This window comes from Streptomyces sp. NPDC007872, from assembly GCF_042868165.1.
GTDB lineage: Bacteria > Actinomycetota > Actinomycetes > Streptomycetales > Streptomycetaceae > Streptomyces.
This window is the reverse complement of record NZ_JBIAEA010000001.1, coordinates 400,609-458,279: the sequence shown is the minus strand read 5'-3', so window position 1 is coordinate 458,279 and position 57,671 is coordinate 400,609. Positions and strand designations below refer to the sequence as shown.

Annotated in this window: 44 protein-coding genes and 1 pseudogene (1 of these 45 running past the window's edge); 21 read left to right on the top strand and 24 right to left on the bottom strand. The window is 75.0% G+C overall.

What is annotated here, in order from left to right; translation table 11 throughout:
* From ACFYNX_RS01955 to ACFYNX_RS01945, 3 genes are all read right to left on the bottom strand, one after another.
* Nucleotides 1-427 carry the 5' portion of a HemK2/MTQ2 family protein methyltransferase gene (locus ACFYNX_RS01955; protein WP_365540728.1) on the bottom strand. The gene continues 284 nt to the left of window position 1, outside the view, so 427 of the gene's 711 nt are visible here — the first part of the coding sequence; it begins with the start codon at nt 425-427; its stop codon lies off the left edge, out of view.
* 118 nt (nt 428-545) lie between these two features.
* Nucleotides 546-791 (bottom strand): DUF6479 family protein, encoded by a 246-nt coding sequence (locus tag ACFYNX_RS01950; protein WP_388656601.1) that lies wholly within the window; start codon nt 789-791, stop codon nt 546-548.
* A gap of 103 nt (nt 792-894) precedes the next feature.
* Nucleotides 895-1,860, bottom strand: a complete 966-nt coding sequence (locus ACFYNX_RS01945) for an LLM class F420-dependent oxidoreductase (protein WP_125668071.1) — start codon at nt 1,858-1,860, stop codon at nt 895-897.
* Between the two features lie 153 nt (nt 1,861-2,013).
* On the opposite strand from ACFYNX_RS01945, the gene ACFYNX_RS01940 reads away from it, so the two are divergent.
* The 3 genes from ACFYNX_RS01940 to ACFYNX_RS01930 all read left to right on the top strand — a co-directional run bounded on the left by ACFYNX_RS01940 (nt 2,014) and on the right by ACFYNX_RS01930 (nt 4,261).
* On the top strand, nt 2,014-2,244 hold the full coding sequence (locus ACFYNX_RS01940; RefSeq protein WP_388656598.1) for a hypothetical protein: 231 nt from the start codon (nt 2,014-2,016) through the stop codon (nt 2,242-2,244).
* 116 nt (nt 2,245-2,360) lie between these two features.
* Nucleotides 2,361-2,450 (top strand): putative leader peptide, encoded by a 90-nt coding sequence (locus ACFYNX_RS01935; RefSeq protein ID WP_356542022.1) that lies wholly within the window; start codon nt 2,361-2,363, stop codon nt 2,448-2,450.
* Between the two features lie 338 nt (nt 2,451-2,788).
* Nucleotides 2,789-4,261, top strand: coding sequence for a hypothetical protein (locus tag ACFYNX_RS01930; protein WP_388656595.1), 1,473 nt, complete (start codon nt 2,789-2,791; stop codon nt 4,259-4,261).
* A gap of 22 nt (nt 4,262-4,283) precedes the next feature.
* Here ACFYNX_RS01930 and ACFYNX_RS01925 read toward each other — a convergent pair whose 3' ends face one another.
* Nucleotides 4,284-8,414: a molybdopterin-dependent oxidoreductase gene (locus tag ACFYNX_RS01925; protein WP_388656592.1), complete on the bottom strand. Its 4,131-nt coding sequence runs from the start codon at nt 8,412-8,414 to the stop codon at nt 4,284-4,286.
* A 259-nt stretch (nt 8,415-8,673) separates the two neighbouring features.
* On the opposite strand from ACFYNX_RS01925, the gene ACFYNX_RS01920 reads away from it, so the two are divergent.
* Nucleotides 8,674-9,072, top strand: a complete 399-nt coding sequence (locus ACFYNX_RS01920) for a molybdopterin-binding protein (protein ID WP_388656589.1) — start codon at nt 8,674-8,676, stop codon at nt 9,070-9,072.
* Nucleotides 9,073-9,097: 25 nt separating this feature from the next.
* Here ACFYNX_RS01920 and ACFYNX_RS01915 read toward each other — a convergent pair whose 3' ends face one another.
* Nucleotides 9,098-10,621, bottom strand: coding sequence for a PucR family transcriptional regulator (locus tag ACFYNX_RS01915; protein WP_388656586.1), 1,524 nt, complete (start codon nt 10,619-10,621; stop codon nt 9,098-9,100).
* A gap of 240 nt (nt 10,622-10,861) precedes the next feature.
* Here ACFYNX_RS01915 and ACFYNX_RS01910 point away from each other — a divergent pair.
* The 5 genes and pseudogenes from ACFYNX_RS01910 (at nt 10,862) to ACFYNX_RS01890 (ending at nt 18,566) form a co-directional block, all read left to right on the top strand.
* Nucleotides 10,862-11,694: pseudogene (locus ACFYNX_RS01910) on the top strand (FAD binding domain-containing protein).
* Nucleotides 11,691-14,474, top strand: coding sequence for a molybdopterin-dependent oxidoreductase (locus ACFYNX_RS01905; RefSeq protein WP_388656583.1), 2,784 nt, complete (start codon nt 11,691-11,693; stop codon nt 14,472-14,474). The pseudogene ACFYNX_RS01910 and the gene ACFYNX_RS01905 overlap by 4 nt, the downstream one beginning before the upstream one ends.
* A gap of 147 nt (nt 14,475-14,621) precedes the next feature.
* Nucleotides 14,622-15,188, top strand: coding sequence for a molybdopterin-dependent oxidoreductase (locus ACFYNX_RS01900; protein WP_388656580.1), 567 nt, complete (start codon nt 14,622-14,624; stop codon nt 15,186-15,188).
* A gap of 326 nt (nt 15,189-15,514) precedes the next feature.
* Complete coding sequence (gene modA / locus ACFYNX_RS01895) at nt 15,515-16,333, top strand: molybdate ABC transporter substrate-binding protein (protein WP_388656579.1); 819 nt, start codon at nt 15,515-15,517, stop codon at nt 16,331-16,333.
* 94 nt (nt 16,334-16,427) lie between these two features.
* Nucleotides 16,428-18,566 carry an ABC transporter permease gene (locus tag ACFYNX_RS01890; protein WP_388656577.1) on the top strand — a complete coding sequence of 713 codons (2,139 nt, stop codon included), beginning with the start codon at nt 16,428-16,430 and terminating at the stop codon, nt 18,564-18,566.
* 922 nt (nt 18,567-19,488) lie between these two features.
* Here the strand turns inward: ACFYNX_RS01890 and ACFYNX_RS01885 are convergent.
* The 8 genes from ACFYNX_RS01885 to ACFYNX_RS01850 form a co-directional block, all read right to left on the bottom strand.
* The gene (locus ACFYNX_RS01885) at nt 19,489-20,247 is read right to left on the bottom strand and encodes an NADPH-dependent F420 reductase (protein WP_388656575.1); all 759 of its coding nucleotides are present in this window, start codon (nt 20,245-20,247) and stop codon (nt 19,489-19,491) included.
* Between the two features lie 104 nt (nt 20,248-20,351).
* Complete coding sequence (locus ACFYNX_RS01880; RefSeq protein WP_388656572.1) at nt 20,352-21,755, bottom strand: DEAD/DEAH box helicase; 1,404 nt, start codon at nt 21,753-21,755, stop codon at nt 20,352-20,354.
* Between the two features lie 226 nt (nt 21,756-21,981).
* The gene (locus ACFYNX_RS01875; RefSeq protein WP_015031667.1) at nt 21,982-22,185 is read right to left on the bottom strand and encodes a cold-shock protein; all 204 of its coding nucleotides are present in this window, start codon (nt 22,183-22,185) and stop codon (nt 21,982-21,984) included.
* A gap of 217 nt (nt 22,186-22,402) precedes the next feature.
* Nucleotides 22,403-23,260 carry a DUF817 domain-containing protein gene (locus ACFYNX_RS01870; RefSeq protein WP_388656569.1) on the bottom strand — a complete coding sequence of 286 codons (858 nt, stop codon included), beginning with the start codon at nt 23,258-23,260 and terminating at the stop codon, nt 22,403-22,405.
* A gap of 113 nt (nt 23,261-23,373) precedes the next feature.
* A complete protein-coding gene (locus ACFYNX_RS01865) occupies nt 23,374-24,819 on the bottom strand; it encodes a glyceraldehyde-3-phosphate dehydrogenase (RefSeq protein WP_365540577.1) in 1,446 nt (481 codons plus the stop codon).
* 123 nt (nt 24,820-24,942) lie between these two features.
* A complete protein-coding gene (locus ACFYNX_RS01860) occupies nt 24,943-25,584 on the bottom strand; it encodes a GNAT family N-acetyltransferase (protein ID WP_388656566.1) in 642 nt (213 codons plus the stop codon).
* A gap of 127 nt (nt 25,585-25,711) precedes the next feature.
* A complete protein-coding gene (locus ACFYNX_RS01855) occupies nt 25,712-26,743 on the bottom strand; it encodes a serine hydrolase domain-containing protein (protein ID WP_388656563.1) in 1,032 nt (343 codons plus the stop codon).
* 152 nt (nt 26,744-26,895) lie between these two features.
* The gene (locus ACFYNX_RS01850) at nt 26,896-28,695 is read right to left on the bottom strand and encodes a VanW family protein (protein WP_388656560.1); all 1,800 of its coding nucleotides are present in this window, start codon (nt 28,693-28,695) and stop codon (nt 26,896-26,898) included.
* A 295-nt stretch (nt 28,696-28,990) separates the two neighbouring features.
* On the opposite strand from ACFYNX_RS01850, the gene ACFYNX_RS01845 reads away from it, so the two are divergent.
* The 5 genes from ACFYNX_RS01845 (at nt 28,991) to ACFYNX_RS01825 (ending at nt 35,616) form a co-directional block, all read left to right on the top strand.
* Entirely contained in the window at nt 28,991-30,025 is a 1,035-nt protein-coding gene (locus ACFYNX_RS01845; RefSeq protein WP_388656557.1) for a LacI family DNA-binding transcriptional regulator, read from the top strand.
* 129 nt (nt 30,026-30,154) lie between these two features.
* Entirely contained in the window at nt 30,155-31,225 is a 1,071-nt protein-coding gene (locus ACFYNX_RS01840; protein WP_388656554.1) for a phosphatase PAP2 family protein, read from the top strand.
* Nucleotides 31,226-31,269: 44 nt separating this feature from the next.
* Nucleotides 31,270-33,492: an NADP-dependent isocitrate dehydrogenase gene (locus ACFYNX_RS01835; protein ID WP_365540583.1), complete on the top strand. Its 2,223-nt coding sequence runs from the start codon at nt 31,270-31,272 to the stop codon at nt 33,490-33,492.
* A gap of 97 nt (nt 33,493-33,589) precedes the next feature.
* On the top strand, nt 33,590-33,880 hold the full coding sequence (locus tag ACFYNX_RS01830; protein ID WP_365540584.1) for a hypothetical protein: 291 nt from the start codon (nt 33,590-33,592) through the stop codon (nt 33,878-33,880).
* Between the two features lie 146 nt (nt 33,881-34,026).
* Nucleotides 34,027-35,616 (top strand): sigma-70 family RNA polymerase sigma factor, encoded by a 1,590-nt coding sequence (locus ACFYNX_RS01825; protein WP_388656550.1) that lies wholly within the window; start codon nt 34,027-34,029, stop codon nt 35,614-35,616.
* A gap of 22 nt (nt 35,617-35,638) precedes the next feature.
* On the opposite strand, the gene ACFYNX_RS01820 is transcribed toward ACFYNX_RS01825, so the two are convergent.
* The 4 genes from ACFYNX_RS01820 to ACFYNX_RS01805 form a co-directional block, all read right to left on the bottom strand.
* Nucleotides 35,639-36,262: a CAP domain-containing protein gene (locus ACFYNX_RS01820; RefSeq protein WP_388656548.1), complete on the bottom strand. Its 624-nt coding sequence runs from the start codon at nt 36,260-36,262 to the stop codon at nt 35,639-35,641.
* Between the two features lie 252 nt (nt 36,263-36,514).
* A complete protein-coding gene (locus ACFYNX_RS01815; protein WP_388656545.1) occupies nt 36,515-37,387 on the bottom strand; it encodes a universal stress protein in 873 nt (290 codons plus the stop codon).
* 146 nt (nt 37,388-37,533) lie between these two features.
* The gene (locus ACFYNX_RS01810; protein WP_388656543.1) at nt 37,534-38,997 is read right to left on the bottom strand and encodes an acyl-CoA dehydrogenase; all 1,464 of its coding nucleotides are present in this window, start codon (nt 38,995-38,997) and stop codon (nt 37,534-37,536) included.
* A 192-nt stretch (nt 38,998-39,189) separates the two neighbouring features.
* Nucleotides 39,190-39,645, bottom strand: a complete 456-nt coding sequence (locus tag ACFYNX_RS01805; RefSeq protein ID WP_121833568.1) for an Rrf2 family transcriptional regulator — start codon at nt 39,643-39,645, stop codon at nt 39,190-39,192.
* Between the two features lie 492 nt (nt 39,646-40,137).
* Between ACFYNX_RS01805 and ACFYNX_RS01800 the strand changes: the two genes are divergently transcribed.
* The 3 genes from ACFYNX_RS01800 (at nt 40,138) to ACFYNX_RS01790 (ending at nt 44,047) form a co-directional block, all read left to right on the top strand.
* Nucleotides 40,138-40,998 carry a glutathione S-transferase C-terminal domain-containing protein gene (locus tag ACFYNX_RS01800; RefSeq protein WP_388656540.1) on the top strand — a complete coding sequence of 287 codons (861 nt, stop codon included), beginning with the start codon at nt 40,138-40,140 and terminating at the stop codon, nt 40,996-40,998.
* Nucleotides 40,999-41,143: 145 nt separating this feature from the next.
* Entirely contained in the window at nt 41,144-41,386 is a 243-nt protein-coding gene (locus ACFYNX_RS01795) for a DUF5133 domain-containing protein (RefSeq protein WP_030213455.1), read from the top strand.
* Between the two features lie 273 nt (nt 41,387-41,659).
* Nucleotides 41,660-44,047, top strand: coding sequence for an ATP-binding cassette domain-containing protein (locus tag ACFYNX_RS01790; protein ID WP_388656536.1), 2,388 nt, complete (start codon nt 41,660-41,662; stop codon nt 44,045-44,047).
* A gap of 92 nt (nt 44,048-44,139) precedes the next feature.
* Here ACFYNX_RS01790 and ACFYNX_RS01785 read toward each other — a convergent pair whose 3' ends face one another.
* A complete protein-coding gene (locus ACFYNX_RS01785) occupies nt 44,140-45,495 on the bottom strand; it encodes a D-alanyl-D-alanine carboxypeptidase family protein (RefSeq protein WP_388656534.1) in 1,356 nt (451 codons plus the stop codon).
* 367 nt (nt 45,496-45,862) lie between these two features.
* Between ACFYNX_RS01785 and ACFYNX_RS01780 the strand changes: the two genes are divergently transcribed.
* Nucleotides 45,863-47,125 carry a cytochrome P450 gene (locus ACFYNX_RS01780; protein ID WP_388656531.1) on the top strand — a complete coding sequence of 421 codons (1,263 nt, stop codon included), beginning with the start codon at nt 45,863-45,865 and terminating at the stop codon, nt 47,123-47,125.
* Between the two features lie 37 nt (nt 47,126-47,162).
* Here the strand turns inward: ACFYNX_RS01780 and ACFYNX_RS01775 are convergent, their stop codons facing one another.
* The 5 genes from ACFYNX_RS01775 to ACFYNX_RS01755 all read right to left on the bottom strand — a co-directional run bounded on the left by ACFYNX_RS01775 (nt 47,163) and on the right by ACFYNX_RS01755 (nt 52,258).
* Nucleotides 47,163-47,408, bottom strand: a complete 246-nt coding sequence (locus tag ACFYNX_RS01775) for a hypothetical protein (protein WP_365540592.1) — start codon at nt 47,406-47,408, stop codon at nt 47,163-47,165.
* A gap of 56 nt (nt 47,409-47,464) precedes the next feature.
* Nucleotides 47,465-47,956 carry an NUDIX domain-containing protein gene (locus ACFYNX_RS01770; RefSeq protein WP_365540593.1) on the bottom strand — a complete coding sequence of 164 codons (492 nt, stop codon included), beginning with the start codon at nt 47,954-47,956 and terminating at the stop codon, nt 47,465-47,467.
* Nucleotides 47,957-48,051: 95 nt separating this feature from the next.
* Entirely contained in the window at nt 48,052-49,329 is a 1,278-nt protein-coding gene (locus ACFYNX_RS01765) for an FAD-dependent oxidoreductase (protein ID WP_388656527.1), read from the bottom strand.
* Nucleotides 49,326-50,798, bottom strand: coding sequence for an FAD-dependent oxidoreductase (locus ACFYNX_RS01760; RefSeq protein ID WP_388656524.1), 1,473 nt, complete (start codon nt 50,796-50,798; stop codon nt 49,326-49,328). Before ACFYNX_RS01760 ends, ACFYNX_RS01765 begins: the two co-directional genes overlap by 4 nt.
* Entirely contained in the window at nt 50,795-52,258 is a 1,464-nt protein-coding gene (locus tag ACFYNX_RS01755) for an FGGY family carbohydrate kinase (RefSeq protein ID WP_388656521.1), read from the bottom strand. Before ACFYNX_RS01755 ends, ACFYNX_RS01760 begins: the two co-directional genes overlap by 4 nt.
* 304 nt (nt 52,259-52,562) lie before the next feature.
* Between ACFYNX_RS01755 and ACFYNX_RS01750 the strand changes: the two genes are divergently transcribed.
* Both ACFYNX_RS01750 and ACFYNX_RS01745 read left to right on the top strand, forming a co-directional pair.
* Entirely contained in the window at nt 52,563-53,537 is a 975-nt protein-coding gene (locus ACFYNX_RS01750; protein ID WP_365540597.1) for a hypothetical protein, read from the top strand.
* Nucleotides 53,538-53,625: 88 nt separating this feature from the next.
* Complete coding sequence (locus ACFYNX_RS01745) at nt 53,626-55,158, top strand: amino acid permease (protein WP_388656518.1); 1,533 nt, start codon at nt 53,626-53,628, stop codon at nt 55,156-55,158.
* Between the two features lie 83 nt (nt 55,159-55,241).
* Here the strand turns inward: ACFYNX_RS01745 and ACFYNX_RS01740 are convergent, their stop codons facing one another.
* Nucleotides 55,242-56,003: a GntR family transcriptional regulator gene (locus ACFYNX_RS01740; RefSeq protein WP_388656515.1), complete on the bottom strand. Its 762-nt coding sequence runs from the start codon at nt 56,001-56,003 to the stop codon at nt 55,242-55,244.
* A gap of 183 nt (nt 56,004-56,186) precedes the next feature.
* Between ACFYNX_RS01740 and ACFYNX_RS01735 the strand changes: the two genes are divergently transcribed.
* Nucleotides 56,187-57,527 carry a DUF2252 domain-containing protein gene (locus ACFYNX_RS01735; RefSeq protein WP_365540600.1) on the top strand — a complete coding sequence of 447 codons (1,341 nt, stop codon included), beginning with the start codon at nt 56,187-56,189 and terminating at the stop codon, nt 57,525-57,527.
* Nucleotides 57,528-57,671 lie beyond the last annotated feature (144 nt).

Sequence of the window (57,671 nt, the reverse complement as noted above, 5' to 3'; positions counted from 1 at the left end):
CGTCCCAGGCGCGCCTCCTGCCGCGGGCGGGCAGCGCGGGGTCCTCGCAGGGCACGTACGGCGGGTTCACGGTGATCAGGTCGAAGCGCTCGTGCGCCACCGGGGCCTCCAGGTCGCCCCGGAGGAGCCGCACCCGGCAGCGGTGCCGGAGCGCGTTGAGACGGGCCGTGGTGACGGCCGCGCGGGAGATGTCCACGGCGGTGGCCCGCGTGCCCCGCAGGGCGGAGGCGACCGCGACGACACCGGTCCCGGTGCACAGGTCGAGCGACCGCATGCCGCTCCGGAACTCCTCGCGCGCCAGGTTCGCGAGCAGCAGCGCGGTGTCCCCCTGGGGCGCGTACACCCCGGGGAGCCGGTAGACGCGCGGCGTGTCCGCCGGCGCGTACCCGAGCGGGGCCCCGAAGCCCTCGTCGGTGGAAGGGGTCACCTGGGTCACAGCGGTCCCCCTCCCGTCCGGAACGGGGCGCCGGGGGCCCGGAGCACGCGGCTCGTCGGCGCGGGCGCCTTCTGGGAAGTCCTCGGCGAGATCCTCATGGTCCCGCTCCTCAACGGCCCTGGTCCCGCTCGGACTGCTCCGGCGGCTGCCAGGAGTCCCGCTTCGCCTCGGCCGCCGGGGGCTGCGACACGCCGGGGGCCTGCCTCCGCCGGGCCACCCGTCGGGAACCCCACCAGAACGCGCCGAGGAGCAGGGCCGCCACCACGATTCCGACCACGATCAGCAGGAGCGAGGAGGACCCTTCGGCGGCCAGCGTGGAGGGCGGTGCGACGGCGGGGAGAGAGAAGAGAAGCATGATCGCCCTTCCTGTCGGAGACGGGGCAGTTCGTTCGGAACGGCGGCTACCCTCGCGGAGAAGATCCATTCGCTCACGGTCGGTGCCCCGTCCCCGCCCGTCCTCAGAGCTCGCGCAGGGCCGGGAGGAGTTCCTTCTCCGCCCAGCGCAGGAACGGCTCCTGGTGCTCGCCGCCGATCTGGACGAGGGCCAGCTCGGTGAACCCGGCCTCGGCGTACGGGCGGGCGGCCTCCACGAACGCGTCGACGTCGTCGCCGCACGGGATGTTCTCCGCCACGTCCTCGGGCCGGACCGTCTCGGTGGCCTGGGCGAACCCGGAGGGCAGCGGAAGCTCGGAGTTGACGCCCCAGCCGCCCAGCGACCAGCGGAACTGGTCGTGGGCGCGCGCCACCGCCGCCTCCCGGTCGGGGTCGTAGCAGACCGGCACCTGGCCGACGCGCGGCTTGCCCGCGCCGCCGTGCGCGTCGAAGGCGTCGAGCAGCTCCCCCTTCGGCTCCGTGGCGATCACCAGGTCCGCCCGGCGCCCGGCGACCTTGCAGGAGTGCGGGCCCGAGACGGCGATCCCGATGGGCGGGGGAGTGTCGGGGACGTCCCACAGCTTGGCGTTCTCAACCTGGAAGTGGGTCCCGCGGTGGGTCACGTACTCGCCGGAGAACAGGTCGCGGATGATCCCGGCGGCCTCGTCCAGCATCTCCAGGCGGACGCCGGCCGAGGGCCAGCCCGCGCCGACGACGTGCTCGTTCAGGATCTCGCCCGAGCCGAGGCCGAGCCGGAACCGGCCCTCGGAGAGGAGCTGCACGGTCGCCGCCTTCTGCGCCACGACCGCCGGGTGGTAGCGGAAGGTCGGGCAGGTCACGTACGTCATCAGCGGGATGCGGGAGGTCGCCTGCGCCGCCGCCCCCAGGACGCTCCACGCGTACGGGGCGTGGCCCTGGGAGTCCAGCCACGGGAAGGAGTGGTCCGAGATCACGGAGAAGTCGAACCCGACGCGTTCCGCCTCGACCACGTGCCCCACCAGCTCACGGGGCCCGGCCTGCTCGGTCATCATCGTGTAGCCGATCTGCATCATGCCGGGCGACTTGCCGCGAACACGCTCCTTGAAACGGGCATGCCGGGCACTTCTCCCGATGGCGGCCGGAAGTGTGCTCGGTGGCCGGAAAGGGGTTCGACCGGCGGAAATGGGTGCCGGCCCCGATGTGGACGGGTGGGGTCCCGGGGGACGGTGGGGTGGAGGAGCACCCGGCGCCCCCGCGAGCACCGGCGCGGCCGGGCCCGGTCGGCGATGGCCCTCGCCCTCGCCGCCGTCGTCGTCGGCGGAGTCGTCCCGCACGGGCTGCTCCTGGCGGCGGGCCTCGTCATGGCGGCCCTCGCGGTGAACCTCTTCGACACCCGGGAGCAGCGGTACGGACGGCACCGGCGTGGACGCGGGCGGGACGCCGGCGGTCCGCGGTGACGCGGGGCCGAACCCCCGTGCCCGGGACGGGCGTCGGAGCCGCCCGCGCCGCCGTCCCACTCCGTGGAACACCGGCCGGTGCGCCTTGACCCCGCCGACGGGCACCTGCTTCGATCATGCACATGAAGAGCCGCCGGACGACCCTCACGCGACGACGTCACGTCGACCTCGCGCGCACGTCCGGCGCCCTCTGTAGCGGACGCTGACCCCGGCCGCCGCCCTCCGCGCCCGCCGGAACCGCGCCCGGCCGCGCCGCCCCCGTGGCGCCGCCCCCGGCCGCGGCCCGTCACCCTCTCCGCGCGTCGCCGTTCGCCGCGGCCGGACCCCGGCCGCGTAACACCCAGCCCTTCTCACCGGCCCCACCGGCCCCACCGATCCCTCCCTCCTCCCGGCGATCCCGGGAGTTCCCGATCCGGGGACCCGCGGGGCCCGCCCGGCCGTGCCCGCCGCCCCGGCCCGTACACACCACTCCGCCCGTACGGGCCGCCGCGCCCGCGCACGCGCCCCCACGCCGTTGCCCTCCCGGAAGGAAACCGTCCTCCTCATGGCCGTCCCGTCCGCGCGCCCCCGCGCCCGCCGCAGGCCCCTGGTCGCCGCGCTGTTCTCCGCCCTCGCCCTCGCGGCCACCGCCGTCCCCGCCGGAGCGGCCCCCACCGCGCGGAGCTTCCTCCCCGTACCGCCGCACAACCCGTACGCGGGCCCCGACGGGACCGCCACCATGCACGGGGACACCGGCTCCTCGGACACCACCCCGCTGGCGGGCCCCGGCGCGGGCGCCCTGGCCTCGAAGCGGGTGGCCCTCGCCTCCGCCTGCCCCACCGTCCTCGTCGGCTCCGACGGCCACCCGGTCGTCCTGTGCACCCCGATCCTCGGCCAGGTCCCGACCGTCCACCTCCTGAACCCGGCCGACGGCTCCTCCCTCACCACCCTCCGGCTCACCAAGGGCTCACTCCTCGGCGGTGTCTACGCCTACCTGGACGCCGAGGACCGGCTCGTCGTCGTGGACGGCAGCCGCAGCCTCCTGCGCGTCGCCCACCGCAAGGACGCCTCCGGCACCTGGCGCCTCTCGGTCGACCGCAGCCTCTCCCTCGCCTCCGCCGTCCCCGCCGACGACGCGGTCACCGGCCTCTCGCCGGACTGGCAGGGGCGCGTCTGGTTCGCCACCGGCAACGGCGTGGTCGGCCTCGCCGACGACCGGACCGGACGGATCGACACCCTGCGGCTCCCGGCCGGCGAGCGCGTCGCCAACAGCATCTCCACCGCCCCCGAGGGCACCGCCGTCACCAGCACCCACGCCACCTACCTGCTCACCGCGGGCGCCGACGGCACGCCGAGGATCGCCTGGCGACAGGCGTACGACCGGGGCCGGGCCCGCAAGCCGGGCCTGCTGAGCTGGGGCAGCGGCTCCACCCCGACCTTCCTCGGTCCGAAGACCGGCACCGACTACGTCGCGATCGTCGACAACGCCGACACCACCGTCCACCTCAAGGTCTACCGCACCGCCGACGGCGGCGAGATCTGCTCGATCCCCGTCCTCCGGGCCGCCGGCGGTCCCGGCAGCGAGAACTCGCCGATCGGCGCGGGCAACAGCGTCTTCGTCGCCGGCACCTACGGCTACCCGTACCCCGCGCTCCCGGACGGCGCGGGCCCGTCCGTCCCCTCCTCGGCCGACTTCGCCGGCGGCCTGACCCGGGTGGACGTCCGCCCCGACGGCACCGGCTGCGCCACGGTCTGGGACACCACCCTGCGCTCGGCGGCCGTCCCGAAGCTGTCCACCGCCACGAACACCCTGCACACCGTCGTGCGCGACCCCCTGATCCCCGGCACCAGGGGGACGGGCGTCCTCGACCCGTACCGCTACGTCCAGATTGACCCGGAGACGGGCCGCGTCACCCGCTCCCAGCAGATCGGCATCGGATCCCTGTACGACACGCTCCAGATGGCCGGCACCGTCGCCCCGGACGGCGCCTACCTCCAGGGCACGGTCACCGGCGTCCTGCGGATCACCGCGGGCTGAGCCCCGCCCGCGTCCGCACGCCTCAGTACACGTCGCGGACGTACCGCCGGTCCGCGGCCATCCGCTCGACGTAGGCCGCCGCCTCCTCGTCGCCCATCCTCCCGTGGCGGGCGACGAGTTCGCGCAGGGTCCGGTCGACGTCCCCGGCCATGCGGGTCGCGTCGCCGCAGACGTGGAAGTGGGCGCCGTCCCGCAGCCAGGACCAGAGGACGGAGCCGTGCTCGCGCATGCGGTCCTGCACGTAGACCTTGTTCCGCCGGTCGCGGGAGAAGGCGGTGTCGAGCCGGTCGAGGTGGCCGGAGGCGAGATGGGCCTCCAGCTCCTCGCGGTGGTAGAAGTCGGTGGCCTCGTGCTGCTCGCCGAAGAACAGCCAGTTGCGGCCGGTGTGGCCCCGGGCCCGGCGGTCCTCCAGGAAGCCGACGAAGGGGGCCACGCCCGTCCCGGGCCCCACCATGATCAGGGGCGCGGCGGGGTCGGCCGGCGGCCGGAAGTGCGGGGAGCGCCGCACGAAGACCTGGACGGGACCGTCGTCGGCGTGGTCGGCCAGATAGGCGGAGCACACGCCGGTGCGGTCCCGGCCGCGGTCGTTGCCGTAGCGCACGACGGAGACGGTGAGCCGGACCTCGCCCGGGTGGGCCAGCGGGCTGGAGGAGATCGAGTACAGGCGCGGCTGGAGGCGCTTGAGCACCCCGGTCCACTCGGTGGCGCAGGCGCGGACGGGGAAGTCGCCGATCACGTCGGCCATCTGGAGCCCCCACCCCCACTTCGCCAGCTCGTCCTTGTTGCCGGGGCGCAGCAGCCGCCGCAGGTCGTGGCTTCCGGAGCGCTCGGCGACGAACCTCAGCAGGTCCGGGGTGACGCGCGTGATGTCGAGCCGGGTCCGCAGGGCCTCGGCGAGGGGGAGGGGCCCGGCGCCGCCCGCGTCGACCGGCTCGTCGGGGTCGAGCCCCGTGAGGGCGAGCCACTCGGCGACCAGGCCGGTGCCGTTGACCGGCCACACCCCGAGCGCGTCGCCCGCCTCGTACGCGAGCTCGCCGCCGCGGGTGTCGAAGGCGAACTCCCGCACCTCCTTCCGCGAACCGGGCAGGCTGAGCAGCCGGTTGCCGACGAGGAGCGTGGCGAACGGAGAGGCCTTCGTGTACTCCCCGGTCCGCGCGGCGCCGGGGGCGGGAACGGACGGGGGAGGAGGGGCCGGGGCGGCGAGCAGCGGGAGGAGCGCCGCGAGCCAGGCCGCGGAGCTCTCCTCGTGGTCGGGTTCGCAGTCGGTACGGGGATGGAGACGGGTGGCGCCGAGTGCGGCGAGGCGCTCGTCGACGCGCCGCCCGTGGCCGCAGAAGTCGGCGTACCCGGAGTCGCCGAAGGCCAGGACGGCGAAGCGGACGCCGTCGAGGCGCGGGGCGTCGGGGGAGGCCAGCGCCTGCCAGAAGGCCGCTCCGTTGTCCGGGGCGTCGCCGTCCCCGAACGTACTGGTCACCACCAGCAGGTCCGCGTCGGAGCCGAGCCGCCCGGGGTCGGCGCCCTCCATCGGGAGCAGGGCCGGGGCGTGTCCGGCCTCGGCGAGGCGGCCGGCGGCGGTGGCGGCGAACTCCTCGGCCGTACCGGTCTGGGAGGCCCACAGGACCAGCAGGCGGCGCGCGGGGACGGCCCGTTCCCCGTCGTCCCGCGCCGGCGCCCCGTCCCGTGCCCCGGCCCGCGAGAACGCCCCGGCCAGCACCCCGTCGACCCAGAGACCGCGCTCCGGCGCGAAGGGCGCGGACGCGGGCAGGACCGGCACGCGGCCGTCGGCGGGTGCTCCGGCGAGCCCGGACGTTCCGGCGAGCCCGGTCAGGAACGCCGCGAGGTAGCGGCGCTCCGGCTCGGTGAACGGGGGAGGGGCGAGGTCCGCGACGCCGAACAGGGCGGCGAGCGCGGGCGCGGGGCCTTCCTCCGGCTCCGGCCCTGGCTGCTCCTTCGAGTCGGTGACGGATACGGGAGCGGTCGTCTTCGCGAGGGTCACCGCGCACACCTTGAACTCGGGCTGGAAGGAGATCGGGTCGACGGCGTCGTGGGTGACGGCGTTGACGCTCAGGTACTCGCCGAACAGGTCGTTCCAGTGGAACGGGGCGAAGCAGTCGCCGGGCCGGACCCGGTCGGTGACCACGGCGGGCAGGACGGCGCGCCCGCGCCGCGAGGCGACCTCCACGCCGTCCCCCTCGGCGATGCCGAGCGCCGCCGCGTCCTCGGGGTGGATCTCGACGAAGGGCCCGGGGTTCAGTTTCGCGAGCTTGGCGACCTTGCCGGTCTTGGTCAGCGTGTGCCACTGGTGCTGGAGGCGCCCGGTGTTGAGGACGAACGGGTAGGCGTCGTCGGGGAGTTCCGCCGCCGGGAGGTGCGGGCGCGCGAAGAACCGGGCGCGTCCGCTCGCCGTCGGGAAGGCCAGTCGGGGCCGGGTGCCGTCCTCGCGTTCCAGGAGCGTCTGGCTGACGCCGTCGTTCACGTACCGGACCGGGTTGCGGTCGGGACCGTCGGCGGCCGGGGCCGGCCACTGCACGGGGGTGGCGCGCAGCCTCTCGTACGTCACGCCGCGCAGGTCCCAGCCGGTCTGCGGGTTCCACGCCCGCTTGAGCTCCTCGAACACCTCCTCGGCGGAGGCGTGCGCGAAGCCGTCGGCGAAGCCCATCGCGCGGGCGACGCGGGCGATGAGCTGCCAGTCGGGCAGGGCCTGGCCGGGCGGGTCGACGACCCCCTGGACGAGGGTGAGGTTCCGCTCGGAGTTGACCATGACGCCGTCGGACTCCGCCCACAGCGTGGCGGGCAGCACCACGTCCGCGTACGCGTTGGTCTCGGTCTCGGCGAACACGTCCTGGGCGACGACGAGTTCGGCGGCCTCCAGTGCGTCGATGACGGTCCTGCGGTTGGCGACGGAGGCGACCGGGTTGGTGCAGATGATCCAGCAGGCCTTGACCTCCCCGGCCGCCATCCGCTCGAACATCTCGACGGTGCCGCGCCCCGTCTCGGTCCGCAGCGTCCCCTCGGGGACGTTCCACAGCTCCTCGACGAAGGCGCGGTCGGCGTCGACGAGGACCGACCGCTGGCCGGGCAGCCCCGGTCCCATGTAGCCCATCTCCCGGCCGCCCATGGCGTTGGGCTGACCGGTCAGCGAGAACGGCCCGGCGCCCGGCCGGCAGATCGCCCCGGTCGCGAGGTGCAGATTGACCAGCGCGTTGGTGTTCCAGGTGCCGTGCGTGGACTGGTTGAGCCCCATGGTCCAGCAGCTCGTCCACGCTCCGGCCTCGCCGATCCACCGCGCGGCCTCCCGGATGTCGGCCTCGGGGAGGCCGGTGATCCCGGCGACCTTCGCGGGCGGGTAGTCGGCGAGGAAGGCGGGCATGTCCTGCCAGCCCTCCGTGAACTCCGCGACGAACTCCTCGTCGACGTGCCCGTTCTCGACGAGCAGGTGCAGCAGCCCGTTGAGCAGGGCGAGGTCGGTGCCCGGCCTGATCGGGAGGTGGAGGTCCGCCTTGTCGGCGGTGGCGTTGCGCCGGGGGTCGACGACGATCACCTTCGCCCCGGCCGTCTTCACCCGGTCCGTCATCCGCAGGAAGAGGACGGGGTGGCAGTCCGCCATGTTGGAGCCGATCACGAGGAACACGTCCGCGTGGTCGAAGTCCCGGTAGGACCCGGGCGGTCCGTCCGCGCCGAGCGACAGCTTGTAGCCGGACCCGGCCGACGCCATGCACAGCCGGGAGTTCGACTCGATCCGGCTCGTCCGGACGAAGCCCTTGGCCAGCTTGTTCGCCAGGTACTGCGCCTCCAGGGACATCTGCCCGGAGACGTAGAAGGCCAGCGCGTCGGGCCCGTGCTCGTCCAGGATCGCGCGCAGTCGCCCCGCGACCCGGGCGACGGCGGCGTCGACGTCCGTCTCGACCGGCTCGCCCCCGCGCTCCGCCCGCACCAGCGCCTTCCCGAGCCGCCCCGGGGCCGCCGTCATGTCGGCGCTCGTGGCCCCCTTCGTGCACAGGCGGCCCGAGTTGGCCGGGTGCGCCTTGTCGCCGGACGCCCGCACGACCCTCCGCAGCCCGGTCGCCGGATCGCGCGCCACGTCGAGGACGATGCCGCAGCCGACCCCGCAGTACGAGCAGACCGTTCGCGTCGTCCCGCCTTCCGGCTCCATCGGCACTCCTCCTCGTCGTCCTCCCGGTCGGGAGGTCTCCCCGCCCACCCGACCGTAGGAAGCCCCGGTTTCCGGACGATCACGCCCCTCGCGCACGGGGCGTTACACCGGACGCACGCCGGGCGGCGGGACGCCGTGAGCACCGCGCCGGCACGTCGTTCTTCCCGGTCGGGGGCGGTGCTCCGGCCACGCGGGAGCCCAGGTCCCCCCAAGGGCCTGCCCGGCCCTGATCCGCCGGGGCACCCCCTAGAGTGCGGGGATGCCGTCGTACAGCATGGGGCAGGTCGCGCGGCTGCTCGGAGTGAGTTCGGAGACCGTTCGCCGGTGGGCGGACGGGGGCAGGCTGGCCGTGGAGCGCGACGGGGCCGGCCGGCGGGTGGTCGAGGGGGTGGCCCTGGCCGCCTTCGCCCGGGAGCGGGGCGCCGGGCTGCACGCCGTCCCGGAGGACGACGTGCCGACCTCGGTGCGGAACTCCTTCGTGGGGATCGTGACCGGGGTGCGGACCGACGACGTGGCCGCCCAGGTGGAGGTGCAGTCGGGGCCGCACCGGCTGGTGTCCCTGGTGACCCGCGAGGCCGTCGAGGAGCTGGGGCTCGACGTCGGGGCCACGGTCACCGCCCGGGTGAAGTCGACCGACGTGCACGTCGACCTGGTCTGACCCGTACGGGACCGCCCCGGCCGGGTCAGCGGCAGAGGAGGGCGGCGCGCAGGTCCACCCGGTCGTCGAGCCGGGACAGGTCCCGGCCGGTGAGGGTCTCGATGCGCTCGACGCGGTAGTGGACCGTGTTGACGTGGATGTGGAGGGACTCGGCGGTCCTCGTCCAGGAGCAGTCGTGCGCCAGGAACGCCTCCAGGGTCTCCAGGAGCATGGCGCCCGACCCCCGCCCGGCGCCGAGGAGGGGGCCGAGGACCGTCGTGCGGTAGACCTCCCGCACGTCGACGGGGACGCCGGCCAGCAGCAGGGCCAGCCCGCCGAGGTCGCGGAGCCCGGCGACCGGCGGGGCCAGGGCGGTGGCCGCCGCGAGGGCGTAACGGGCCTTCGCGAGCGCGGTGTTCAGCGACGTGGGCGCGGTGACGGGCAGGCTCAGGCCGACCCGCCAGGCGCTCTCGGGGCGGCAGGCCCGGATCAGCGGCCACACCTCGCGCAGCCGCTCTCCCACCTCGTCCGCCGCGTCCTCCTCGTGGGCGAGGACCGCCGTCGCCTCGTCGCCGGCGCCCCGGGCGACGGCGAACGCGACGGACGGCAGGTGGCCGAGCGCCTCGGTGAGCGCGGCGACGCCGTCGGCACCGGCGTTCCCGTCCGGTTCCAGGGCCGCGACGACCACCGTGTGGGCGGCCCGCCCCGCCAGGCCGCAGGAGGCCAGCGCGGACCGCAGGTGGTCGGTGTCGGCGCGCAGGGCGCCGACGGCCTCCACGAGCCGGGCGGAGGCGGCGGCGCGCGCCGTCCGGTGCCGGTCCCGGCGGCGCCGGTGCCGGCCGAGGAGTTCGGATATCTCCTGGAGGACCCGCGGGGGCACCCGCCCCTCCTCCGGCAGGTGCAGGTACCAGGTGTCGAAGTCGGTGCCCTCGGCCTCGACGCGCAGCGTCGTGCCCCGCCCGCCGCGCAGGACCTCCGCGGCCTCCCGGGCGGGCAGCTCCGCCGCACCGCCGGTGCGGGCCACGGTCCGGCCGCCGGGGGTGAGCAGGTGGCAGGCGGGCGTGCCGAGGTGGGCGAAGGCCCGGTCGAGCAGTTCGCCGGTCGTCGCACCGCCCTCCAGGGCGCGGTCGAGGTCCAGGCGCACGTTCTCCGGCAGGGCGCGGTGGTCGGCGGGGTGCCGGCTGAGCTCGCCCCACTGGCGCAGGTAGACGGCTTCGGTGACGGCCCGGAAGCTGGTGTGCGGGGGTACGGCGACGAGGGCGACGCGGTGCCTCCGGCACGCGTCGACGAGCTCGCGCGGCACGTGCCCGTGGGTCTCCTCGCCGGCGAGCAGCGCCACCGCCCCCGCCCGGCGCAGGGCCGACACGAAGCGGTCCGTCTTGGCCGGCGCCCCCTCCCTGCTCCACCACACGAGCCCGCTCAGCACCACCTCGCCCGGCTGGAGGAAGCGCTCCGGGTCCTCCAGGTCGGTCGCGGTCACCCCGGCGATCTCCTGGCCGAGCAGCGCCTCGTCGCCCCAGACCAGGGAGAGGTCCAGACGGTCGAGTCGGAGGAGGTGGTCGACGTGCATGCGGGGCTCCTTGCGCGGTCGCGGGACGGACCCGCCCTCACATTCACGAGGCGAATGCGAGTCGCTGCATCGTAGATGCCCGGGTGTGGGCCGGGAAAAGCTCCTGGATGATCCTCCGGGGCCGAGGACCGGGAGGGGGACGATTTCCGGGTGCGCGTCCAGTCGTGCCGCGCGCCCCCGCCCGGCTTCACTGGCCTGAAGGAACCGGTCGGAGGACGCCGGTCGGAAGGCGGGGACGGGATGGACCTCAACACGATCACGGACGTGCGGGACGCGCGCCTGCGCGAACCCTGGCGCCCCGGGGACGCCTGGCTGGGAGGCGGGACCTACCTCTTCTCCGAGCCCCAGCCCACCTGCGCCGGCTCGTCGACCTGAGCCGGACGGGCTGGGAACCGCTCACGCGTCACCCGGACGGCTCGCTGGAGATCGCGGCGACCTGCACGATCACCCAGCTCTCCCGCTTCGGACGGCGCTCCCTCGACGCCCCCGCGGCCCCGCTCTTCGAACAGTGCTGCCGGGCCTTCCTCGCCTCCTTCAAGATCTGGAACATGGCCACCGTCGGCGGGAACCTGTGCAACGGCCTCCCGGCCGGACCGATGATCTCGCTCACCGCCGCCCTCGACGGAAGCTGCCTCCTCCAGGCGCAGGACGGCTCCACGCGCGAGGCGAAGGTGGCCGAATTCGTTCGGGGCGCGGGCGTCAAGGACCTCGCGGAGGGCGAACTCCTGCGCTCGGTGACACTGCCCGGCCGGGCCCTGGAGTGCCGTACGGCCTTCCGGCAGGCCTCGCTGTACGGGCTCGGCCGGTCCGGAGCACTGGTCATCGGGACGCTCGACCCGGTGGACGGCTCGCTGACGGTCACGGTGACCACCGCCACCACCCGCCCCTTCCGGTTCTGGTTCCCGCTCCCGCCCGCCCGCGAGGCGCTCCGGACCGCGATCGACACCGCCGTACGGGACGAGGACTGGTTCGACGACATCCACGGACTGCCCGAGTGGCGCCGGCACATGGGCCTGCGCCTCGCCGAGGAGGTCCGCCGCGAACTGACCGCACCGGAAGGAGACGCCCGATGAGCTTCGAGGTCCGCGTCAACGGACGCGCGTTCGACGACGAGCCGCGCGGTGGCCAGTGCCTGCGCACCTACCTCCGCGAGCGCGGCTGGTTCGGGGTGAAGAAGGGGTGCGACGCGGGGGACTGCGGCGCCTGCACCGTCCACGTCGACGGACAGCCCGTCCACAGTTGCCTGTACCCGGCGGTGCGCGCGGAGGGCCGTGCCGTCACCACCGTCGAGGGGCTCGCCTCCCCGGACGGCGAACTCCACCCCGTACAGCAGCGGTTCCTCGACGCGCAAGGCTACCAGTGCGGCTTCTGCACGGCCGGCTTCCTCATGACGACCGCCGCCCTGGAGGCCGAGCGGGACACCCCGCACGACGACGGCAAGCTCGACGACCTGCCCCGCGCCTTCAAGGGCAACATCTGCCGCTGCACCGGCTACCGGGCGATCGAGGACGCCGTACGGGGCGTGAAGCACACCGAACGCCCCCGCGCCGGGAAGGCGGTGGGCCGCAACGTCGGCGCGCCCGCCGGCCCCCAGGTCGTCACCGGCACCGCCCGCTACACCTTCGACGTCGAGGTCCCCGGCCTGCTGCACATGAAGCTGCTGCGCTCCCCGCACCCGCACGCCCGGATCGTCGCCGTCGACACCTCCGCCGCGCTCCGCGTCCCCGGCGTGCACGCCGTCCTCACCCACGAGGACGCCCCCGCGACCCTGTACTCCAGCGCCCGCCACGAACACCCCACCGAGGACCCCGACGACACCCGCGTCCTGGACGACGTCGTCCGGTACGTCGGCCAGCGGGTCGCCGCCGTCGTCGCCGACAGCGAGCGGGCCGCCGAGGAGGGCTGCCGCCGGATCGAGGTCACGTACGAGCGGCTGCCGCACGTGGTCGACCCGGAGGAGGCCATGCGCCCCGGCGCCCCCGTCCTCCACGCGGGCAAGGGACCGGCGGAGCGCATCGCCCGGGTCGAGAACAACGTCGCGGGCGAGGTCCACGGCGAGATCGGGGACGTCGAGCGGGGGTTCGCCGAGGCGGACGTCGTGTACGAGGAGACCTTCCGCACCCAGCGGGTCCAGCACGCCAGCCTCGAAACCCACGGCTGCGTGGCGTACTTCGAGCCCGGGGAGGACGGCACGGGGGAGCGGCTCACCGTCCGCTCCTCCACCCAGACCCCGTTCCTGACCCGGCGGGCCCTGTGCGCGCTGTACGGCCTGCCGGAGGACGGGGTGCGGGTGGTCGCGGGCCGGGTCGGCGGCGGCTTCGGCGGCAAGCAGGAGATGCTCACCGAGGACGTCGTCACCCTGGCCGCCCTCAAGCTGCGTCGACCGGTGAAGCTGGAGTACACCCGCGCCGAGCAGTTCTACGGCGCGACCACCCGCCACCCGTTCACCATCCGCGTCAAGGCCGGAGCACGGCAGGACGGCACGCTCACCGCCGTACGGATGCGGGTGGTGGCCGACACCGGCGCGTACGGCAACCACGGCCCGGCGGTCATGTTCCACAGCGTCGGCGAGTCCTTCGCCGTCTACCGCGCCCCGCACAAGAAGGTCGACGCCTACTCCGTCTACACCAACGCCGTCCCGGCCGGCGCCTTCCGCGGCTACGGCCTCGGCCAGGTCACCTTCGCCGTCGAGTCCGTCATGGACGAACTCGCCCGCCGCCTCGACATGGACCCGCTGGCCTTCCGGGAGAAGAACGTCATCGGCCCGGGGGAGGGCATGCACAGCCCGATCGGCGAGGAGGAGGACCTCCACATCGCCTCGTACGGACTCGACCAGTGCCTCTCCGTCGTGCGCGACGCCCTCGCCGGGGACCGCAGCGCGCAGGACGCCCCCGAGGGCTGGCTCGTCGGACAGGGCACGGGCATGGCGATGATCGCGACCGGGCCGCCCGGCGGCCACTACGCCCACGCCCGGGTCTCGCTCCTGGAGGACGGCACGTACGACATCGCGGTCGGCACGGCCGAGTTCGGCAACGGCACCACCACCGTCCACAAACAGATCACCGCCGGCGCCCTGAACACCACCGAGGACCGGCTCGCCGTCCGCCAGTCCGACACCGACGTCGTGCGCCACGACACCGGCGCCTTCGGCTCCGCCGGCACCGTCGTCGCCGGCAAGGCCGTCCTGCTCGCCGCGACCTCCCTCGCCGAACGGCTGCGCACCCTCGCCGCACGGCACACGGGCACGGCCCGTCACCTGTGCGTGCTCGGCGCCGAGTCCGTCGACTGCGCCGGACGCACGGTGGCCCTGAAGGAGCTGTACGAGGCGGGGCACGCGCTCGGGGCCGCGCAGGAGCTGGCGGCGGACGGGCACTGGGGCGGCTCGCCGCGCTCGGTGGCCTTCAACGCCCAGTGGTTCCGGATCGCCGTCGACCCCGGCTCCGGGGAGATCCGCATCCTGCGCAGCGTCCACGCGGCCGACGCCGGCAAGGTCATGAACCCGATGCAGTGCCGGGGCCAGGTCGAGGGCGGGGTCGCCCAGGCCCTCGGCGCCACCCTCTTCGAGACCGTGCGCGTCGACGAGCACGGCGAGGTCACCACGGCCGCGTTCCGCCGCTACCGGCTTCCCCAGTACGCCGACGTGCCCCGCACCGAGGTCCACTTCACCGAGACGACCGACGCCATCGGCCCCCTCGGCGCCAAGTCGATGAGCGAGAGCCCCTTCAACCCGGTCGCCCCCGCCTTCGCCAACGCCCTGCGGGACGCCACGGGCATCCGCTTCACCGAACTGCCGGTGACCCGCGACCGCGTCTGGCTCGCCCTCGACCGGCAGGGGCGGAACGCGGTCCGATGAACCGGGCAGGGACGAGGAGCCGTCTCGTACGAACCTCACAGATGCGGCCCGAGCACGTCGATTCGCACGGCAGACACGGTTCCCCGCTCCGGCGGTCGGGTATCACTGCGCGCAGCCGCCGTACCGACCGCCGCGAGGGGACCGACGATGAGCCGACCGAACACCGCGCCCCAGCCGACCACCACTGCCGCGCCCGCACCCGCACTCGTATCCGCGACCGCGACCGCGGTCCCGTCCACCACCGGGCTCGCGCCCTCCGGATCCTTCGCGTTCCGGGGGGACGTGGCCCGCCCCACCACGCTCACCGTCGCCGACCTGCGCCGGGACTGGGAGCAGCACCGGGTCGGGGTCATCTTCGACTGCGCCACCGCCGGACCTCAGCACCACACCTTCGCCGGGCCCCTCCTGCGGGAGGTCGTCGCCGTCGCGCACCCCCGCTTCGACCCCGCCCGCCGCAAGGAGCGCTCCCGCTTCCTGATCGCCGTCGGCGGCGGCGACGGCCACCACGCGCTCCTGTCGTGGGCGGAGATCGACGCCGACTTCGGCGACGCCCCCGTCCTCCTCGCGACCCGGATGGACGACCGGGACCTCGACGGGGACGGCCCGCAGCTCGTCGTTCCCTCCGACCGCTGCGGAGCCCGCTACGTCAGCGCCGTCACGGGGATCTGGATCGGCCTCCTCCGGCTCGCCGGAACGCTTCCGTCCGAGGGGTGAGACCGCCGGGGGCGCCTCTCGTCGGTTTCTACCACCTCTCCCTCACCTGCGACGGAGAGTCCCACGATGTTGTTGCAGATGAGAGAGATCACGCCCTACGGTGTCGCACATGCTGCCCCGTACACCCGGGTCGGCAGCGCATCTGCCAGGCACCGGCCCGGACACGGCACGGCGCCGGGCGGACGCCGGCAGGACGGAGCCGGGCGGCGTGCGCACCGGCCGCCCCTGACCACGTCCCCGCAGTCCGCAGCACCCGAGACACCCCGGCCGTCGGCGCGACCGGCCCGTCCGCACGTCCCCGTTCCTCTCCAAGGAGTTCCGATCCCATGAGCCTCACCCCCGCCGGACGCCGCACCGCCGCCGCCGTGCTCACCGCCGCCCTGCTCGTCCCGCTCGCGGCCTGCTCGTCGGGCGGCGACGGCAAGGAGGACACCGGCGGCTCCACCCCCTCCGCCTCCGGCTCCGCCACCGGCGCCCCCGCTGCGAACCTCACCGTGCTCGCCGCCGCGTCCCTGACCGACGTGTTCAAGACGGCCGGCGCCGCGTACGAGAAGTCCCACCCGGGCACGAAGCTGACCTTCTCGTTCGCCGGCTCGCAGGAACTCGTCGCCCAGGTCTCCCAGGGGGCGCCCGCCGACGTCCTGGTGACCGCCGACACCAAGAGCATGGACAAGGTGAGGGCCGACACCGGCACCCCGGCGATCATCGCCAGGAACCGGCTGGTCATCGCCACCGGTGAGGGCAACCCGCACAAGGTCGACGACCTGAAGGACCTCGCGGACACCAGGCTCAAGGTCGTCCTCGCGGCCCCCGAGGTCCCCGCCGGCAAGTACAGCGAGCAGATCCTCGACAAGCAGAAGATCACGGTGAAGCCGGTCTCCCAGGAGCCCAACGTGCGCGCCGTGCTCAGCAAGGTCGAACTGGGCGAGGCCGACGCCGGACTCGTCTACAAGACCGACGCCGAGAGCGCCGCGGACAAGGTCGACGCCGTCGAGATCCCCGACGGCCAGAACGCGATCGCCACGTACCCGGCCGCCACGCTGAAGGACTCGAAGAACGCCGAGGCCGCCGCCGCGTTCGTCGCCTGGCTGTCCTCGCCCGAGGGCCAGAAGATCCTCCAGGACGCCGGCTTCCAGAAGCCGTGACGTACGGGATCGTCCACGATCGGGAGGGGCTGCCCGCACCGGGGGAGCCGGGCAGCCCCTCCGCTCCACGCCCTCACCTCTCCGGGACCGTCGAATGAAACGAGCAGGCATAAGCGCCCTCGGGCGGCGTTACGGGAGTTCCCGGCCGCCCCTCGCCCTCGTGCTGCCCGCGCTGGCGGCCGTGGCCTTCCTGGCGCTCCCCCTGATCGGCATCCTCGTACGGACCGAGTGGGGCGGACTCCCCGGCCACCTGACCGCGCCGGGCACGGTCCGGGCGCTGAAGCTGTCGCTCCTCGTCTCCTTCTGGGCGCTCGGCCTCTCGCTGCTCCTCGGGGTCCCCCTGGCCTGGCTGCTCGCACGGGTCTCCTTCCCCGGCAAGGCGGTCGTCCGCTCGCTCGTCCTGCTGCCGATGGTGCTGCCGCCGACCGTCGGCGGCGTCGCGCTGCTCCTGGCCTTCGGCCGGCGCGGGCTGCTCGGGCCGTGGCTGGAGGGCACCTTCGGCGTCACCCTTCCGTTCCACACCTCCGGCGCGGTGATCGCGGCGACGTTCGTCGCCATGCCGTTCCTCGTCATCAGCCTGGAGGGCGCGCTCGGCGGACTCCGCCCCCGGTACGAGGAGACGGCCGCCTCCCTCGGGGCCCCGCCGGTCCGCGTCTTCTTCACCGTCACGCTGCCGATGGTCGCGCCCGGGGTCCTCGCGGGCGCGGCGCTCACCTGGGCGCGGGCGCTCGGCGAGTTCGGCGCCACGATCACCTTCGCCGGGAACCTGCCCGGGACGACCCAGACCCTCCCGCTCCAGGTCTACCTCCTGCTCCAGGACGAACCCGAGGCCGCCACCTCCGTCTCCCTCCTGCTCCTTGCCATCGCCATGGGCGTCCTCGTCGCCCTGCGCGGCCGCTGGACCGGCACCCCGCAGGACCGGAAGCGCCACCCGGCCACCACGGAGGAACCGGCGAGGGCGCCGGGCGGGGAGAGTCCGGTCGTAGAGAGGCAGGCCGCGGAGGGCCCGGTCACGGGAGGCTTGGTCGTGGGGGGACCGGCCGCGGAAGGGCCGGGCGCGAGAGGCTTCGTCGTAGGGGGACCAGCCGCGGAAGGGCCGGGCGCGGGGGGCCTCGTCACGGGGAGACCGGCCACGGAGGGACCGGCCGCGGCGGAGCCGTCGGCCGACGCCGCCCCGCCCGCCTCCCCGGCCACCGGCCGGTGGGCGCTGCACGCCGACGTCACCGGCTTCACCCGGCTCGTCCTGGACGCCGGGCCCGGCACCACCATCGCCGTCGTCGGCCCCAACGGCGCCGGCAAGACCACTCTGCTCCGCGCGCTCCTCGGCCTCACCCCGCGCGCCCGCGCGGACCTCCGGCTCGGCGACGAGGACGTCACCGCACTGCCCCCGCACCGCCGCCACGTCGCGTGGGTGCCGCAGGACGGCGCGCTCTTCCCGCACCTGTCGGCCCTCGCCAACACCGCCTACGGCCTGCGCGCCCAGGGCGTCGCACGGGCCGGGGCCCGCCGCGAGGCGCAGGCCTGGCTCGACCGGCTCGGCGTCGGCCACCTGGGACACAGGAAGCCGGCGCAGCTCTCCGGCGGCCAGGCCCAGCGGGTCGCCCTCGCCCGGGCGCTCGCCGCCCGCCCCCGGCTCCTCGTCCTCGACGAACCCCTCGCCGCCCTCGACCAGACCACCCGCGCCCACGTCCGGCACACCCTGCGCACCCACCTCGCCGGCTTCGGCGGCGTCTGTCTCATCGTCACCCACGACCCCGTCGAGGCCGTCTCCCTCGCCGACCGCGTCCTCGTCCTCCAGGACGGCCGCGCCCTCCAGGACGACACCCCCGCCGAGGTCACCCGCCACCCCCGGTCCCCGTGGGTCGCCCGCATGCTCGGCCGCAACGCCTGGCCCGGCACCGCCACCCCCGACGGCCTCGCCCTCGACGGCGGCGGCACCCTGATCGCCGCCGAACCCCCGCCGCCGGGCACCCCGGCGCTCGCGATCGTCGCGCCCGAGGCGGTGTCCCTCCACCGCGAGAGGCCCACCGGCAGCCCCCGCAACGTCTGGCCCGGCACCGTACGCGAGATCACCGCCAGCGGCAGCCGCCTCCGCGTCCTCGTCACCTCCGGCGAGGCCCCCGACCTCGTCGCCGAGATCACCCCGCAGGCCGCCGCCGAACTCGGCCTCGCCGACGGCGTGTCCGTCTGGACCGGCGTCAAGGCGACCGAGACGACGATCGTGCCGCTCTGACGGCCCCGACCGCCCCGACGGCCCTGGCCGACCGCCCTTGGCGGCACCGGCCCCGGTCGTCGGCATACGGCGCCACCCGAGAGCCGCACCGCCCGGCTTCCCTCAGACCTCCGCCTCGTACGTGCGACCCGAGAGGGCGGTTCGGGCTCTTGGATGATTCACCGTACTCCCGCCCCGCGCAGGGGCCGTTTTCCGTGCCCGGATCCCATCGCCCCGACGGGCCGGGGACTGCTTGACTGGGTCGCGCCGGCCCCGGAGCGGAGGAGTGGCTCTCGCCGCCCCGGACCGACCGGCCAGGAGGGCCCTGCGCGCCGCGCGCGGTGTTCGGCGCGCAGGGGCCCCACACGGCCCCGGGCCGTCAGGAGCCTTCCCCCGGAGGACGGCACCGCGCCGGACAGGCCGTACTCATGGGGGTGGTTCTCCGCCTCGGGCCCGTGCGCGTGCAGTTCCACGAACAGGCAGCCGTCGGGGTGGGCGTCGGCTGACGTCCGGGCGGCGCGCACCACCAGGGCCGTCTTGCCGACCCCCGCCATACCGGCGACGGTCGTCACGGACACCGCCCCCGGGCCACCGGGGCGGTGAGGAGGGCGGGTTCCGCCTCACGGCCGATCGGACGGGCGGTGTCGCCCGGGAGTTCGTTGCGGCACCGGCGGGGCCATGAGGCAGGCCCTCCAGGGCCTCCGCGTGACGCCCGAGCCGGGGGCCGGTGATCGCCGGGATTGTCGCCCTCCTGCTCCTGGCGGGCCTCGGGGCGTACGTCGTCCGGAGCGACCGGCAGGGCGGAACGGCCCCGTCGAACCGGCCGGGCGGGATCGTGCGGCTCGGCCCGGGCGGCGCGGACACGAAGGAGCAGGTGCTGCGCCACCCCAGCGGCCCGGCCCGGGAACACGAGGTCCTCCGGGCCGGGCGGGGTGCCGCGCGCTCAGCCCCGGAAGGCGGCGGGGCGCTCGGGGGAGGCCTCGGCGAGGGCCTTGGTCACGGCCTCGGCACCGGCGCGGAGCCCGTACACGGGAGTGTCGGGCTGCTGCCGCCAGGAGTCGTCGATGCCGCCGGCGTCGACCGTGTCGAAGCCGAGTTCGTCGATCAGGGCGCGGACGGTGTCCTTGGCGGCCTCGTCGTCACCGGCGACCGGCAGGGCGATCCGCTCGGGGTCGCCGGCCGGGCGCGGCCGGTCGAGGATGTCCTGCGCGTAGGTGCCGTTGAACGCCTTGACCACCGGGTGGCCCAACTGCTCCTCCGTCCAGCGGCTCTCGGTGAGTCCCCCGTCCTCGATGGCGTCGATCCGCCCGTCGCGCTCCCGGGGGTAGTAGTTGTTGGTGTCGAGGAGGACGAACCCCTCGGCGGCACCGGCGAGGACGTCGTCGGGCAGGTCGGGGACGTTCTTCAGGGGGATGGTCACGACGACCAGTTCGGCGTCGCGGGCGGCCTCGGTGACGTGCACCGGGGTGGCGCCGGTCTCCTCGGCGAGCGCGGTGAGCGTCTCGGGGCCGCGGGAGTTGGCCACGGACACGTCGTGGCCGAGGGCCGTGAGACGACGGGTGAGGTTGCCGCCGATGTTGCCGGCGCCGATGATGCCGATCTTCATGACACGTCCTTCGTGAGCGCGGTCGGGGGCGGATCCGGTACGACCCGGGAGCGCGCCCCGGGTGCGTCCGGGGCGGCGCCGGTGGGCGTCGCGCATCCCCGTCGGTGAGGGAGAACACCATGATCCGGAGGTTTCTTCCGCGTACGGCCGATCCCGGCACACGCTCCGCAACGCCCCTGGTGGGGACCCGCCGAAACCGGTCAGCCGCCCTTGCGGATCTTCGCCGCTCGGCGGGCCTCGGCCGTCTTGCGGGCCTCGGTGGCGCGGCGGGACTCGTTCTTGGCGCGGCCCGGGCGGCCCGGGACCGTGCCGATGCCGCGGAAGGCGGCGCCGCCGCGCTTGGCGCCCTCCTGGGTCGGCGCGTTGCCGGCGACCGGGACGCCCGAGGGCTTCCGGGCGCCGGTGATGCGGGTCAGTTCGGCCTCACCGGAGCGGACCCGGGCGACCTGGGGGCGGATGCCCGCCTCCGCCATGACACGGGCCACGTCCCGGCGCTCCTCGGGGGTGACCAGGGTGACGACCACACCGGACTCGCCGGCCCGCGCGGTGCGCCCGCCGCGGTGCAGGTAGTCCTTGCCGTCGGCCGGCGGGTCGACGTTGACGACGAGGTCGAGCGCGTCGACGTGGATGCCGCGCGCCGCCACGTTGGTGGCGACCAGGACCGTCACCTCACCGCTCTTGAAGCGGTCCAGGGTGCGGGTCCGCAGCGGCTGGGACTTGCCGCCGTGCAGCGCCGCCGCCCGTACGCCGCTGCCGAGGAGGTGCTTGGTGAAGCGGTCCACGGCGTGCTTGGTGTCCAGGAACATGATCACGCGCCCGTCGCGGGCGGCGATCTCCGTGGCGGTGGCGAACTTGTCGGCGCCGTGCACGTGGAGCACGTGGTGCTCCATCGTGGAGACGGCGGCGGCCGACGGGTCGACCGAGTGCACGACCGGGTCGGTGAGGTAGCGCTCGACGAGCAGGTCGACGTTCCGGTCGAGCGTGGCGGAGAACAGCATCCGCTGCCCCTCGGCGCGCACCTGGTCCAGGAGGGCGGTGACCTGCGGCATGAAGCCCAGGTCGGCCATCTGGTCGGCCTCGTCGAGGACCGTGATCGCCACCCGGTCGAGACGGCAGTCCTTGCGCTCCACGAGGTCCATGAGGCGGCCCGGCGTCGCGACCAGGACCTCGGCCCCGTCGCGCAGCGCCCCCGCCTGCCGGCCGATCGACATGCCGCCGACCACGGTCGCCAGGCGCAGCCCGAGGGCTGCGGCGTACGGGGCGAGCGCGTCGGTGACCTGCTGGGCCAGCTCCCGCGTGGGCACCAGGACCAGGGCGAGCGGCCTGCGCGCCTCGGCCCGGCGTCCGGCGGTCCGGACGAGCAGCGGAAGGCCGAAGGCGAGCGTCTTGCCGGACCCGGTCCGCCCGCGCCCGAGGACGTCGCGGCCCGCGAGCGCGTCGGGCAGCGTGGCGGCCTGGATCGGGAACGGCTCGTCGACGCCCAGACGGCCGAGCACCCGGAGCACCTCGGCCGGCAGACCGAGCTCGGCGAAGCCGGTGGCCGGTGCCGGGGACGCGGCGGATTCGTCCTTCCGGACGTCGTCCGTACGGGGCGTGCTGTTCATGTGACCTTCCTCGAAACGGTGCGCTGAAACGGTGCGCTCCGAGGAATTCACGACGGGCGGTGGGCCCGTGAATTGCCGCGACGTACCGAATGCCGTATGCGTGCGGATCCGGACGTGCCGCGAGAGCGGCGCACGGCGTCCGGGCCGTGGGGTGGAGCGGAAAACGCGACGGGCCGGTGCCCTCACCACACGGGTGAGGGCACCGGCCGCGTCGGACGTGTCAACGTCAGGCGGGGAGGATGTTCTCCGCCTGCGGGCCCTTCTGGCCCTGCGTGACGTCGAAGGTCACCTTCTGGCCTTCCTGGAGCTCACGGAAGCCGGAGGTGGCGATGTTGGAGTAGTGGGCGAACACGTCCGGGCCGCCACCCTCCTGCTCGATGAAGCCGAAGCCCTTTTCCGAGTTGAACCACTTCACGGTGCCATTGGCCATTGTCTTGTCTCCTTCGGGGCGTAGCCCTGGGAACCGCACTGTGCGGAACCCGGAGTCGCCGTGATGATTGCCCCGTCCGGAAACTGCACCGAAAACAAATCAAGTGCCTGACGATGTCGAATCGTCGAAGGCACTTGTAAGTATTTGGGAACCACAACTGCAACTGACACCGACTGTAGCACGTCGTGGCCGCCCGTGCGCGAAATCCACAAATTTCTCACCCGGAGTCGCCGAGAACAAAATTCCGGCCACCGCCCCCGCCCTCGTTCCGGCCACCGCCCTGCCCGCCGCTCCGGCCGTCCTCCCGGCCGCCGTCCTCCCGGTCCCCGCTCCGGGCCACCAGGACGAAGGTGACGCTGATGAGCAGCGCCCACGCGCCGAACTTGGAGAGGGGCACGGGCTGCCAGCCGTGCAGTTGGTGCGGGTAGCTCCAGGCCCCGACGTACGTGGCCGCGTTCTCCGCGACCCACAGGAAGAAGCCGATCAGGACGAACGACAGGGCCAGCGGCATCCGGTGCTCCCGGGGCCCGACCCGGAACCGCACCCACGTGCCCGCCGTCGCGACGAGCAGCAGCGCGGCCAGCGCCCAGCGCGCGTCGGGCAGCCAGTGGTGGCTGAAGAAGTTCACGTACACGGCCCCGGCGAGGACCGCCGTCACCCGGGGCCGGTAGCCCGTGAGCCGCAGGTCGAACAGGTGCCAGGCCCGGCACACGTAACTGCCCACGGCCGCGTACAGGAACCCGCCGTACAGGGGCACGCCGCCGAACTTCGTCCAGGCCTCCTCCGGATAGCTCCACGAACCCATCCGCACCTTGACCAGCTCGAAGAGCAGGCCGATGGCGTGGCAGCCGGCGATCACGGCGACGTCCCGGCCGGTGTCCCAGCCGACCCGCCACGCGAGGAGCGTGAGCCCGATGCCGTACAGGAGGAGCAGGTCGTAGCGGGCGACCGGCAGCTCCGGCAGCAGCGTCGAGGCGGCGATCCCGCCGACGAGCGCGGCGGCGAAGGCGCAGCAGCGCGCCTCCAGCACCGCGAAGCGCAGCAACTGGCGTGTCCCGTGGACGAGCGTCTCCATGGCGGGAGGGACGCGGGGGACGCCTGTTCGGTTCGCCGCCGTGTCCACGTGCGGGAACGGAAGCGCGCCGCACCCCCGGGAGGGTGCGGCGCGACCGTCGGGCGCCGCGCGGATCAGACCGCCGGCGACGGGAAGGTCGGGTACTCCACGCCGGAGACGTGCTGGACGACCCGGATGACCTGGCACGAGTAGCCGAACTCGTTGTCGTACCACAGGTACAGGATCGCGTTGTCGCCGTCGACCTTGGTCGCGCCGGCGTCCACGATCGACGCGTGGCGCGAGCCCACGAAGTCCATCGAGACGGCGTCGGGGGCCGTGGTGAAGTCGATCTGGCGCTTCAGCGGCGAGTGCAGCGAGACGTCGCGGAGGTACTCCAGGACCTCGTCGCGGGTGGTCTCGCGGCCCAGGCGCAGGCTCAGGATCGCGATCGAGACGTCCGGGACGGGGACGCGGATCGAGCTGCCGGTGATCGGGGCCTTCAGCTCCGGCAGCGCCTTGGCGACGGCCGAGGCGGCACCGGTCTCGGTGATCACCATGTTGAGCGGCGCGGAACGGCCGCGGCGGTCCGCCTTGTGGTAGTTGTCCAGGAGGTTCTGGTCGTTGGTGAACGAGTGGACGGTCTCCACGTGGCCGCGCAGCACGCCGTACTCGTCGTCCATCGCCTTCAGCGGCGGGACGATCGCGTTGGTGGTGCAGGAGGCGCAGGACAGGATCCGCTCGTCCGGCTTGACCGTGTCGTGGTTGACGCCGTGGACGATGTTCGGCACGTCGCCCTTGCCGGGCGCGGTCAGGACGACCTTGTCGATGCCGGGGCGCAGGTGCGTGGAGAGGCCCTCGCGGTCGCGCCACTTGCCGGTGTTGTCGATCAGGATGGCGTTCTCGATGCCGTACGCCGTGTAGTCGACCTCGGAGGGGTCGTTGGCGTAGATCACCTTGATCGTGTTGCCGTTGGCGACGATGGAGCTGTTCTCCTCGTCGACCGTGATCGTGCCCTGGAACTGGCCGTGGATGGAGTCGCGGCGCAGCAGCGAGGCGCGCTTCACGAGATCCTGCTCACCACCGCCGCGGACGACGATCGCGCGCAGCCGCAGACCGTTGCCCGAGCCGGCCTTCTCGATGAGGAGGCGGGCGACGAGGCGTCCGATGCGGCCGAAGCCGTAGAGGACGACGTCGCGTCCGTCGCGGCGCTCGATCTTGTTCTCACCGGTGGCGCCGGCGACGGCCTCGGCGGTGAACTCCGCCACCGACAGACCGCGGTCGTCGGTCTTGTAGTCGGCGGCCAGCATGCCGATGTCGATCTGGGACGGGCCCAGGTCGAGGGTGGTGAGCGTCTGGAGGAAGGGGAGCGTCTCGGTGACCGACAGCTCCTCGCCGGCTATCTGCCGGGCGAAGCGGTGGGTCTTGAGGATGCTGACCACCGACTTGTTCACCAGGGAGCGGCTGTGGAGGAGGACGGTGACGTCCTGCTCCCGGTGCAGCTTCCCGATGATCGGGATCATCGACTCCGCGATCTCCTCGCGGTTCTTCCAGCTGGTGAACGAGTCGTCATTGACAGTCACAAGTTTATCTTTCGAGCTAGGCGGCGCTCATATGGTACCCCCGGGCCCATTCGATCGATCAAGGGGTCCGGGGTGTGACGAGGGCCCCTTGTGGAGCCCCCGCACGCCCTTGCGCAGGCTCCGTCACGCTCCCGTCGCGCGCCGCTCCCGGGCGGCGGCCAGCCGCCGTTCGAGCGCCGCGCGCCGCTCCGGCCACTCCTCGGCGACGATCGAGAAGACGGCGGCGTCGCGGAGGAGGCCCTCCTCGCCCGGCACCCAGGAGCGGGACGAGCGGCGCAGGACGCCCTCGAAGGTGGCGCCCGCGCGCTCGATCGCCGCGCGCGAGCGGGCGTTGCGGGCGTCCGTCCTGAGCTCCACCCGTGCCGTGCCCCACTCCTCGAAGGCGTGCCGGAAGAGCAGGTACTTGGACTCGGCGTTCACCCCCGTTCCCTGGGCGGAGGCCGCGAGCCAGGTGAAGCCGACCTCGACCGCGCACAGCCCCTCGCCGGAGGGCCACGGGCGCGGCTGCCAGTAGGAGGTGGTGCCGACCACCCGGCCGGTCACCGCGTCGAGCTGCGCGTACGGGACGAGCAGCCCGTCGGCCGCGCGGCCGAGCTGGGTGTCGACGTACGCCCCCGTCTCCTCCCGCCCCGGCACCCAGGTGAAGCGGTACGAGTCCCGGTCCTCCGCCGCCGCCTCCGCGAGCCCGGCGGCGTGGTGGCGCCCCAGCGGCTCCAGGCGCACGAACGCGCCCTCCAGAACCGGTCCTTCCCGCGTGAAACCCATGGATCCGCAACTCCGTACGCGTCGAGCCGTCGATGACCGTGCAACCGTCGGGAAGGGTCGCAGAGTGCCGGGGGAGCGGCATCCGGATCTCACCAGGTGGGCGCGGACGGGAAGGACGGACGGTCGGTCAGGGGAAGACCGCTGCCCGGAAGGCGTCCCTGACCCGCGCCAGCGGCCCGGGGTCGCGGGTGAGGTAGAGCCGGTTGGTCAGCAGGACGGCCCAGCCGTCCCGCGCGGGTGACACCCAGAGGGCCGTGCCGGTGAAGCCGAAGTGCGCCCAGACGTCGTCCGCCGGGTCCGTGCCCGGCGCCGGGTGCCAGAAGAGCCCGCGCGGCGGGTCGAGGCGGCCGGTGCGCACGCGCAGCGAGGCGGCCGTCCACGCGGCGGAGAAGGTGCCGGGCACCGGGTCGAGGAGGTGGCGCAGGAAGCGGCCGGTGTCGGCGGCGGTGGTGAAGACGCCCGCGATGCCGCAGGCGCCGCCGAGGAGCCGGGTCGAGAAGTCGTGGACGGTGCCCCTGAGCCGGACGCCGCTCTCCACGTCGTACTCCGTCGGCGCGCACCGCTCGCGGAGGGCGGCCGGCAGCGGCCCGTACCGGGTCTCCGTCATGCCGAGGGGCGTCCAGACCCGCTCCCCGGCGAGCCGGGGGAGGGGCTGCCGGGTGAGGTGCTCGGCGAGGTAGCCGAGGATCAGGGCCGCCCGGTCGGTGTACGCGACGGCCTCGCCGGGCCGGTGCCGCAGCGGCTCGGACAGGACCCCGTCCCGTACGTCCTGCGGATCGGAGCCGTACAGGTGCCGCAGGTTGGCGCGCAGCGGCAGGCCCGCCGTGTGGGTGAGGAGGTGGTGGGCCGTGACGTCGGCGAGCGGCCGCCCGGCCGCCTCCGGCCAGTACGAGCCGAGCGGGGCGGACGGGTCGAGCTTGCCGGCGTCGACGAGGGTGCCGGTCACGGCCCAGACGGCGAGGACCTTGGTGAGGCTCGCCACGTCGAAGAGCGTGTCGGGGCGCGCCGGCCCGGCGGGGTCCGCCGGGTCGAGGACGCCGACGGCCCCGGCCGACAGGGTGGTGCGGGCGTCGCCCGCGGCCCACGCGGCGCCGGGGACGACGCCCGCGCGCACGGCGTCGCCGAGCAGCCGCTCGCAGGGGTCGGTGCGCTGTGCCAAGGCGGGCCTCCGACGGGATCGGGGCGGCCCGTCCGGCACCCCGGAGGACCGCGCTCCGAAGTCATGCCCGCGCCGAAGGGGAAGACACCCGTCCGGCGACGGAGATCGTCACCGGCGTCCCTCCCCCCCGGCGCGTCACCCCCCGGCCGGGGTCAGCGGCCCTCGGGGACGTCCGCCGCGCCCCCGGCGTCCTTGGGCTTCTCCTCGGGATCCGCCGTGCAGGTCACCTCGTCGCGCGGGGTGTAGTGGGTCTTGTAGGTCTCCCGCTTGACCTCGACGCCGTCGTTCTTGAACACCCGGTCCACCGAGATGTCGAAGCCCTCCAGGGGCGGCTGCGGCACGCACGCCTTGCCGGTGCCCTCGCGCTTCGCGGGCTGCGTGAGGTCGGTGCGCGGTCCGGCGACCGCCTCCACCGAGTCGTACTTCTTCGTCCCGAGGAAGCTCACGGTGACCGAGGAGTCCGTCGCGCTCGCCTTGATGTAGATCGGCTTGCCCGTGTCGTTGCGGAACTTCAGGTCCAGGCTGCCCCAGGCGACGGTCGCCTCGCGGCCGGCCGGGTAGCGCTCGATGTAGAAGGAGTGGGCGCCGTGCTCGACGGGCTTCACCCCGGCGAAGAACATGGCGTTGTAGACGGTGGTGGCCATGGCGGACACGCCGCCGCCGGGCGCGGACCGGTACTGGCCGTCGAGGATCATCGTGCCGTCGACGAAGCCGTTGTCCGGGGTGCGCTCGCCCACCGTCCTGTTGAAGCTCCACACCGCGCCGGGCTGCACGAGCGAGCCGTTGATCAGCTCGGCCGCCCGGCCGATGTTCGTCGTCCGGTACGGGGCCGAGGGGAAGTTCACCGTGAACGAGGACATCTGCTCGGTGATGCCGAGGCGGGCCAGCGAGTCGGAGGTCAGGTCGGGCCGCGTGACCTCGGTGGCCACCGTGGCTGTACGGGCCGCGTCGCCGGTCCGGGTGAGCAGCGGGCGGACGGCGTCGCCGAGGGCCTTCGCGGTCACCTCGTGGCCGGGCCGGCCCTCCGACTCCACGACGACCTTGCCGCCGCGCACGCCGAGGGTCGACTGCGTCGGCGCGTTCGTCAGGGAGGCGAGCGGCCGCGCCACGTCCGGGTCGCGCAGCAGCGCCTCCGCGTCCAGGTTCCCGCTGAGGTGCCCGTCGTCGTTCTTCACGGTGAGGTGGTCGCTCAGCGTGGCCGGGGAGATCCGCAGGCGCTGCCCCCCGGCCGTGAGCGTCACGGGACCGGAGAGGGCGGGCCCGGCGTACGTGTCGAGGAAGCGGTTCACCTCGGCGGCGGGCAGCTTCGGCCGGGTCAGGGCGACGGGGAGGGCGACCGGCGCCGCGCCCGTGGCGGCCGGATAGGCCGCGCGCAGGGACTCGGCGGCCCGGGCGGTGTCCAGCTTCCGGCCCGTGACCGGCTGGGTGGCGACGGCCTTCCCGTCGCGGAAGGCGACGGAGCCCTCGCGGACCGCCCGGTCGTTCCGCTTCGCCAGGTCGGCCACGGTGGCCTTCGCCCTGGCCTCGTCGTACGCGAAGACCGGCCGGATCTCGCGCTCGCCGGAGGAGAAGAGGCGCCGGACGACGGTGACGGGGTCGCGGGAGGGGTCGGCCGCCCGCTCGGTGGTCTTCGCCACGTCCACGGTCAGGCCGGCGGAGGCCGGGTCCACGGTCGACGCGAGGTCGCCGACCCGCACCGGGATCGGCGCCTTCCACGCGGCCGGGGCCGCGGCGGTGAGTCTCGCCTCGGCCTGGGAACGGCTCATGCCGCCGATGTCTATCCCGGCGACCCGGGTGCCGGCGGATATGTCGTCCCCGGTGGCGAGCAGGCCCGCACCGTACAGGCCGCCGGCGGCCACCGCGACCACACCGGTCGCGATCGCGGCCGTCCGCAGGCGCGGACGGCGCCCCTCGCGGGGCGTCGGGTCATGGTCGGTCGTGGAGCGGGGCACGCGCTCTCCCGGGGCGTCGGCGAGGAAGGGGAACCCCACGACGGTACGCCGAAAGAGTGTCTTATGCACATAAGGGCGGTTTGACCTGCGGCAATACGGAGGGCTGCGGAGGAGGTACGGAAGGTGGCGCCCGGGACCGTTCCGGAGCCTCCGGCGGGGGTGCGGCGGATGGGCCCGGGAGGTGTGGGAGGCGGGGCCCGGGACCTTCTCGCCGCGCCCCGGGGCCGCCCCGGCCCGCCTGATAGGTTCGCGGGCAACGCGGGCGGGGCGGCGTCCCGAGGGGGAGGAGCGGCACATGGCGGTGAGCGGGCGGCAGACCGGCAGGCCCACCCTGGAGGAGGTCGCCGCGCGGGCCGGAGTCGGCCGCGGCACGGTCTCCCGGGTCATCAACGGCTCCCCGAAGGTGAGCGAACGGACCAGGACCGCCGTCGAGCGGGCCGTCGCCGAACTCGGCTACGTCCCCAACCGGGCCGCCCGCGCCCTCGCCGGAAGCCGCACCGACGCCGTCGCCCTGGTCGTCCCCGAGACCGAGGCGCGGCTCTTCGCCGAGCCGTACTTCCTCGACATCATCCGCGGTGTCAGCGCCGAACTCGCCGACGCCGACAAGCAGTTGCTGCTCACCCTGATCCGCAGCGAGCAGGAGCGGCAGCGCTTCGAGCAGTACCTGGCCGCGCAGCGCGTCGACGGCGTCCTCCTCGTCTCCGTGCACGGAGACGACCCGCTGCCCGACCAGGTCCGCGCCCTCGGCCTGCCCGCCGTCCTCAACGGCCGCCGCTCGCGGGACGAGAGCGTCGCCTTCGTCGACTCCGACAACACCGGCGCCGGCCGGGCCGCCGTCGCCCACCTCGCCGCACGCGGCCGGCGGGCCGTCGCCACCATCACCGGACCGCTCGACATGTACGCCGCCCGCTGCCGCCTCGACGGCTACCGCGAGGGCCTCGCCGGAGCGGGGCTCGCGGCCGACGAAGGCCTCGTCGCGCACGGCGACTTCACCGAGGAGGGCGGCCGCCGGGCCATGCGGGAGCTCCTGGACCGCCGGCCCGGCCTGGACGCCGTCTTCGCCGCCTCCGACGTGATGGCGGCGGGCGCGCGGGCCGTCCTGCGCGAGGCGGGCCGCCGGGTCCCCGAGGACGTCGCCCTCGTCGGCGTCGACGACTCGGCCGTCGCCCGGCACATGGACCCGCCGCTCACCAGCGTGCGCCAGCCCATCGAGGAGATGGGCCGCGCGATGGCCCGGCTGCTCCTCCAGGAGATCGCCTCGCCCGGCGACCCCGACGACCGGCCCCGCCGGATGCTCCCCACCGAACTGGTGGTCCGCGAGTCCTCCTGAGCGGCTCTCGCGCGGCACCGACAGGTGGGGCGCCTCCCCCCGGAGCGCCGCCGGGCGGACGTACCGCCCGGCGTGTCGTTCGGGTGAGCCCAGCGGGCGGCGCGGCCGGGCGTGGGGTCGAATCGGGGCATGGCTTCCAACGACAGGCCCCGCACCGGCGGCTCCCCGAGGCCGCTGAGGGCCGGTGACACCTGGTGGTACGCCGCCATCGCGGGCGAGACCGCCGGCTCGTTCACCGCCCGCGTCCGCATCCGGGCCCGGCGCGGCTGCCTCGGGGCCGTCCTCCTGTTCACGGTCGTCTACGCGGGACTCGTCCTCACCGCGACCGGCCGCCGCTGGGGAGACGCCGCCACGACCGGCCGGCGCGCCGACAGCGCCGCCGCCGGCCTGCTCCGCGACCACCCCTCCCTCCCCGGGCTCACCACGCTCTCCCTGGTCCTCGGCTGCGTCCTCCTCCTCGCCGCCGGCCTGATACGCGGGCGGTACGCCCTCACCGGCCTCGCCGCCGGCGGAGTCGTCACCGCCCTCGCCCTCACCGGACTGCTCCGGCTGTACGCGCCGCGCCCCCGCGCCGCCGACACCGGGGCCCTCCTGCCCAGCGGCTTCCCCAGCGCCCAGACCGCCCTCGCCCTGGGCGTCGCCCTCGGCCTGGCCCTCGTCGTCCCCCACCGGCTGCGCACCCCCGCCGTCGGCGCCGCCACCCTCTGGGCCGCCGCCGTCGGCGCGTACACCCTCGCCGACGGCCGCCACCGGCCCGGCGACGTCATCGCCGCCGCCCTCCTCGTCCTCGCCGTCTTCGGCGGCCTGCTCGCCCTGCGCGCCCGCAAGGGCGAGGTGCGCCCGGCCCCCCGGCGCCTGCCCGCCCCCGCGTCCCTCCTGGTGTTCCTCCCGCTCGCCCTGGTCGCGGCCGGCGGCCTCGGCACCGGGATCTGGCTGCTCGGCGACGCCCTCGCCCTGCCCGCCACCGCCCCCTACGACCCGGCCGAGCTCCGGCTCGCCCACCGCTGCGGACAGGCCCTCGCCGCCGGGGTCACCGCCACCGCCGGAATCGTCCTGCTCGCCCTGCTCCGCCACGTCGACGTGAGCGGCCCCCCGCCCCCGTACCGGCTCGCCGGCCCGTTCGTCGAGGCCGCCGGGGTCCCGGAGGACGAGGAGCTCGTGGGGCCCTTTACCGAGGACCGCGATCACGAGATATCTTGATGTCGAGCAATCTCGCATACGCAGACGTGGAGCGGAGCACCCTGGTGACTGACTCGACCATCATCTACACCCACACCGACGAGGCGCCTGCCCTGGCGACCTACTCGTTCCTGCCCGTGATCCAGGCGTACGCCTCGCAGGCCGGAGTCACGGTCGAGACGCGGGACATCTCCCTCGCGGGCCGCATCATCGCCGTCTTCCCGGAGTACCTGGAGGAGGGCCAGCGCATCGCCGACGCCCTCTCCGAGCTGGGCGAGCTGGCCAAGACGCCCGAGGCCAACATCATCAAGCTGCCGAACGTCTCGGCGTCCATCCCGCAGCTCAAGGCGGCCGTCGCCGAGCTCCAGGCCCAGGGCTACGCGCTCCCGGCCTACCCGGACGACCCGAAGACCGACGAGGAGCGCGAGATCCGCGCCCGCTACGACAAGATCAAGGGCTCGGCCGTCAACCCGGTCCTGCGCGAGGGCAACTCCGACCGCCGCGCCCCCGCCTCGGTGAAGAACTACGCCAAGGCCCACCCGCACCGCATGGGCGCCTGGACCCCCGAGTCCAGGACCAACGTCGCCACCATGGGCGAGAACGACTTCGCCTCCACGGAGAAGTCCGTCGTCATCGACGCCGACGACACGCTCCGCTTCGAGTTCACCGCCGCCGACGGCACCGTCAGCGAGCTCCGCGAGCCGCTGAAGGTCGTCGCCGGCGAGGTCGTCGACGCCGCCGTCATGCGCGCCGCCGCCCTGCGCACCTTCCTGAGCGAGCAGGTCGCCCGCGCCAAGGCCGAGGGCGTGCTCTTCTCCGTGCACCTCAAGGCCACCATGATGAAGGTCTCCGACCCCATCGTCTTCGGCCACGTCGTGCGCGCCTTCTTCCCGGCCACCTTCGCCAAGTACGGCGAGGCCCTCGTCGCCGCCGGCCTCTCCCCGAACGACGGCCTCGGCTCGATCCTCAACGGCCTGGACGGCGTCCCGCACCTGGGCGAGGAGATCAAGGCCTCCTTCGAGGCCGAGCTCGCCGAGGGCCCCGCCCTCGCGATGGTCGACTCCGACAAGGGCATCACCAACCTGCACGTGCCGTCCGACGTCATCGTCGACGCCTCGATGCCGGCCATGATCCGCACCTCCGGCCACATGTGGGGCCCGGACGGCCAGGAGGCCGACACCCTCGCCGTCCTGCCGGACCACAGCTACTCCGGCGTCTACCAGGCCGTCATCGAGGACTGCCGCGCCCACGGCGCCTTCGACCCGTCGACCATGGGCTCCGTACCCAACGTCGGCCTCATGGCGCAGAAGGCCGAGGAGTACGGCTCCCACGACAAGACCTTCGAGATCGCGCAGGCCGGCACCGTCCGCCTGGTGAACTCCGCGGGCGACACCGTCCTGGAGCAGGAGGTCGCCGAGGGCGACATCTTCCGCGCCTGCCAGACCAAGGACCTGCCCATCCAGGACTGGGTCAAGCTCGCCGTCACCCGCGCCCGCGCCACCGGCGACCCGGCCGTCTTCTGGCTGGACGCCGAGCGCGCCCACGACGCGCGGCTCATCGCCAAGGTCGAGCAGTACCTGCCGCAGCACGACACCGAGGGCCTGGACATCCGCGTCCTGTCCCCGGTCGAGGCCACCAAGTTCTCCCTGGAGCGCATCCGCCGCGGCGAGAACACCATCTCGGTCACCGGCAACGTCCTGCGCGACTACCTGACCGACCTCTTCCCCATCCTGGAGCTGGGCACCAGCGCCAAGATGCTGTCGGTCGTCCCGCTGATGGCGGGCGGCGGCCTCTTCGAGACCGGCGCCGGCGGCTCCGCCCCGAAGCACGTCCAGCAGCTCGTCAAGGAGAACTACCTCCGCTGGGACAGCCTCGGCGAGTTCTTCGCCCTGGCCGCCTCCTTCGAGCACCTCGCGACCACCACGGGCAACACCCGCGCCCAGGTCCTCGCCGACACCCTCGACCGCGCCACCGGCACCTTCCTCAACGAGGACAAGTCGCCGACCCGCCGCCTCGGCGGCATCGACAACCGCGGCAGCCACTTCTACCTGGCCCTGTACTGGGCCCAGGAGCTGGCCGCCCAGACCGAGGACGCGGACCTCGCCAAGGCCTTCGCCCCGTTCGCCGAGAACCTCGCGGCCAACGAGGGGAAGATCGTCGACGAGCTGATCGCCGTCCAGGGCTCCCCGGCCGAGATCGGCGGCTACTACCAGCCCGACCCGGCCAAGGCCGCAGCCGTGATGCGCCCGTCCGCCACCCTCAACGAGGCCCTCGCGTCCCTCGCCTGATCCGGCGCGCGGCCCCGTACCGCCCCGGCCGGAAACTCCTCCGGCCGGGGCGGTCCCGTCGGTGGCGCATGTGGCATCCGGGTGTGAACCTGGATGGATGAGTTGGGCATCTTGGACGACCACCGGTGTCTACACCGGGCGAGGTGGGGTGCTGACCGACGAGGCCGGGACCGTCACGGGCGATCTGACCGTGCACACCACCTGGACCGAGCGCGAAGCACGTGTGGCCGTGCAGTACAGCGGCGCGTCCGACTGGTTCACCATGTCGGGCAGTCCCGTCCCCTGCGCAACGGAGGAGGAGAGCCGCGAACTCCACGACGCCGTCGTGGAGGCCGTCCGGGAGGGAAAGGGGGCCACGGTCCCGAGACTTCCCGGACCCCTGGTGTAGGGCCGGACGCCCCGGCACCACCCGCACCCGGACAATCGAGCACCTGAGTACGACACGTATCCGGTACCGCGAGAAGTGTTATCCCTCCCGCGCCCACGGGTCTCCCGAAGACGGGGGACACGGACCCGGGACGAGGGAGCAGATCCATGCACAGCGACGAGCGCCGCACCACCGCCCTTGTGGAGGCGGCCAAGGCCGGTGACGTCCACGCCAGGGACGAGCTGGTCCGCGCCTTCCTGCCGCTCGTCCACAACATCGTGGGCCGTGCCCTGGACGGCCACGCCGACACGGACGACATCGTCCAGGAGACGATGGTCCGCGTCCTCGGCGGCCTGCCCGGCCTCCGCGACCCCGCCAGGTTCCGGTCCTGGCTCGTCGCCATCGCGATGAACGGGATACGCCGCCGCTGGCGCGAACGCCGGCAGGCCCCCGTGCCCGGCCTCGACCGGGCCGCCGACCTCGCCGACCCGGCCGGCGACTTCACCGAGCTCACCATCCTCCGCCTCGGCCTCTCCGGGCAGCGCCGCGACGTGGCCCGCGCCACCCGCTGGCTCGACGAGGACGACCGCGAACTCCTCGCCCTGTGGTGGCTGGAGGCCGCCGGCGAGCTGACCCGCGCCGAACTCGCCGAGGGCCTCGGCGTCCCCCCGCAGCACGCCGCCGTACGGGTCCAGCGGATGAAGGAGCGCCTGGAGACCGGCCGGGCGGTGGTCCGCGCCCTCGACGCCCTGCCGCCGTGCCCGGAGCTGACGGAGATCCTCGGCCCCTGGGACGGGCGTCCCTCCCCGCTCTGGCGCAAGCGGATCGCCCGCCACCTGCGCGCCTGCGACGCCTGCACGGCCCGGGTGACGGGCCGCCGCGGCCTCGCCCCCGTCGAGGGCCTCCTGGTCGGCATCGGACTCGTGCCCCCGCTCGGGATCGCCGCCGTCACGCCGGACGGGCCGGACCTGGAGCTCGCCGGACACGGGGACGGGACGGGCGCGGGACCCGGTGCGACCGGGGGGCCCGACACGCCCGCGGGGCCCGCCGGGGCCGCCGACGGTCCCGCCGTACGGGCCGGTGACGGGGGAGGGGCCGCCGGCCGGTGGACCCCGGGGCGCGGGGCGGCGGCCGCCGGGGTCGCCGCCGTCGCCGTGCTCGGAGCCGTCGCCCTCCTCGTACCCTCCGCACCCGAGGCGCGCGTGCGGCCCGAGCGGCCCGTCACGGCGCCCCCGACGACCCCCGCCCCCACGACGCCCGCCCCGACCACCGCGTCCCCGACCCCGGCGGCCACCACCACGACCCCCGCGCCGACGACCACCACCCCGGCGCCCCGCCGCACCACCCCGCCCCCGCCGCCGCCCGCCCCCGGGGAGCGGGTGACCGCCCTCGTCAACCGGCTCCGGGCGCGGGCGGGCTGCGCCCCGCTGCGCACCGACCCCCGGCTCGTCGCGGCGGCCCGCGCCTACGCCCGCGACATGGTCGCGCGGGGCTACTACGGACACAGCAGCCCGGAGGGCGAGTTCGCGGGCGCGCGGATCACCGCCGCGGGGTACGACTGGAGCGCCTGGGCCGAGAACCTGGCCAGGGGCGCGACCGGCCCGGAGGCCGTCGTCGAGGACTGGCGGGACGGCTCGATGCACGAGGAGAACATGCTCGACTGCCGCTACCGGGACACCGGCGTGGCGTCGGTGCCCGGTCCCCGGGGCACGGTCTGGGTGCAGAAGCTGGCCGCGCCCGCCCCCGGGCGGGGATGACCGCGGGAGCCAGCGGCGGGAATCAGCGCTTGACGCCGAAGTTCTGCACCCACCAGGGCCCGTTGGACGTCACGGCCACCCCGACGCCGATGTCCTTGAGGGAGCAGTTCAGGATGTTCGCCCGGTGGCCGGAGCTCCCCATCCAGTCCGCCACGGCACGGGCCGGGGTCTTCGGCCCGCGGTGGATGTTCTCCGCCCAGGTCGACCACGCGTAGCCGGCGCCCTTCATCCGGTCGCCCGCGTCCCGCCCCTCGGGGCTCATGTGCTCGTAGTAGCCGCGGGCGGCCATGTCGGCGGCGTGTCCCTGGGCCGCCGTCCGCAGGTTCTTGTCGGTCCTGAGCGGACGGCAACCGGCCCGTGTGCGTTCGGCGTTGGTCAGGGCGATGACCTCCCTGACGAACCGCTCGCTCTTGCGGGCGGCGGCCGTTCCGCCCCCGGGGACCACGACGGGCAGCCGCTCCGACAGTTGCGCCCGCGCCTGCTCGGGCTCCGCCTCCACCCGTACGGGCACGGGCACGGGCGCGGTCACGGGTGCGGGGGAGACGGCGGCCGCCGGGCCGCCGACCGCCGGGCCGCCGGCCGTCGAGGCCAGGTACGCCCCCGCCGCCACCGTGAGCGCGACGGCCGCCGCCCCCGTGACGGTCACAACCGTGCGGAACCCCGGGCGGCGCCGGGCCCCGCCTCTCCCTCGATGCCGGCCGCCCGTCCGCGCGGGCCGCGCGCGCCGGTCGGAGGGTCGGGGACGGACGTGGTACCGCATGGTGCTCCGCTCTCTCGCCGGGATCGCCGGACGGCCGGCACTGGGGAGAGCTGCCGGGGCGACGGTGACGACACTTTCCGGCCCCGGCCGTCCCGACACCCCTCGTCAACCCGGCGCGTCAGCTCACGGCGAAGCCTTTCAGCCCTGCGGAACGACCGCCACCGGGCAGGGGGCCAGATGGAGTGCCGCGTGCGCCACCGAGCCGATCCGCGGACCGACGGCACCCCGCTTGGCCCGCCGTCCGACCACCAGGAGCTGCGCGGCCCCCGACTGCGAGAGCAGCACCTGCCCCGCGCTGCCCAGTTCGACGTGCTCCTCGACCCGGACGTCCGGGTGCTTCTCCCGCCAGGGGGCCAGCGCCTCGCGCAGCGCCTTCTCCTCGTACGGGACGAGCCCGCCGGCCTCGTCGGCGAGCCGCATCGAGGCCGGGCTGTACGCGTAGAGGGCCGGCAGGCTCCACGCGCGCACGGCCCGCACGGAGGCCCCGCGCGCGGCGGCCGTCTCGAAGGCGAAGCCGAGCGCGGCGGCGCTGTCCTCCGGGCTGCCGAGCTGGCCGACGAGCACGTGCCCGGCGGCCGGTTCGGCCCGCTCGCCGTCACGGGACCGGACGGCCACCACGGGACGGGTGGCGCCGGCGATGATCTGCTGTCCGTACGAGCCGAGCAGGAACCCGGCCACGGGGCCGTGGCCGCGCGAGCCGATGACGAGCATCTCGGCCCGCTCCCCGGTGTCGAGCAGCGCGGCGACCGGGGTGTCGGGCAGCACCTCGGCCGAGAGCTCCAGGCCCGGGTGCCGGCGCGCGATCTCCTCCTCGGCCTCGCGCAGGACCGCCCACGCGGCCCGCCCCTGGGCCTCGGGGTCCTGGACCAGGGGGAGGTCCAGGGGTTCCCAGCGCCAGGCGTGCGCGAGCCGTAGCGGGAGGCCCCGGTGCAGGGCCTCGCGGGCGGCCCAGTCCGCCGCGGCGAGACTCTCCGGGGAACCGTCCACTCCTGCGACGATCTCACGACTCATCAGGCTGCCTCCGTCGGTGCGGTGCGGGTCCGCCGGCCTGCGGACCCCCTCCCTTCCAGCTTGGGCCCAACGGCCGCCCGACGGCAGGGCCGTACGTCCCGACATGCTGTTCTCCCCCGCCGCGGAGGCACGGCGGGGGAGGTGGCTCAGGCCAGCAGGGTGAGCCGGGCGTGGGTGCCGTTGAGGTAGTGGTCCCCGATGTCCCGGAGCCGGTGGTCCGCCCGGGTCGGGGCGGTGAGCGCGCGGGCGTTGCGCCAGAAGCGGTCGAACCCCGGTCCGCCGCCCCGGGAGTCGGCGCCCGCCGTGCCGTCCACCAGTTCGAGGATGCGGGTGGTGATGTGGACGGCCGCCCGGCCGGTGACGGTCTCGGCCGCCGCGACGAGGACGGAGATGTCGGCGCGCTCCTCCAGGGTCAGCGACCACTCGGCGTGCAGGCCGCGGGCGAGGGCGTCCGTCGCCCGCTCCACCACCGCGGCGGCGGCGTGCGCGGCGGTCGCCAGCTCGCCGTAGGCCAGGAGGAGGTACGGGTCGTCCCCCGACCCGACCGGGACGGCGCCGTCCCCGGCCGCCGGGCCGCCCGCGCCGCCGGCCGGGGCGGGCCCGGCCTGGTCGGCGCGGCTGATGTCCCGGGCCTCGGCCAGGGCCCCCTCGGCGATGCCGAGGCCGACCTGGGTGAGGAGCAGCCGCAGGGCGAGCGGGGCGAGGGTGGTGAACGGGGCGACGGCGTGTTCGTCGTGCGGCAGGACGCCGAGGACGTGCTCGGGCGGTACGGGGACGTGGTCGAAGGTGACGGTGCCCGCGCCGGCCAGGCGCTGCCCGACCCGGTCCGTGCCCGCGTCGGTGAACACCCCCGGGTGGGCCGGGTCCACCAGGACGACCAGGAGGTCGCCCGTGCCGCCGGGGCGCGCGCCGACGACGAGTCGGTCGGCCACCGTGACGCCGGAGGCGAAGGCGCGGCGCCCGTCGAGGATCCAGCCGCCGCCGCTGCCCTCGGCGGGGGTGAGCGTGAGGCCGGGGTCGGTCGTGGCGCGCGGCGGCTCGACGCCCCCGGCGAGCAGCCAGCGCTCCTCCGCCGTACACACGTCGAGGGCGGGCGGACGCCGGTGGGCGGCCCCCGTCCGGCGCGCGCCGGCCGTCCCGCCCGTCTCCGCCGAAGGGCTCGCGCTCTCCGCCGCGGGGTCCCGGTGCTCCGTCGTGGAAGCGGTGTCCGTCCCCGTCGGGCGGGGGGCGTGCGCCTCGTGGGCGGGGCCGAAGAAGCGGCTGCTCCACGAGAGCGCGTAGTGGTGGGCGAGGAGTTCGCCCACGGAGCTGTCGGCGGCGGAGATCTCCCGTACGACCGCGCACGCGGCCCGCCAGTCGGCGCCCCGCCGGGACGGCCCCGGCGCGGTGAGGAGGGCGGGCAGGCCCGCCTCCTGGAGCCGGGCGACCTCGTCGAAGGGCGCCTTGCCCGCCCGGTCCCTGGCCAGGGCGTCCACGGCCAGGTCGTCGGCGAGCTCCCGGGTGACGCGGGGCCAGATCTCGTCGTCCGCGGGCCGGTCGACGACCCGGCCGGCCGGTGCGGAGGCGGTGCGCACAGCAGGTCTCTTCGGCGATTTCCTCGGCGTACTCACGTCACCTCACATGATCCCTGGCTATCCCCACTGGAATAGTAGGGATAGTGGCAGAGGTGACCGCCGCTCCCCAAGGGGCGTCCGCAGGGTGGACAAGGGCGTCTTGACCGATGAGACGGTGTCAAGTCGGCGCAGGTCGCACGAGGTTGCCCCGGCCGGTCGAAGGCAGAGTGGGGGCGGGGCGAGGGCCGGTCAGGGGTTGGTCCAGGCCTCCGGATCGTCGGCGAGCGCGACGATCCCGGCCGGCAGCTTCGCCGCCGCCACCTCCGCGAGCGAGACGCCGAGCACCTCGCGGACCCCCGCCCGGAGCGCGATCCACAGCGTCAGGAGCGACTCGGCGGGACCCGTGTACGACAGCTCCGGCGGCCGCTCCCCGCGCACCGAGACCAGCGGGCCGTCCACGCAGCGGATGACCTCGGCGACCGAGATGGTCTCGGCGGGCCTGGCCAGCCAGTACCCGCCGTTGCCGCCGCGCTGGCTCTGCACCAGGCCGCCCTTGCGCATGTCCCCGAGGATGCCCTCCAGGAACTTGTGCGAGATGCCCTGGTCCTCCGCGATGGCCTCGGCCTTCAGCGGGCCCGCGTCCCGGGCGGCGGCGAGCTGGAGGGCGGCACGCACCGCGTAGTCGGCCCTGGCTGAAATGCGCATGCGCGCATTATTCCGTACGGTCGGGACGGATCCACCCGCCCGTGGAACGCGCCGTACCGCCCGCCGTGCCCGCCCGCCCGTGGGACGCGTCGTACCGCGCTGTGAGACGAGCCGTACCGCACCCTTGACGCCGTCCGTGACCGGCCGGACACTCATGGACGGGAAAACCGAGCGAACAGGTAGGAAACCATGGGACGCACCGGCCGGAGGGACACCGCATCCGCCGCGCTCCTCCCGCGCTCCCTCCCCCTGACGTCCCGCCGCCACATCGACCTGCTGCGGGTCTGCAGCGCCGCGTAGTCGCCGCCGCCTCCCGGGCGGCCCCGCGCCACCTCCGCCCGGCAGGCCCCCTCCTCGCGGTCCGCACGTCTCCTCCTGCACGCATCTCCGCCGCCCCGGGGCCCCGTTCGGCCCGCGCCGTCGCCGAGCCGCCGCGACCGGCGCCGCCGTGCGCCGCCCCGCTCCGGCACCGAGCACCCTCAAGGGAGAAGCATGTCCGTCGTCCCGTCCTCGCTGCTGCCCGCCTCCGCCGTGCCCGCCTTCCGCGGCCGCATCGGACGCGACGTGCACAGCGGCCACTACGCCGTACCGCACCGCTACCGCCTCCACGTCGCACCGTCCGGCCCCGGCTGTCTGGGCATCGCCCTCACCCACGGCCTGCTCGGGCTCGACGACACCCTCCCGCTCACGGTCCTGCCCGACACCCCCGACACCCCCGACGGCGGGTACGCGGCGCTCCGCCCGCTCTACGAGGCCAGCGCCCACCTCTACGACGGCCCCGCCTCCGCGCCCGTCCTCAGCGACGGCTGGACCGGCCGCATCGTCACCACCCACGTCCCCGACATCCTCCGGGACCTCGCCCTGCGCTTCCGCGGCGACGGCCCCGACCTGCTGCCGGAGGAGCACCGCGCCGAGATCGACGCCGTGGCCGACCTGTGCGAGCGGAGCGTCAACCGGGCCGCCCAGCGGGCCGGCGAACTCGGACTCGACGACGAGGCCGCCCACCACGAGCCCCTCGGCGTCCTCTTCGCCGCGCTCGACTCCCTGGAGGACCGCCTCGCCCGACGGCCGTACGTCCTCGGCGACGGACCGACCCTCGCCGACGTCCACGTCTGGATCACCCTCGTCCAGCTCGACACCGTCCACCGCTGGCACCTGGACGCCGCCGCCATGGACCGGGTCGCCGACCACCCGGCCCTCTGGGCGTACGCCCAACGCCTGGCCGCACGCCCCGAGTTCGCCCGCCACCTCGACATCGACGCCGTCCTGCGCCGCCACCGCGCCCACTGCCGGGGCCGCGAGGCGGCGGGCGCGGGGATCCGCATCGTCGACTGGTCGGCCGCCCCGCGCTGACGGCCCGGGAACGGGGTCCGGGGAGCACCTTCCCCGGACCCCGGCGATCCCGCGTCCTCCCCTGCCGTCACCCACCGTGTCCGCGCGGGTCGCGGGTGTGGCCGACGGCCGCCAGTATGGAGCGACGCAGGAACAGGAGGACGCCATGCTGCTGCCCGACAGGAACACGGTCGACCGGTTGCTCCGGCACTACCGTGCCCAGGAGCGGACCGTGCTCGCCCGGCCGTGCGACCTGTCGGCCCGACGGCGCTTCGAGGACACGGCGTACACCCTCTGCGTCCTGATGGGGGAGCGCAGCGCCCGCGCGGCGGTCCGCGCCGCCGAACGGTACGTGACCGGGAACCGGGCCCCGGCCCGGCCGGCCCTGGAGGGCCTGCCGGGAGCCTGACCCTCCGGGCCCGGCACCCTCCCGGTCCCTCCCGCGCCTCCCGTCGTGCTCCCCGGAAGGGACCGGAAGGGAGCGCAAGGGAGCGCAAGGGACGGAGGAGACCGGAAGAGATCAGGAATCGAGAAGCGTCGTCGTCGTGCCGCCATTAGCGTGACAGCCATGGGCATCGCGGCCCCCCGGAGGACCGGACCCGAGAACCGGGTTCGCCCACAGGACCCGAGGACCGGGCGCGATGGCCCACCCTTTCGGCCCCGCGCGACAGCAGGAGACACGATGAGCAAGGCCCCCGGGTCGGACGAGCAGACGTCCGTGCCGCACGCCGCCGACCGCCACGACCTGATCCGTGTGCACGGCGCGCGCGAGAACAACCTCAAGGACGTCAGCATCGAGATCCCGAAGCGCCGCCTCACGGTCTTCACCGGCGTCTCGGGCTCGGGCAAGAGCTCGCTCGTCTTCGACACGGTCGCCGCCGAGTCGCAGCGGCTGATCAACGAGACCTACAGCTCCTTCGTCCAGGGCTTCATGCCGACCCTGGCCCGGCCCGAGGTCGACGTCCTCGAAGGCCTCACCACCGCGATCATCGTCGACCAGCAGCGCCTCGGCGCCGACCCGCGCTCCACGGTCGGCACCGCCACCGACGCCAACGCGATGCTGCGCATCCTCTTCAGCCGGCTCGGCACACCCCGCATCGGCCCGCCCAGCGCGTACTCCTTCAACGTCCCCTCCGTGCGGGCGAGCGGCGCGATCACCGTCGAGAAGGGCGCCAAGAAGGCCGTCAGGGCGACCTTCGAGCGCACCGGCGGCATGTGCGTCCGCTGCGAGGGCCGGGGCACGGTCTCCGACATCGACCTCACCCAGCTCTACGACGACTCCAAGTCCCTCGACGGGGGCGCGCTCACCATCCCCGGCTACACCACCGGCGGCTGGAACCACCGCCTCTACACCGAGTCCGGCCTCGTCGACCCGGCCAAGCCCATCCGCTCGTACACGAAGAAGGAACTGCACGCCTTCCTCCACCACGAGCCGACCCGGATGAAGATCGCGGGGATCAACATGACCTACGAAGGTCTGGTCCCCCGCATCCAGAAGTCCTTCCTGGCCAAGGACAAGGAGGGCATGCAGCCCCACATCCGGGCGTTCGTCGAGCGGGCCGTCACCTTCACCACCTGTCCCGGGTGCGACGGCACCCGGCTCGCCGAGGGCGCCCGCGCCTCGAAGATCGGGAAGGTCAGCATCGCCGACGCCTGCGCGATGCAGATCAGCGACCTGGCCGCCTGGGTGCGCGGCCTCGACGAGCCCTCGGTGGCCCCGCTGCTCACCGCGCTCCAGCTCACCCTCGACTCGTTCGTGGAGATCGGCCTCGGCTACCTCTCCCTCGACCGCCCCGCGGGCACCCTCTCGGGCGGCGAGGCGCAGCGCGTTAAGATGATCCGCCACCTCGGCTCCTCGCTCACCGACGTCACCTACGTCTTCGACGAGCCCACCGTCGGCCTGCACCCCCACGACATCCGGCGGATGAACGACCTCCTGCTCCAACTGCGCGACAAGGGGAACACGGTCCTCGTCGTCGAGCACAAGCCGGAGGCGATCGCCATCGCCGACCACGTCGTGGACCTCGGCCCCGGCGCCGGTACGGCCGGAGGCACGGTCTGCTTCGAGGGGACCGTCGAGGGCCTGCGGGCCTCCGGCACCGTCACCGGCCGCCACCTCGACGACCGCGCCTCCCTCAAGGACGCGGTGCGCGAGCCCGCCGGAGTCCTGGAGATCCGCGGCGCGTCCGCGCACAACCTGCGCGACGTCGACGTCGACGTTCCCCTCGGGGTCCTCACCGTCGTCACCGGCGTCGCGGGCTCCGGCAAGAGCTCCCTCGTGCACGGCTCGCTCCCCCCGGGCGCGGACGTGATCTCCGTCGACCAGAGCCCGATCCGCGGCTCCCGGCGCAGCAACCCCGCCACGTACACCGGCCTGCTCGACCCGATCCGCAAGGCCTTCGCCAAGGCCAACGGCGTCAAGCCCGCCCTCTTCAGCGCCAACTCCGAGGGCGCCTGCCCCACCTGCAACGGCGCGGGCGTCCTGTACACCGACCTCGGGATGATGGCCGGCACCTCCTCCACCTGCGAGGACTGCGAGGGCAAGCGGTTCCAGGCCTCGGTGCTCGAACACCTCCTCGGCGGCCGGGACATCAGCGAGGTCCTCGCCATGTCCGTGACCGAGGCCGGGGAGTTCTTCGGCTCCGGCGAGGCCCACACCCCGGCCGCGCAGCGGATCCTGGCCCGGCTCGCCGACGTGGGCCTCGGCTACCTGACCCTCGGCCAGCCGCTCACCACGCTCTCCGGCGGCGAGCGGCAGCGGCTCAAGCTGGCCACCCACATGGGCGAGAAGGGCGGGATCTACGTCCTCGACGAGCCGACCACCGGCCTCCACCTCGCCGACGTCGAGCAGCTCCTCGGCCTGCTCGACCGGCTCGTGGACTCCGGCAAGTCCGTCGTCGTCGTCGAGCACCACCAGGCGGTCATGGCGCACGCCGACTGGATCATCGACCTCGGCCCCGGCGCCGGCCACGACGGCGGCCGGATCGTCTTCGAGGGCACGCCCGCCGCCCTGGTCGCCGCCCGCTCCACCCTCACCGGGGAGCACCTCGCCGAGTACGTCGGGGCCTGACGGGCGGCGGAGCCCGACCGGCGGCGGGGCGGGGTGAGGGCCCCGGGACCCTCACCCCATGGCCCCGCTCCACGGCCCCCGCCCCGCGGTCCTCAGTCCTGCGGGGAGCGGTCGGCCCCGGCGCCCGCCCGGCGCCGCCACGCCCACAGCGCCAGCGCCGCCGCGCAGGCCGCGCCGATCAGGCCCAGCGGAAGGCCGGCCGACGCGCCCGAGGCCGCCGCCGCGCCGGACGCGTCCTTCCCGAGGGCGGCCTCGGCGGGGGCTTCCCCGGTCCGGGCCTCCTTCCCCGGCGCGCCCGAGGCCGGGGCGCCCTTCGCCCGGACGCCCTCGCCGGGCTCGGCCCCCGCCCGGGGCGCCGTCTCCGCCCCGGCCCCGTCCCGTCCGCCACGGGCCGCCGCCACGGCACGCGCGTCCGCCTCCGCCTTCGCGCGCTCCGGCAGCAGCGAGCCCACCGGCCGGACGCGGTCCGCCGCGTCGAAGCCCCAGTCGAGCAGCGACCGCGCCTCCTCGTACACGGCGTACCCGCCGCCCTCCTGCGGGTTCATCACCGAGACGACGAGGGTCCGGTCGCCCCGCTTGGCCGCGGAGACCAGCGTGTTGCCCGCGTTGCTCGTGTAGCCGTTCTTGATGCCGATGAGCCCGGGGTAGCGGTCCACTCCGTTCGCCCCGGTCAGGAGCCGGTTGGTGTTGGCGATGCCGTACGACCACGAACCCGCCGGGAAGTCCGCGTACCGCGTCGAGCAGTAGCGGGTGAACGCCGGGTCCTGGAGCCCGGCCCGGCCGAAGACCGCCAGGTCGTACGCGGAGGACACCTGCCCCGGGGCGTCGTAGCCGTCCGGGGAGACCACGTGGGTGTCGTCCGCCCCCAGGGAGCGTGCCTTCTCCTGCATCTTCCCGGCCATCGCGTCCCAGCCGCCGTTCATCGCGGCGAGCACGTGCACCGCGTCGTTCCCGGAGCTGAGGAAGACGCCGTTCCACAGGTCCGAGACCTTGTACGTGTACCCCTCCTTGATCCCGACCAGGCTGCTGCCCGCCCCGATGCCGGTCAGCTCGGAATCGGCCACGGTGTGCTGCTCGGAGGGATCGTGGTGGGGGAGCGCGGTGAGGGCGAACAGCGTCTTGAGCGTGCTGGCGGGCGGCAGCTTCCGGTGCGCGTCCCGCGCGGCGAGCACCTCACCCGTGGACACGTCCGCGACCACCCACGACAGCGCGGAGGCCGGGGGCAGCCGGGGCGCGCCCGCCAGCGGCTGCACCTGCACGCCCCGCCGGTCGAGCCGGGCCGGATCGACGTGCCGGCGCACGGGCGGAGTGGGTTCCCCGACGGCGGAGGCCGGGGAGACGGCGGAGACCGTGGGGGCGGGGGAGGCGACGGCCGCCGGAACGGGCAGCACGAACAGCAGGGCCGCGGAACCGGCGGCAGCGTGACGGACAGCGGACGTGACGATCATTCGGCCACCGTAGGGAGGAGGTGACGAACCCGCAGATCGGAGTGCGCCGACCGGGGGAGCGGGTGTGGCGTACGGCGGCGCGTCGTGGGCCGACCGGGTGGTCCCGGACCGGCGCCGCCCGCCCGCGACCGCCGGTGACGCCTCCTCACACCCGGCCCGGCGCACCATCGTTCGTACGGGGCCCCCGGCGTCGGCGCACCACCGTTCCGTACGGGAGGCTCCCCGGCCCCGCCCGCCCCGTCCCGCCGCCGCCCCCGGCCGTGCGCCCTGCCGCTCCGGACAACTCCGTACGAGAACAACGGGGTTGACCGTAGGATCTGACCGCTCGCGTGCCGCACCGGCCGTCCCGCAGTCAGGAGTTCCCTCCGTGAACACCGCGAACACCCCGCACCCCGCCGACCCCTCCGGCCGGACGCCGTACCGCCTGGATCCGGCGGGCGGCTGTCCGCACGCGGACAACGCGCGACTGCTCGCCGGGGGCGCGGTGGTCCCGGTGGTCCTGCCCGGCGAGGTCGAGGGCATGGCGGTACTGGGCCACGACGCGCTGCGCGAGTTCCTCTCCCATCCCGACGTCGCCAAGGGCGCCCGGCACTTCACCGCCCTCGCCGAGGGCCGCATCCCCGACGGCTGGCCGCTGCGGACCTTCGCCACCGTGCCCGGCATGACCACCGCGGACGGCGCCGACCACCGCAGGCTGCGCACCCTGGTCAGCAGCGCCTTCACCGCCCGCCGGGTCGAGGCGCTCCGCCCGCGCGTCGAGGCCGTCACCGCCGGACTCCTCGACGGACTCGCCGGGGCCGCCGCGGCCGGCGACGGCGTCGCCGACCTGCGCCGGCACTACGCGCTGCCGCTGCCGCTCGGGGTCATCTGCGAGCTCTTCGGCGTCGACCCGGCCCATCAGGACCGGCTGCACCACCTCTCCAGCCTGGTCGTCGCCACCGACACCGAACCCGCGCGGGCCGTCGCCGCCAACCAGGAGCTCGCCGCGCTCCTCGCCTCCATCGTCACCGCCAAGGCGGCCGACCCCGGCGACGACCTCACCAGCGCCCTCATCGCCGCCCACGGCGAGGACGGCGACCGGCTCAGCGGGCCCGAGCTCATCGGCACGCTGCTCCTGATGATCATCGCGGGCCACGAGACCACCCTGAACCTGATCACCAACGCGGTCCGGGCGCTCTGCGCCCACCGCGACCAGCTCGCCCTGGTCACCGAGGGCCGCGCGACCTGGGCGGACGTGGTGGAGGAGACCCTCCGCTGGGACAGCCCGGTCAGCTACTTCCCGTTCCGCTACCCGACCCGGGACCTCACCGTCGACGGCACCCTCATCCCCCGGGGCACCCCCGTCCTCGCCGGGTACTCGGCGGCGGGCCGCGACACCGGGGCCCACGGCCCGGACGCCGACCGCTTCGACGTCACCCGCGCCGCGACGGCGAAGCACCTCTCCCTCGGCCACGGCCCCCACTACTGCCTGGGCGCCCCGCTCGCCCGCCTGGAGGCCACCACCGCCCTGGAGGCCCTCTTCACCCGCTTCCCCGACCTGGACCTGGCCGTCCCGGAGGAGGGCCTGACCCGTCACGCCGGCTTCGTGGGCAACAGCGTCCGCACGCTCCCGGTCCGGCCGGCCCGCTGATCCCCGGGCACGGAGCCGAGGCCGCCCGGCGGGGGCCTCAGCCCGCCCGCCCCCACGCCGGCGGGGAGGAGGACCGCAGGGAGGAGACGACGCTCAGGAGCCGGTCCTCGTTCCCGGCGAGGCCGGCCGCGCGGAGCGCCTCGTCGGCCTCCGCCATCGGACGGGTGAGCATCGCCCCCGCGTACGGCGCGAGCCGCGGGTCCGCCAGCACGGCCCGGGTGGACGCGAGCAGCCGCAGATACGCCTGGGCCGCCGCGCGCTCGTCGGCGGTGATCGTGGTCATGTCGGGCTCCCTCTCGACAGTTCGGCTCCCACCACCTTCTCGCACGCCTCTGACAATCAGGCCCGGCCCCGCCCGTCCAGGTGGGCGGCCAGCCGCTCCAGGAAGGCCTGCTGGCCCACGACGAGCAGCGGGGCCGCCGCCTCCGGGGCGAACCAGCCGACCCGGTCGATCTCCGGGAACTCCTCCAGGCGGCCGGAACGGGGCGGCCACTCCAGGGTGAAGGTGCCCGGCACGATCCGCTCCGGGTCCAGGTCGCCCTCGACCGCCCGGACGGTGACGAGCTTCCCGTTGCGCTGCCGGCTCTCCCCGAGGTCGATCCAGTCGCCCTCGGGGGCGGCGAGGCCCAACTCCTCCCGGAACTCCCGGCGGGCCGCCGCGTCGGGCTCCTCGTCGGGTCCGTACTCGCCCTTGGGGATCGACCAGGCGCCCTCCTCGCGGGACGCCCAGAAGGGCCCGCCCATGTGGCCGATGAGGACCTCGACACCGCCGTCCGCCGTCCGGCGGAAGACCAGGAGACCCGCGCTGCGCTTGACGCGTTCGATCGGCATGGACCCAGTGTGTCCGAAGGCCCCCGCCCGCGCAGCCCGCCGGGACGCCCCCGGCGGTGTGCCCCGGCGCACGCCGACCGGCGCACGCGCCTCCCTCACTCCTCCGCCCCGACCGTCACGGACCCGCCCGCCGGGTCCGCCCCGCGCGTCCAGCCGGGCCCGAGCCGTACGGAACGCCACGGCACCAGCGTTCCGCGCAGCCGCTCCCGCCGCAGCCGTACGCCGTCCTGCGAGACGGTCAGGACCGGCCGTACGAGACGCTGCTCCGGCCGTACGAGCAGGGTCGTGGCCTCCGGGCCGAGGAGACCGGGCGTCACCCACCGCAGGGCCCCCGCCGCCGCGACCGGCACCGTACCGGCGGGCCGGGGCGAGCCGTCGAGGTGATCGAGGTGAGCGAGCCGATCGAGGTGAGCGAGCACCGCGTCGGCCGCCGCCCGCCCCTCGGCGGCGGCCACCGGGGCCGGTTCCCCGCCGTGCAGGAGGTTGCCGGCCGCGAAGACCCCGGGAGCGGCGGTGCGGAAGGCGCCGTCCACCACCGGGCCCCGCGTGCCCGGTGCGAGCGGCAGCCCGCGGGCGCGGGCGAGCTCGTGGTCCGGGACCCAGTCGCCGGTGAGGACCACCGTGTCGCACCGCAGGACGGACGCGCGGCCGTCCCGTCCCCGGACCGCGAGGCCGGTCAGCCGCCCGCGCCCGAGCAGCTCCGTCACGACCGTGCCGGTGAGCAGCGGCACGGCCTCGAACCCGGTCGCCGGGAAAGGGAGTTCGGTGACGACCGCCGCCACCTCCACCCCGGCCGCGCGCAGCGTCCGCACCGCGCTCCGGGCCACCGGCTCGCCGCCGACGACCACGGCCCGCCGCCCCACGTACTCCGGCCCCACATGCCCCGGCCCCGCGTGCTGCCGCCCCGCACGTCCCTTCCGGCCCCCGAACCGCTCGACCGTCCGCTGGAGTTCGCCCGTGGTCAGCACCCCGGCGGGCCGCGTCCCCGGCAGGAGCCGGGCGCTGCGGGGGCGTTCGCGCGCGCCGGTGGCGAGGACCACCGCGCGGGCCGCGATCCGTTCGAGCCCGGCCGGGGAGGTGACGTCCAGGGCGAGCGGCCCGGCCCAGCCCGTGGCCGAGACGCCGGTGCGCACGGCGGCCCCGGCCCGCAGCGCCTCCCGCACCGCCCGTCGCGCGTGACCCGGCCCGTCCAGGGGCCGCCCCCGCGGGTCCGCGCCGAACCCCGGGCGCGCGCAGTGGCGCGGGACCCCGCCCGCGGCCGTCTCCCGCTCCAGGACCTCGACGCGGCCCGCGCCCGCCGCCGCGAGCCGGGCGGCCGCGGCGAGACCGGCGGGCCCGGCGCCCACGACGAGCACGTCGACCGTACGGTTCACCGGCCGTCCCCTCCGTCCTTCTCCGCCGGGAGGCGTGACTCCTCGAACAGCGCCCGCACCTCCGCGCCGCAGAAGGTGCCCTGGCAGCGGCCGCCCCGGGCCCGGGTCCTGCGCCGCAGCCCGTCGAGGCCGCCCGGGGGGATCGTGGAGGCGAGCGCGGCCCGGATCTCGCCCCGGGTGACCCGCTCGCAGTGGCAGACGACCGCCCCGAACCCGGGCTCCCGGGCGATGAGTCCGGCGTCCCGGTACGGCCGGGGGAAGGCCTCGCCGAGGTTCGGCATGCGGACCGGGGCGAGCGGCCGCTCCGGTCCAGGGTCGAGCCCGCAGTCGGCCAGGAGGCCGAGCACGTGCTCCGCGATCGCCAGGGAGGCGCTGAGTCCCGTGGAACGGATCCCGCCCACCGTCACGTACCGCAGGGCGGGGTGCGCGGCGATCCGGTAGTCCTCCTGCCCGGTGGCGGCCCGCAGCCCCGCGTAGACGGCCGTGACCTCCTCGTCGAGCAGCGCGGGCAGGACCCGGCCGCCCTGTTCGCGCAGGCCGGCGATCCCCTCGGCGGTCGTGCCGGTCGCCGTCCTGTCGTCGAGGTCCTCGGCGGTGGGGCCGAGCATGACGTTCCCGTACACGGTGGGGGAGACCAGCACGCCCTTGCCGAGCGGGCCGGGCACGGGGAGCAGGATGTGCCGGACCAGGTCGCGGGCGGCCTTGTCGAAGACGAGCAACTGGCCCCGGCGCGGGGTGACGGCGAAGTCCTCGCGTCCGACCAGGGCGTCGAAGGCGTCGGCGTACAGTCCGCAGGCGTTCACGAGGAGGCGGGTCCGGAGCGTCCCGCGCCGGGTGACGAGCCGGTGGTGCGGCACGCCCGGACGCACCTCCTCCACCCGGCAGTTCAGGTGCAGGTCCACCCCGGAGCGGACGGCCTGCGTGGCGTACGCGAGGACGGTCGTCCACGGGCAGACGATCGACTCGCCCGGCACGTCGAGCGCGGCGAGCGCGCCGGGGCCCAGGTGGGGCTCGCGCGCGGCCAGTTCGCCGGCTTCGACGGTCCGGGTGCCGTGATGGCCGTTGCGCCCGGCCTTCTCGGCGAGGCGGGGGAGCGCGGCGAGCTGTCCCTCGTCCCGGGCGACGAGCAGGGCGCCGAGCGGCTCCACGGGGATGCCGGCCTCCCGCGCGTACGCGGTGAGCAGCCGGTGCCCCTCGCGGACGAGCCGCGCCTCCAGGGTGCCGGGCACGGCGTCGAAACCGGTGTGCAGAATCGCCGTGTTGGCCTTCGAGGTGCCGTCGCCCACGTCGTCCGCGGCCTCCACGAGGGCGATCCGCAGCGGGTGACGGGCGAGCGCGCGGGCGATCGCGGTCCCGACGACCCCGGCCCCGACGACCACGACGTCGTACGCGGCATCCCCGCCGGGGAGGGGCCCCGACCGGGTGACGTTCCCCGCGGCTTCCGTCCGGTCGTCCTCGGCGGCCCTCACCCGGCCCCGCCGGCCGTCGTCGCCCCCGGTCGTGCCAGCAGGGCGGCGACCTCCGTGCGGAACCGCGCGAGGCGCGTCTCCGCCTCGGCGGCGGAGATCCGGGGTTCGTACACCGCCGACGGCTTCCACTCCGGTACGGCCTCCCGGAGCGCGAGCCCCGGGAAGCGGCCCAGGCGGGCGGCCGCGCCGACCCCGAGGGCCGTGGCGTCGGGCAGGGCGGAGACCTCGACGGGCCGTTGCAGCAGGTCCGCCTGGGTCTGCATGAGCAGCGCGCTCCGGGTCAGGCCGCCGTCGGCGCGCAGCGAGGTCAGCGGCGCGCCCCGGTCCGCCACCGCGGCCGAGGCCAGCTCCACGACCTGGGCGGCGATGCCCTCGCACAGGGCGCGGACCAGGTGCCCGGGGCCGGTGTCCAGGCCGAGGCCGGTGAGCGAGCCGCGCACGTCCCCCCGCCACCAGGGCGCGGCGAGCCCCGCGAAGGCGGGGACGAACGCGACGCCCCCGCCGTCCGGGACGGTGCCGCCGACCGCGTCGAGCTCCCCGGCCCCGGCGATCACCCCGAGATCGGTGAGCCAGCGCACCGCCGAGGCCACCGTGTACACCTGGCCGTCCAGGCAGTGGGCGACCCGCCCGCCGAGCCGCCAGGCGACACAGCTCACCAGGCCCGAGGCGGCCCGCAGCGGCGCGTGGCCGGTCTGCGCGAGCAGGAACGCCCCCGTGCCGTACGTGCACTTGGCGGCGGCCGGGTCGTCGGCGCTCTGCGCGAGCAGCGCCGCCTGCTGGTCCACCAGGAGGCCGGTGAGGGGGAGCGGCGGGCCGAAGGCGGTCGTGGTGCCCACGGGCGCGTCGCAGTCCACGACCCGGGGCAGCGGCTCGCCGCCGAGCCCGTACAGGTCGAGCGCGGTCTCCGACCAGGAGACCGTGTCGAGGTCGAGGAGCCCGGTGCGTCCGGCGGTCGCCGCGTCGGTGACGAAGGCGCCGGTGAGCCGGTGGACGAGCCAGGCGTCGCTGGTGGTGACGGCGCCCGCGGCGGTGGCGTGGCGGCGGATCCAGGCCATCTTCGGGGCGGCGAAGTAGGGGTCCACCGGGAGGCCGGTCAGATGGCGCAACTCCTCCGCGTGGGGCTCCAGCCCCTCGCAGATCCCGGCGGCCCGGCGGTCCTGCCAGACGAGCGCGTCGGTGAGCGGTTCGCCGGTGGCGGGGTCCCAGGCGAGCACGGTCTCGCCCTGGTTGGCGAGGCCCACGGCCGCGACCGGCACGCCCGCCCCGGCGAGCGCCGCCCGCCCCGCGGCCACCACCGAGTCGTACAGCTCGCGCGGGTCGACCTCGACCAGGCCGCCCGGCAGGTACCGGGGCCGGACCGGCGCCGTACCGCTGCCGAGGACACCGCGTTCCGGACAGAGGACGAGGGCCTTCGTGCCCGACGTGCCCTGGTCGACGGCGAGTACCGGGCCGCCCGTCATCCTGCCGCTCCTGTCGATGGTCCCGTTCGGTGATCGTCCGGTCACCGAAAAGGGTCAGGGTGCCGCCGCCGGAGCAACCCGTCAAGCCTCGCCGGACGACCCCGTCAGGTCCGCCGCCGAACCTGACAGTAAGTCAAATTCGGTCGTTGGCCGAATAGTTGTCGTCACGGAAGAAAGTGGACCGGCCGAGTCCAGAGCGCTCTATAGTGATCGCCGATCAACGGCCGGGACACCGCCCAGGGGACTGACCACCCCACCCCATCCACCGAGGAACCATGCCACCCACACCACGCCCCGCTCCCTGATGGCCGGCCAAGGCTTCCGTCCCGTCTACCACCCGGCGGGCCACGACCACGCCCTGCGCCACGCCCTCCAGGACTTACGCACCGGCCGCTGGGTGGCCATGGCCCGGCTGCTCGACGAGACCTCCGACTGGGGCGCCTGGACCCGGCGCACCCAGGTCCTCGCCGCCGTCGCCGCGGGCACCGACGTCGTCCGCACCTGGCGCGACGAGGAACCGGAGAGCCCCGCCGCGGCCGTGATGCACAGCCGCGTCGCCGTCGAGCGGGCCGTGCGCGCCCACCGCTCCGGCCACGCCCGCGCCGGGCAGCTCCGGCAGGAGGCCGGGGCCGCCTGTCGCGAGGCCGTCGACCGCTCGCCCGCCGACCCGGTGCCCTGGGTGGGACTGCTCGCCCTCGCCGCCCTCGACGGGGCCCAGCACATGGCCGAGCACCGGCTCGCCCCGCCGGCCCCCATGCTGCCGTCCGGCCCCTGGGGCCTGCTCGCCGAGGCGGAGAAGCGCGACCCGTACAACCGCGAGGCGCACCACCGCATGCTCCAGTTCGTCTACGCCCGGCGCTCCGGACCGCTCTCCGAAGCCGTCAACTACTCCCACTGGGCGGCCTCCTCCGCGCCCGTCGGCTCCGCCCTGCACGCCCTGCCGCTGTACGTGCGCGTCGAGCGCTACCGGCGCGAGCGCGGCCACGAGCGCGCCCTCGACCTCCACTGGGTCGCCGAGGACGCCGTGCGCGACGCCCAGCGGGCCCTGGACACCTGGTTCTTCTTCTGCGCCGTCGACGAGGCCTCCCTGCTCGACCTCAACCACCTGGCGCACGCCCTCTTCGGCGCCCTCCGCTTCGCCGACGCGACCCGGGTCTTCGAGGCGCTCGGCCCGTACTACACGACGCTGCCGTGGGCCTACCGGACCGCCCGGCCGGACGACCGCGCCCTCGCCGAAGAGGTCTTCCTGCGGGCCCGCGCCCGCTGTCTCGCCGACTGAGGCCCCGCCCCGGCCCGCCCTTTTGCACATAGCTTCCGCCCGCCCCCCCCGTACGCCCCTTCCGCCCGCCCCGTCCCCCGGAGGAACCATGGCCCGCACCGAAGCCCCGACCGACCCGATACGCAAGCCACCGCCCGTCCAGGACGAGGAGGAGCGGCTGAGAGAGCTCGGCTACCAGCCCGTCCTCGCCCGCCGCATGGGCGGCTTCGGCAACTTCGCGATCAGCTTCTCGGTCATCTCGGTCCTCTCCGGCTGCATGACCCTCTACGGCTTCGGCCTGGGGACCGGCGGGCCCGCCGTCATGCTGTGGGGCTGGGCCGGCGTCGGCCTCTTCGTCCTCTGCGTGGGCCTCGCCCTCGCCGAGGTCACCAGCGCCTACCCGACCTCCGGCGCCCTCTACTACATGGCCGACCGGCTCGGCGGACGCCGCTGGGGCTGGTACACCGGCTGGCTGAACCTCCTCGGCCTGCTCGGCGCCATCGCCGGCATCGACTACGGCGCCGCCCTCTTCACCGGTGCCTTCCTCAACCTCCAGTGGGGCTTCGAACCCACCGCCGGCTCCACCTTCCTCATCTTCCTGGCGATCCTGCTGCTCCACGCCGTCCTGAACCTCTTCGGAGTCCGCCTGGTCAGCGTCCTGAACTCCGTCAGCGTCTGGTGGCACCTGGCCGGCGTCGCGGTCATCGTCGGCGCCCTCGCGATCGTCCCGGAGCGCCACCAGTCCGCCGAGTTCGTCTTCACCGAGTTCGTCAACGACACCGGCTGGGCCAACCCCTTCTACGTCGCCGCGATCGGCCTGCTCCTGGCCCAGTACACCTTCAGCGGCTACGACGCCTCCGCCCACCTCTCCGAGGAGACCTCGAACGCCTCCGTCGCCGCCGCCAAGGGCATCGTGCGGGCCATCTGGGTCTCCTGGATCGCCGGCTTCGCCCTGCTCGCCGGACTGACCTTCGCGATCCAGGACTACGCCGCCACGCAGAACAGCGCCACCGGGGTCCCGCCCGCCCAGATCCTCCTGGACGCGCTCGGCTCCGGCGGCGCCACCGCCCTGCTGCTCGTCGTGATCGTCGCCCAGCTCTTCTGCGGCAACGCCGAGGTGGCCGCGGCGAGCCGGATGGTCTTCGCCTTCAGCCGGGACAACGCCCTGCCCGGCTCGGCGCTCTGGCGGAAGGTCAGCACCCGCACCCAGACCCCCGTCCCGGCCGTCTGGCTCTCGGTCGGCGTGGCCGCGCTCATCGCCGTGCCCTCGCTGTACTCGGCCACCGCCTACGGCGCCGTGACCGCCATCAACGTCATCGGCATCACGCCCGCCTACGCCATCCCGATCTACCTGCGGCTGCGCGCCGGGAAGCGGTTCGTCCCCGGCCCGTGGAACCTGGGCCGCTGGAGCAGTCCGATCGGCTGGACCGCCGTCGTCTGGGTGGCCCTGGTGACCGTCCTCTTCTGCCTGCCGCAGAAGTCGCCGGTGACGGTCGACACCATGAACTACGCCGTCGTCGCCCTCGCCGTCGTCCTCGTCCTGGCCAGCGTCTGGTGGTACGTCGCCCGCCGCTCGTACGGCACGCCGACCGCGTACGGCACGGCCCGCGAGGAGGCGGACATCGCGGAGGGGATCGTCTAGGGGGTTCCGTGTGCGAAGGGGTGCTCCGCACGGGAACGCCCGGGTCGGCCCGTCGCCGCCCGGGCGCTCCCGTGTCCGCGTCCTCAGGCGCTGAACTCGTAGGTCCAGGCGGCCGACCGGGCCGTGACATCGATGTCCGTGATCTCCAGGGCGTGCCCGTGCTGGTCGCTGACCACCCGGTGGACGAGCAGCCGGGCCGCGCCGCCGGCCGCCGTCCCGGGGTCGGTCGGCACGCCCACCGACTCCCGGTGGACGACCCGCAGCCCCGCCTGGTGCATCCAGTGGTAGAGGAGCCTCAGGTCGGCCTGCTGCCGGCAGTCCCGGCCCCGCCGGTAGCGGGCCAGTTGGGGGATCTCGGCGAGCGCCGCCCGGGAGAACCACGACACCGCCCGCTGGAGCGCCGACCCCTGCGGATCGAGCACCGCGTGCCGGTGGACGAGCGTCGGTTCGCCGGGGGCGAGCTGGAGCCGCGGTGCGAGCGGGACGGGCGGCGGCTCCCAGGTGAGCGAGGCCCGCACCAGCGTCCCCGCCGCGCGGGGGCCGCCGGGGAAAGTCGGCCGGTGGGCCCTCGGGGCGGGAACGGTGGTCTCGGCGCCGGCCTCGGCCTCCGGCCCGGCGGCGAAGGTGCCGCGCCGGTCGGTGACCACGAGCCCCTCGTCGCGCAGGAGCTGGAGCGCGCTCCGCACGGTCTGCCGGTTGACGTGGTAGCGCTGGGACAGCGAACGCTCCGAAGGGAGCCGGCTGCCGGGGGAGATGCGCCGCTGGGCGAGATCCTCACGCAGGGCGGCGGCGACCCGGAGGTAGAGCGGCACTTCCGCCGCCGCCCCGGAATCGGGCTCGGCCATGATCAACCCTCTCTTTGCTCAGCGTGACCGCATGGGCCGTATGGGTGATCAATTCCTATCATTGGTCTAAACCATTTTGCCAGTCCGGTCGGAAAGAGTGGCCGAAACGCGCGTTGCGCCTTGTAATGAGGTTCCAGGTGACGGGGGCGAATCCGCCCCGGCGGAAGAGGCGGGTGAGGCCGGATGACGACGTCGTCGGAGCGCGCCGCACGGGGCAGGGAGGCGCGCAAACGCGTCCCCCGGTCCTCCCACGGCCGCTGGATACCCAGCTCCCAGCGGCCCGACCCGCTGGGCGTCCTGGAGCGCCAGGCCCAGGACCGGCTGCCCGACCTCGTCCCCCTCCGGTACGGCAGGATGGCGGCCTCCCCCTTCGCGTTCCTGCGCGGCGCCGCCGCCGTCATGGCCGCCGACCTCGGCGCCCAGCCCGGCACCGGGCTCACCGTCCAGCTCTGCGGCGACGCCCACCTCCTCAACTTCGGGGTCTACGCCTCACCCGAACGGACGCTCCTCTTCGACGTGAACGACTTCGACGAGACCCTCCCCGGCCCCTTCGAATGGGACGTGAAACGGCTCGCCGCCAGCATCACCGTCGCCGCCCTCCAGAACGGCGGCACCAGACCCAAGGCCCGGCGCGCCGCCCTCGTCGCCGTCGAGTCGTACCGCACGTCCATGCGCCGCCTCGCCGGCCTCGGGGAACTCACCGTCTGGTACGAGCGGATCGCCGCCGACGACCTCCTGGCCCTGGTCCACCGCGGTGACCGCGCCCGCCTGGAGAGCCGCCTCGCCCGCGCCCGCCGCCGCACCAGCCTCCAGGCCTTCGCCAAGCTCACCGAGGCGGACGCGGACGGACACCGGCACATCGTCGACGACCCGCCGCTCCTCGAACGCACCACGGACATCGACCGGATCACCCTCGGCAAGGTCTTCAGCGACTACCGCAGCTCCCTCGCCGAGGAGCGGCGGCTGCTCCTCGACCGCTACCGCTTCCTCGACGCCGCCCGCAAGGTCGTCGGGGTCGGCAGCGTCGGCACCCGCTGCTTCGTCCTCCTCCTCGAAGGCCGGGACGAGCGCGACCCGCTCATCCTCCAGATCAAGGAGGCCGGCCACTCCGTCCTGGAGGAGTACCTGGCCCCGACCGCCTACCCCCACCAGGGCCAGCGGGTCGTCTGCGGCCAGCGGCTCATCCAGGCCGCCAGCGACATCTTCCTCGGCTGGATGACCGGCCCCGAACAGCGCCACTTCTACTGGCGTCAACTGCGCGACATGAAGGGCTCGGCCGAGGTGGAGACCATGTCCCCGGCCATGCTGCGGGAGTACGCGCGGCTCTGCGGCCGGGCCCTGGCCCGCGCCCACGCCCGCTCCGGCGACCGCGTCGCCATCGCCGCCTACCTCGGCGGCTCGGACGTCTTCGACCGCGCCGTCGCCGACTTCGCGCTCGCCTACGCCCACCAGAACGCCGACGACTACGCGGCGCTCGGCGCGGCCATCGCCGCCGGCATGATCACGGCGGCCCCGGGCGCCTGAACCGGCGGCGGGAGGCGTGCGGGCCGCCGGGGGGGGGCGCGCCCCCCCCCCCCCCCCGGCGGGCCCCCCCGGCCCCCCCCCCCCCGGGCCCCCCCCCCCCCCCCCGGCGGGCCCCGCCCCGGGGCGCCGGGCGGGGCGCCGCGC

Excerpts from the sequence above, each read along its gene's own strand:
- ACFYNX_RS01950 (WP_388656601.1), bottom strand. The coding sequence starts at position 791 with ATGCTTCTCTTCTCTCTCCCCGCCGTCGCACCGCCCTCCACGCTGGCC.
- ACFYNX_RS01945 (WP_125668071.1), bottom strand. The coding sequence starts at position 1,860 with ATGATGCAGATCGGCTACACGATGATGACCGAGCAGGCCGGGCCCCGT.
- ACFYNX_RS01935 (WP_356542022.1), top strand. The coding sequence starts at position 2,361 with ATGCACATGAAGAGCCGCCGGACGACCCTCACGCGACGACGTCACGTC.
- ACFYNX_RS01930 (WP_388656595.1), top strand. The coding sequence starts at position 2,789 with ATGGCCGTCCCGTCCGCGCGCCCCCGCGCCCGCCGCAGGCCCCTGGTC.
- ACFYNX_RS01925 (WP_388656592.1), bottom strand. The coding sequence starts at position 8,414 with ATGGAGCCGGAAGGCGGGACGACGCGAACGGTCTGCTCGTACTGCGGG.
- ACFYNX_RS01920 (WP_388656589.1), top strand. The coding sequence starts at position 8,674 with ATGCCGTCGTACAGCATGGGGCAGGTCGCGCGGCTGCTCGGAGTGAGT.
- ACFYNX_RS01915 (WP_388656586.1), bottom strand. The coding sequence starts at position 10,621 with ATGCACGTCGACCACCTCCTCCGACTCGACCGTCTGGACCTCTCCCTG.
- ACFYNX_RS01905 (WP_388656583.1), top strand. The coding sequence starts at position 11,691 with ATGAGCTTCGAGGTCCGCGTCAACGGACGCGCGTTCGACGACGAGCCG.
- ACFYNX_RS01900 (WP_388656580.1), top strand. The coding sequence starts at position 14,622 with ATGAGCCGACCGAACACCGCGCCCCAGCCGACCACCACTGCCGCGCCC.
- modA (WP_388656579.1), top strand. The coding sequence starts at position 15,515 with ATGAGCCTCACCCCCGCCGGACGCCGCACCGCCGCCGCCGTGCTCACC.
- ACFYNX_RS01890 (WP_388656577.1), top strand. The coding sequence starts at position 16,428 with ATGAAACGAGCAGGCATAAGCGCCCTCGGGCGGCGTTACGGGAGTTCC.
- ACFYNX_RS01885 (WP_388656575.1), bottom strand. The coding sequence starts at position 20,247 with ATGCGCGACGCCCACCGGCGCCGCCCCGGACGCACCCGGGGCGCGCTC.
- ACFYNX_RS01880 (WP_388656572.1), bottom strand. The coding sequence starts at position 21,755 with ATGAACAGCACGCCCCGTACGGACGACGTCCGGAAGGACGAATCCGCC.
- ACFYNX_RS01875 (WP_015031667.1), bottom strand. The coding sequence starts at position 22,185 with ATGGCCAATGGCACCGTGAAGTGGTTCAACTCGGAAAAGGGCTTCGGC.
- ACFYNX_RS01870 (WP_388656569.1), bottom strand. The coding sequence starts at position 23,260 with ATGGAGACGCTCGTCCACGGGACACGCCAGTTGCTGCGCTTCGCGGTG.
- ACFYNX_RS01860 (WP_388656566.1), bottom strand. The coding sequence starts at position 25,584 with ATGGGTTTCACGCGGGAAGGACCGGTTCTGGAGGGCGCGTTCGTGCGC.
- ACFYNX_RS01845 (WP_388656557.1), top strand. The coding sequence starts at position 28,991 with ATGGCGGTGAGCGGGCGGCAGACCGGCAGGCCCACCCTGGAGGAGGTC.
- ACFYNX_RS01840 (WP_388656554.1), top strand. The coding sequence starts at position 30,155 with ATGGCTTCCAACGACAGGCCCCGCACCGGCGGCTCCCCGAGGCCGCTG.
- ACFYNX_RS01830 (WP_365540584.1), top strand. The coding sequence starts at position 33,590 with ATGAGTTGGGCATCTTGGACGACCACCGGTGTCTACACCGGGCGAGGT.
- ACFYNX_RS01825 (WP_388656550.1), top strand. The coding sequence starts at position 34,027 with ATGCACAGCGACGAGCGCCGCACCACCGCCCTTGTGGAGGCGGCCAAG.
- ACFYNX_RS01815 (WP_388656545.1), bottom strand. The coding sequence starts at position 37,387 with ATGAGTCGTGAGATCGTCGCAGGAGTGGACGGTTCCCCGGAGAGTCTC.
- ACFYNX_RS01805 (WP_121833568.1), bottom strand. The coding sequence starts at position 39,645 with ATGCGCATTTCAGCCAGGGCCGACTACGCGGTGCGTGCCGCCCTCCAG.
- ACFYNX_RS01800 (WP_388656540.1), top strand. The coding sequence starts at position 40,138 with ATGTCCGTCGTCCCGTCCTCGCTGCTGCCCGCCTCCGCCGTGCCCGCC.
- ACFYNX_RS01795 (WP_030213455.1), top strand. The coding sequence starts at position 41,144 with ATGCTGCTGCCCGACAGGAACACGGTCGACCGGTTGCTCCGGCACTAC.
- ACFYNX_RS01790 (WP_388656536.1), top strand. The coding sequence starts at position 41,660 with ATGAGCAAGGCCCCCGGGTCGGACGAGCAGACGTCCGTGCCGCACGCC.
- ACFYNX_RS01785 (WP_388656534.1), bottom strand. The coding sequence starts at position 45,495 with ATGATCGTCACGTCCGCTGTCCGTCACGCTGCCGCCGGTTCCGCGGCC.
- ACFYNX_RS01775 (WP_365540592.1), bottom strand. The coding sequence starts at position 47,408 with ATGACCACGATCACCGCCGACGAGCGCGCGGCGGCCCAGGCGTATCTG.
- ACFYNX_RS01770 (WP_365540593.1), bottom strand. The coding sequence starts at position 47,956 with ATGCCGATCGAACGCGTCAAGCGCAGCGCGGGTCTCCTGGTCTTCCGC.
- ACFYNX_RS01755 (WP_388656521.1), bottom strand. The coding sequence starts at position 52,258 with ATGACGGGCGGCCCGGTACTCGCCGTCGACCAGGGCACGTCGGGCACG.
- ACFYNX_RS01750 (WP_365540597.1), top strand. The coding sequence starts at position 52,563 with ATGGCCGGCCAAGGCTTCCGTCCCGTCTACCACCCGGCGGGCCACGAC.
- ACFYNX_RS01745 (WP_388656518.1), top strand. The coding sequence starts at position 53,626 with ATGGCCCGCACCGAAGCCCCGACCGACCCGATACGCAAGCCACCGCCC.
- ACFYNX_RS01740 (WP_388656515.1), bottom strand. The coding sequence starts at position 56,003 with ATGGCCGAGCCCGATTCCGGGGCGGCGGCGGAAGTGCCGCTCTACCTC.
- ACFYNX_RS01735 (WP_365540600.1), top strand. The coding sequence starts at position 56,187 with ATGACGACGTCGTCGGAGCGCGCCGCACGGGGCAGGGAGGCGCGCAAA.